This window comes from Phytobacter sp. RSE-02 (genome assembly GCF_040578655.1).
GTDB lineage: Bacteria > Pseudomonadota > Gammaproteobacteria > Enterobacterales > Enterobacteriaceae > Phytobacter > Phytobacter diazotrophicus.
This window is the reverse complement of sequence record NZ_JBEULY010000015.1, coordinates 1-57,237: the sequence shown is the minus strand read 5'-3', so window position 1 is coordinate 57,237 and position 57,237 is coordinate 1. Positions and strand designations below refer to the sequence as shown.

54 protein-coding genes, 6 tRNA genes and 1 rRNA gene (1 of these 61 only partly in view) are annotated in these 57,237 nt (G+C 53.4%); 17 read left to right on the top strand and 44 right to left on the bottom strand.

All coding sequences use genetic code 11. The features are described 5' to 3' along the window. Positions 1–378: the start of an ATP-dependent DNA helicase RecQ gene (recQ, locus tag ABU190_RS22845; protein WP_271850800.1), read on the bottom strand. 1,452 nt of this gene lie to the left of the window's left edge; the window shows 378 of its 1,830 coding nt (coding positions 1–378); the start codon lies at positions 376–378; its stop codon lies off the left edge, out of view. A 65-nt stretch (positions 379–443) separates the two neighbouring features. Then, positions 444–1,319, bottom strand: a complete 876-nt coding sequence (gene pldA, locus ABU190_RS22840) for a phospholipase A (RefSeq protein WP_039077039.1) — start codon at positions 1,317–1,319, stop codon at positions 444–446. Positions 1,320–1,478: 159 nt separating this feature from the next. On the opposite strand from pldA, the gene yigI reads away from it, so the two are divergent. Beyond that, entirely contained in the window at positions 1,479–1,946 is a 468-nt protein-coding gene (gene yigI / locus ABU190_RS22835) for an acyl-CoA thioesterase YigI (protein WP_039077038.1), read from the top strand. Between the two features lie 51 nt (positions 1,947–1,997). Continuing rightward, the gene (gene rarD, locus ABU190_RS22830; protein ID WP_039077037.1) at positions 1,998–2,885 is read left to right on the top strand and encodes an EamA family transporter RarD; all 888 of its coding nucleotides are present in this window, start codon (positions 1,998–2,000) and stop codon (positions 2,883–2,885) included. Between the two features lie 131 nt (positions 2,886–3,016). Here rarD and corA read toward each other — a convergent pair whose 3' ends face one another. From corA to ABU190_RS22790, 8 genes are all read right to left on the bottom strand, one after another. Then, a complete protein-coding gene (gene corA, locus ABU190_RS22825) occupies positions 3,017–3,967 on the bottom strand; it encodes a magnesium/cobalt transporter CorA (RefSeq protein WP_039077036.1) in 951 nt (316 codons plus the stop codon). A 153-nt stretch (positions 3,968–4,120) separates the two neighbouring features. Next, positions 4,121–4,177, bottom strand: coding sequence for a YsgD/CorL family protein (ysgD, locus tag ABU190_RS22820; RefSeq protein WP_212743980.1), 57 nt, complete (start codon positions 4,175–4,177; stop codon positions 4,121–4,123). A gap of 148 nt (positions 4,178–4,325) precedes the next feature. Then, a complete protein-coding gene (gene uvrD / locus ABU190_RS22815) occupies positions 4,326–6,488 on the bottom strand; it encodes a DNA helicase II (RefSeq protein WP_039077035.1) in 2,163 nt (720 codons plus the stop codon). A 187-nt stretch (positions 6,489–6,675) separates the two neighbouring features. After that, positions 6,676–7,392, bottom strand: coding sequence for a 5-amino-6-(5-phospho-D-ribitylamino)uracil phosphatase YigB (gene yigB / locus ABU190_RS22810; RefSeq protein WP_354692471.1), 717 nt, complete (start codon positions 7,390–7,392; stop codon positions 6,676–6,678). Further along, positions 7,392–8,294 carry a tyrosine recombinase XerC gene (gene xerC, locus ABU190_RS22805; protein ID WP_039077033.1) on the bottom strand — a complete coding sequence of 301 codons (903 nt, stop codon included), beginning with the start codon at positions 8,292–8,294 and terminating at the stop codon, positions 7,392–7,394. Before xerC ends, yigB begins: the two co-directional genes overlap by 1 nt. Further along, positions 8,291–8,998: a DUF484 domain-containing protein gene (locus ABU190_RS22800; protein ID WP_039077032.1), complete on the bottom strand. Its 708-nt coding sequence runs from the start codon at positions 8,996–8,998 to the stop codon at positions 8,291–8,293. The genes xerC and ABU190_RS22800 overlap by 4 nt, the downstream gene beginning before the upstream one ends. After that, complete coding sequence (gene dapF, locus ABU190_RS22795; protein ID WP_354692484.1) at positions 8,995–9,819, bottom strand: diaminopimelate epimerase; 825 nt, start codon at positions 9,817–9,819, stop codon at positions 8,995–8,997. The genes ABU190_RS22800 and dapF overlap by 4 nt, the downstream gene beginning before the upstream one ends. A 36-nt stretch (positions 9,820–9,855) precedes the next feature. Then, positions 9,856–10,059 (bottom strand): lipoprotein, encoded by a 204-nt coding sequence (locus tag ABU190_RS22790; protein WP_354692470.1) that lies wholly within the window; start codon positions 10,057–10,059, stop codon positions 9,856–9,858. 179 nt (positions 10,060–10,238) lie between these two features. Here ABU190_RS22790 and ABU190_RS22785 point away from each other — a divergent pair, with 179 nt between their 5' ends. Both ABU190_RS22785 and cyaY read left to right on the top strand, forming a co-directional pair. Beyond that, the gene (locus tag ABU190_RS22785) at positions 10,239–12,011 is read left to right on the top strand and encodes a hypothetical protein (RefSeq protein ID WP_354692469.1); all 1,773 of its coding nucleotides are present in this window, start codon (positions 10,239–10,241) and stop codon (positions 12,009–12,011) included. Positions 12,012–12,085: 74 nt separating this feature from the next. Continuing rightward, complete coding sequence (gene cyaY / locus ABU190_RS22780) at positions 12,086–12,409, top strand: iron donor protein CyaY (RefSeq protein WP_039077029.1); 324 nt, start codon at positions 12,086–12,088, stop codon at positions 12,407–12,409. An 80-nt stretch (positions 12,410–12,489) separates the two neighbouring features. Here cyaY and cyaA read toward each other — a convergent pair whose 3' ends face one another. Further along, positions 12,490–15,033, bottom strand: a complete 2,544-nt coding sequence (cyaA, locus tag ABU190_RS22775) for a class I adenylate cyclase (RefSeq protein WP_039077028.1) — start codon at positions 15,031–15,033, stop codon at positions 12,490–12,492. Positions 15,034–15,344: 311 nt separating this feature from the next. On the opposite strand from cyaA, the gene hemC reads away from it, so the two are divergent. From hemC to ABU190_RS22750, 5 genes are all read left to right on the top strand, one after another. Continuing rightward, positions 15,345–16,286, top strand: a complete 942-nt coding sequence (gene hemC / locus ABU190_RS22770) for a hydroxymethylbilane synthase (protein ID WP_354692468.1) — start codon at positions 15,345–15,347, stop codon at positions 16,284–16,286. Next, complete coding sequence (hemD, locus tag ABU190_RS22765; protein WP_110296400.1) at positions 16,283–17,023, top strand: uroporphyrinogen-III synthase; 741 nt, start codon at positions 16,283–16,285, stop codon at positions 17,021–17,023. Before hemC ends, hemD begins: the two co-directional genes overlap by 4 nt. A gap of 21 nt (positions 17,024–17,044) precedes the next feature. Continuing rightward, positions 17,045–18,202 carry a uroporphyrinogen-III C-methyltransferase gene (gene hemX / locus ABU190_RS22760; protein ID WP_271850796.1) on the top strand — a complete coding sequence of 386 codons (1,158 nt, stop codon included), beginning with the start codon at positions 17,045–17,047 and terminating at the stop codon, positions 18,200–18,202. Between the two features lie 2 nt (positions 18,203–18,204). After that, the gene (gene hemY / locus ABU190_RS22755; protein ID WP_039077024.1) at positions 18,205–19,401 is read left to right on the top strand and encodes a protoheme IX biogenesis protein HemY; all 1,197 of its coding nucleotides are present in this window, start codon (positions 18,205–18,207) and stop codon (positions 19,399–19,401) included. A gap of 185 nt (positions 19,402–19,586) precedes the next feature. After that, positions 19,587–20,798: an MFS transporter gene (locus tag ABU190_RS22750; protein ID WP_354692467.1), complete on the top strand. Its 1,212-nt coding sequence runs from the start codon at positions 19,587–19,589 to the stop codon at positions 20,796–20,798. 523 nt (positions 20,799–21,321) lie between these two features. Here the strand turns inward: ABU190_RS22750 and ABU190_RS22745 are convergent. The 17 genes from ABU190_RS22745 to trxA all read right to left on the bottom strand — a co-directional run bounded on the left by ABU190_RS22745 (position 21,322) and on the right by trxA (position 36,518). After that, positions 21,322–21,398: transfer RNA gene (locus tag ABU190_RS22745), tRNA-Pro, on the bottom strand. Between the two features lie 37 nt (positions 21,399–21,435). Further along, a tRNA-Leu gene (locus ABU190_RS22740) sits at positions 21,436–21,521 on the bottom strand. Positions 21,522–21,549: 28 nt separating this feature from the next. Next, positions 21,550–21,625 (bottom strand) — tRNA-His (locus ABU190_RS22735). Between the two features lie 69 nt (positions 21,626–21,694). Further along, positions 21,695–21,771, bottom strand: a tRNA-Arg gene (locus tag ABU190_RS22730). Positions 21,772–21,873: 102 nt separating this feature from the next. Next, positions 21,874–23,259, bottom strand: a complete 1,386-nt coding sequence (locus tag ABU190_RS22725; protein WP_039077022.1) for an amino acid permease — start codon at positions 23,257–23,259, stop codon at positions 21,874–21,876. 233 nt (positions 23,260–23,492) lie between these two features. Then, positions 23,493–24,233, bottom strand: a complete 741-nt coding sequence (gene wecG / locus ABU190_RS22720) for a lipopolysaccharide N-acetylmannosaminouronosyltransferase (RefSeq protein ID WP_039077021.1) — start codon at positions 24,231–24,233, stop codon at positions 23,493–23,495. A 12-nt stretch (positions 24,234–24,245) separates the two neighbouring features. Then, positions 24,246–25,586, bottom strand: a complete 1,341-nt coding sequence (gene wzyE, locus ABU190_RS22715) for an ECA oligosaccharide polymerase (RefSeq protein WP_354692466.1) — start codon at positions 25,584–25,586, stop codon at positions 24,246–24,248. Then, positions 25,586–26,662 (bottom strand): TDP-N-acetylfucosamine:lipid II N-acetylfucosaminyltransferase, encoded by a 1,077-nt coding sequence (locus ABU190_RS22710; protein WP_354692465.1) that lies wholly within the window; start codon positions 26,660–26,662, stop codon positions 25,586–25,588. The genes wzyE and ABU190_RS22710 overlap by 1 nt, the downstream gene beginning before the upstream one ends. Further along, the gene (gene wzxE, locus ABU190_RS22705) at positions 26,659–27,909 is read right to left on the bottom strand and encodes a lipid III flippase WzxE (protein WP_071195548.1); all 1,251 of its coding nucleotides are present in this window, start codon (positions 27,907–27,909) and stop codon (positions 26,659–26,661) included. The genes ABU190_RS22710 and wzxE overlap by 4 nt, the downstream gene beginning before the upstream one ends. A 1-nt stretch (position 27,910) precedes the next feature. Next, complete coding sequence (gene rffA, locus ABU190_RS22700; RefSeq protein WP_193794832.1) at positions 27,911–29,041, bottom strand: dTDP-4-amino-4,6-dideoxygalactose transaminase; 1,131 nt, start codon at positions 29,039–29,041, stop codon at positions 27,911–27,913. A gap of 4 nt (positions 29,042–29,045) precedes the next feature. After that, positions 29,046–29,723: a dTDP-4-amino-4,6-dideoxy-D-galactose acyltransferase gene (gene rffC / locus ABU190_RS22695; RefSeq protein ID WP_354692464.1), complete on the bottom strand. Its 678-nt coding sequence runs from the start codon at positions 29,721–29,723 to the stop codon at positions 29,046–29,048. Positions 29,724–29,734: 11 nt separating this feature from the next. Beyond that, positions 29,735–30,997, bottom strand: a complete 1,263-nt coding sequence (gene wecC, locus ABU190_RS22690) for a UDP-N-acetyl-D-mannosamine dehydrogenase (RefSeq protein ID WP_354692463.1) — start codon at positions 30,995–30,997, stop codon at positions 29,735–29,737. Further along, a complete protein-coding gene (gene wecB, locus ABU190_RS22685) occupies positions 30,994–32,124 on the bottom strand; it encodes a UDP-N-acetylglucosamine 2-epimerase (non-hydrolyzing) (protein ID WP_039077014.1) in 1,131 nt (376 codons plus the stop codon). The genes wecC and wecB overlap by 4 nt, the downstream gene beginning before the upstream one ends. A 56-nt stretch (positions 32,125–32,180) precedes the next feature. Next, a complete protein-coding gene (wzzE, locus tag ABU190_RS22680) occupies positions 32,181–33,227 on the bottom strand; it encodes an ECA polysaccharide chain length modulation protein (RefSeq protein WP_071195547.1) in 1,047 nt (348 codons plus the stop codon). Between the two features lie 13 nt (positions 33,228–33,240). Further along, positions 33,241–34,344: a UDP-N-acetylglucosamine--undecaprenyl-phosphate N-acetylglucosaminephosphotransferase gene (gene wecA / locus ABU190_RS22675; protein WP_039077012.1), complete on the bottom strand. Its 1,104-nt coding sequence runs from the start codon at positions 34,342–34,344 to the stop codon at positions 33,241–33,243. A 244-nt stretch (positions 34,345–34,588) separates the two neighbouring features. Next, positions 34,589–35,848, bottom strand: coding sequence for a transcription termination factor Rho (gene rho, locus ABU190_RS22670; RefSeq protein ID WP_023479599.1), 1,260 nt, complete (start codon positions 35,846–35,848; stop codon positions 34,589–34,591). Positions 35,849–36,188: 340 nt separating this feature from the next. Continuing rightward, positions 36,189–36,518: a thioredoxin TrxA gene (gene trxA / locus ABU190_RS22665; RefSeq protein ID WP_039077011.1), complete on the bottom strand. Its 330-nt coding sequence runs from the start codon at positions 36,516–36,518 to the stop codon at positions 36,189–36,191. A 150-nt stretch (positions 36,519–36,668) separates the two neighbouring features. Between trxA and rhlB the strand changes: the two genes are divergently transcribed. Together rhlB and gppA are read left to right on the top strand one after the other, a co-directional pair. Continuing rightward, entirely contained in the window at positions 36,669–37,934 is a 1,266-nt protein-coding gene (rhlB, locus tag ABU190_RS22660) for an ATP-dependent RNA helicase RhlB (protein WP_039077010.1), read from the top strand. A 5-nt stretch (positions 37,935–37,939) separates the two neighbouring features. Then, positions 37,940–39,424 carry a guanosine-5'-triphosphate,3'-diphosphate diphosphatase gene (gene gppA, locus ABU190_RS22655; RefSeq protein ID WP_354692462.1) on the top strand — a complete coding sequence of 495 codons (1,485 nt, stop codon included), beginning with the start codon at positions 37,940–37,942 and terminating at the stop codon, positions 39,422–39,424. Positions 39,425–39,462: 38 nt separating this feature from the next. On the opposite strand, the gene rep is transcribed toward gppA, so the two are convergent. Beyond that, on the bottom strand, positions 39,463–41,484 hold the full coding sequence (gene rep / locus ABU190_RS22650) for a DNA helicase Rep (protein WP_354692461.1): 2,022 nt from the start codon (positions 41,482–41,484) through the stop codon (positions 39,463–39,465). Positions 41,485–41,595: 111 nt separating this feature from the next. On the opposite strand from rep, the gene ppiC (ABU190_RS22645) reads away from it, so the two are divergent. Then, positions 41,596–41,877, top strand: coding sequence for a peptidylprolyl isomerase PpiC (gene ppiC / locus ABU190_RS22645; protein ID WP_354692460.1), 282 nt, complete (start codon positions 41,596–41,598; stop codon positions 41,875–41,877). Between the two features lie 51 nt (positions 41,878–41,928). Then, positions 41,929–42,210 carry a peptidylprolyl isomerase PpiC gene (gene ppiC / locus ABU190_RS22640; RefSeq protein WP_039077006.1) on the top strand — a complete coding sequence of 94 codons (282 nt, stop codon included), beginning with the start codon at positions 41,929–41,931 and terminating at the stop codon, positions 42,208–42,210. Between the two features lie 114 nt (positions 42,211–42,324). Here ppiC (ABU190_RS22640) and ABU190_RS22635 read toward each other — a convergent pair whose 3' ends face one another. From ABU190_RS22635 to ilvC, 3 genes are all read right to left on the bottom strand, one after another. Then, positions 42,325–42,702: a DUF1360 domain-containing protein gene (locus tag ABU190_RS22635; RefSeq protein WP_354692459.1), complete on the bottom strand. Its 378-nt coding sequence runs from the start codon at positions 42,700–42,702 to the stop codon at positions 42,325–42,327. After that, on the bottom strand, positions 42,680–43,138 hold the full coding sequence (locus tag ABU190_RS22630; RefSeq protein ID WP_354692458.1) for an Rrf2 family transcriptional regulator: 459 nt from the start codon (positions 43,136–43,138) through the stop codon (positions 42,680–42,682). The genes ABU190_RS22635 and ABU190_RS22630 overlap by 23 nt, the downstream gene beginning before the upstream one ends. A gap of 189 nt (positions 43,139–43,327) precedes the next feature. Next, entirely contained in the window at positions 43,328–44,803 is a 1,476-nt protein-coding gene (gene ilvC / locus ABU190_RS22625; protein WP_354692457.1) for a ketol-acid reductoisomerase, read from the bottom strand. A 152-nt stretch (positions 44,804–44,955) separates the two neighbouring features. On the opposite strand from ilvC, the gene ilvY reads away from it, so the two are divergent. Beyond that, the gene (gene ilvY / locus ABU190_RS22620) at positions 44,956–45,846 is read left to right on the top strand and encodes an HTH-type transcriptional activator IlvY (RefSeq protein ID WP_071195544.1); all 891 of its coding nucleotides are present in this window, start codon (positions 44,956–44,958) and stop codon (positions 45,844–45,846) included. A 10-nt stretch (positions 45,847–45,856) separates the two neighbouring features. Further along, the gene (locus ABU190_RS22615) at positions 45,857–46,246 is read left to right on the top strand and encodes a hypothetical protein (RefSeq protein ID WP_354692483.1); all 390 of its coding nucleotides are present in this window, start codon (positions 45,857–45,859) and stop codon (positions 46,244–46,246) included. A 34-nt stretch (positions 46,247–46,280) separates the two neighbouring features. Here the strand turns inward: ABU190_RS22615 and ABU190_RS22610 are convergent, their stop codons facing one another. The 8 genes from ABU190_RS22610 to ilvL all read right to left on the bottom strand — a co-directional run bounded on the left by ABU190_RS22610 (position 46,281) and on the right by ilvL (position 53,639). Continuing rightward, on the bottom strand, positions 46,281–46,985 hold the full coding sequence (locus ABU190_RS22610; protein ID WP_354692456.1) for a DUF2461 domain-containing protein: 705 nt from the start codon (positions 46,983–46,985) through the stop codon (positions 46,281–46,283). A 104-nt stretch (positions 46,986–47,089) separates the two neighbouring features. After that, positions 47,090–48,634, bottom strand: coding sequence for a threonine ammonia-lyase, biosynthetic (gene ilvA / locus ABU190_RS22605; protein WP_039077000.1), 1,545 nt, complete (start codon positions 48,632–48,634; stop codon positions 47,090–47,092). A gap of 2 nt (positions 48,635–48,636) precedes the next feature. Beyond that, the gene (ilvD, locus tag ABU190_RS22600; RefSeq protein ID WP_071195542.1) at positions 48,637–50,487 is read right to left on the bottom strand and encodes a dihydroxy-acid dehydratase; all 1,851 of its coding nucleotides are present in this window, start codon (positions 50,485–50,487) and stop codon (positions 48,637–48,639) included. A 61-nt stretch (positions 50,488–50,548) separates the two neighbouring features. After that, on the bottom strand, positions 50,549–51,478 hold the full coding sequence (locus tag ABU190_RS22595; protein ID WP_039076998.1) for a branched-chain amino acid transaminase: 930 nt from the start codon (positions 51,476–51,478) through the stop codon (positions 50,549–50,551). Positions 51,479–51,494: 16 nt separating this feature from the next. Further along, positions 51,495–51,758 (bottom strand): acetolactate synthase 2 small subunit, encoded by a 264-nt coding sequence (gene ilvM, locus ABU190_RS22590; RefSeq protein WP_039076997.1) that lies wholly within the window; start codon positions 51,756–51,758, stop codon positions 51,495–51,497. Then, positions 51,755–53,401, bottom strand: coding sequence for an acetolactate synthase 2 catalytic subunit (gene ilvG, locus ABU190_RS22585; RefSeq protein WP_354692455.1), 1,647 nt, complete (start codon positions 53,399–53,401; stop codon positions 51,755–51,757). Before ilvG ends, ilvM begins: the two co-directional genes overlap by 4 nt. A 2-nt stretch (positions 53,402–53,403) precedes the next feature. Beyond that, positions 53,404–53,454: a peptide IlvX gene (gene ilvX / locus ABU190_RS22580; protein ID WP_206780280.1), complete on the bottom strand. Its 51-nt coding sequence runs from the start codon at positions 53,452–53,454 to the stop codon at positions 53,404–53,406. Between the two features lie 86 nt (positions 53,455–53,540). Continuing rightward, positions 53,541–53,639, bottom strand: coding sequence for an ilv operon leader peptide (gene ilvL, locus ABU190_RS22575; protein ID WP_032229281.1), 99 nt, complete (start codon positions 53,637–53,639; stop codon positions 53,541–53,543). Positions 53,640–53,980: 341 nt separating this feature from the next. Between ilvL and ABU190_RS22570 the strand changes: the two genes are divergently transcribed. Continuing rightward, entirely contained in the window at positions 53,981–55,507 is a 1,527-nt protein-coding gene (locus tag ABU190_RS22570; protein ID WP_354692454.1) for a YifB family Mg chelatase-like AAA ATPase, read from the top strand. 25 nt (positions 55,508–55,532) lie between these two features. On the opposite strand, the gene ABU190_RS22565 is transcribed toward ABU190_RS22570, so the two are convergent. Further along, complete coding sequence (locus ABU190_RS22565) at positions 55,533–55,871, bottom strand: DUF413 domain-containing protein (protein ID WP_039076994.1); 339 nt, start codon at positions 55,869–55,871, stop codon at positions 55,533–55,535. Between the two features lie 118 nt (positions 55,872–55,989). Here ABU190_RS22565 and hdfR point away from each other — a divergent pair, with 118 nt between their 5' ends. After that, positions 55,990–56,811, top strand: a complete 822-nt coding sequence (hdfR, locus tag ABU190_RS22560) for an HTH-type transcriptional regulator HdfR (protein ID WP_354692453.1) — start codon at positions 55,990–55,992, stop codon at positions 56,809–56,811. 94 nt (positions 56,812–56,905) lie between these two features. Here the strand turns inward: hdfR and ABU190_RS22555 are convergent. The 3 genes from ABU190_RS22555 to rrf all read right to left on the bottom strand — a co-directional run bounded on the left by ABU190_RS22555 (position 56,906) and on the right by rrf (position 57,237). Continuing rightward, positions 56,906–56,981 (bottom strand) — tRNA-Trp (locus ABU190_RS22555). A gap of 8 nt (positions 56,982–56,989) precedes the next feature. After that, a tRNA-Asp gene (locus ABU190_RS22550) sits at positions 56,990–57,066 on the bottom strand. A 55-nt stretch (positions 57,067–57,121) separates the two neighbouring features. Then, positions 57,122–57,237, bottom strand: a 5S ribosomal RNA gene (gene rrf / locus ABU190_RS22545).

Sequence of the window (57,237 nt, the reverse complement as noted above, 5' to 3'; positions counted from 1 at the left end):
CAGCCGCTCAGGAGCGATATACAGCAGACGGATTTGTCCGGTGCGGCAGCCGGCCATCACCTCAAGCTGTTGTTCACGACTTTGTGTTGAGTTCAGACAGGCCGCAGCAACGCCGTTCGCCAGTAACTGATCAACCTGATCTTTCATTAGAGAGATCAGCGGCGATACCACCACCGTCAGGCCCGGCAGAATCAGCGCCGGAATTTGATAACAGAGAGATTTGCCGCCACCGGTCGGCATGACAACCAGACAGTCGCGGCCGCCGAGCACGGTATCAATGATATGTTGCTGACCCGGACGGAACTGCTGGTAGCCGAAGGTTTCCCGTAAAACTTCCAGGGCTGTCGATTCCAGATTCAATACTTCCGCCTGCGCCACATTTACTCCACTCGACAAAAGAAAACAGGCGCTATTTTCAGCGCCTGCTCATGAAACTGCAATGCTTAAAACAGATCGTTGAGCATTACGCCGACACCAACACGCGTCTGATTGAAATTGTAGTCAATTAACGACTCGCCATAACCGCTGTACACCTGGGTGTAGAAACGGACATGTTTGGTGATCGGATAGCTGACGCCGACTTCTGCGCCACCGTAGCCCGTGTTCCAGTTGTACTGCCCTTTGACGCTGAAAATGGCCTCGCCATACTGGTAGCCGACCCGCAGTTGATAGTGACCAAGATATTTGGTGATATCCGGGTTATCGTCGGTGTTACCCACCACATACCAGGGTTTTACTTCCACCAGCCAGTTGCCATTTTGCGCCATTAAACGCGTATAAAGGCGGTTCCAGCTACGCGATGTGGGATCAGAACGGCCATTGGAGTCATGGTTGAAGCCAAACTCCATATCGCGCAACGTCCAGCCCGCAAAGCTGTAATCAGTAGCGAAACCGAGGAACAACTGCGGTTCATAGTTGGTTTCACGGAACGGCGAAGAAGCAGGCTCCTTCGTGTTAGAAAGCTGCCACCACGATTTTTGCGTATAGGAAGCGCCCAGCACGGAATTCGGACCGACAATCCCGCGCCACAGCGGGAACGCCAGGCTGAGCTGGAATTTTACTTCATCCTTACGCGCTTCATCAGACCAGCTATATGAACGAATGGCTTCTTTGTTCATGTCGCTGGTGTAGGTATAAAGCAGGTAGTTCGATTCATACGGATAGAGCGTGAACGGATTATCATGCTCCTGCAGCATATTCGCGATAATACTACCGCGCACAGCAGGCGCATCATGAACTTCTTTTACTGTCGCTTCCTGCGCAAAAGCCGCAAAAGGCAGCGCACACAATGCCACAAACCAACCCAGAAACGTCCGCATCGGTTTTCTTCCCCTGAACAATGTTGATGAACTGAATATTTTTACAACATCTATTCTACATATTTATTGAGACGCTGCGCAGGTATCCTTTCTTAAACTGGAATTCAACAATTTAGAGGCATAAAATCAACATTTCATTAACCTAACGGAAGAGCCACTATGTCTGCCGTCCTCACAGCAGAAGCCGCATTAAAACTCGTGGGTGAGATTTTCGTCTACCACATGCCCTTCAATCGTGCGCTGGGTCTGGAGCTTACTCGCTACGAGAAGGATTTTGCCCAACTCAGCTTCAACAATCAGCCCATGATGGTGGGAAACTGGGCACAGAGCATTTTACACGGCGGGGTTATTGCCTCCGCGCTGGATGTCGCCGCAGGTCTGGTGTGCGTTGGCAGCACGCTGACGCGCCATGACACCCTCACCGAAGATGAATTACGTGCTCGTCTGTCGCGAATGGGCACCATTGATTTGCGCGTCGATTATTTACGTCCGGGCCGGGGTAATCGCTTCACCGCCACCAGTACGCTACTGCGTGCCGGGAACAAGGTTGCGGTCGCGCGTGTCGAGTTACATAACGAAGAGCAGCTCTATATCGCCAGCGCCACAGCAACCTATATGGTGGGTTAAGCCGCGAAAATCGGGTAAAATGTCGTTACTTTTCAGCAAAGAGTTTTCCTGATGGATGCAAAACAGACGCGGTTGGGAGTGATATTTGCTCTGGCCGCTTATTTTATCTGGGGCGTCGCACCGGCCTATTTCAAAGTTATCTGGTTCGTTCCTGCCGATGAAATCCTGACTCACCGAATTATCTGGTCCTTCTTCTTCATGATCGCCCTGATAAGCGTCAGCCGTCAGTGGTCGCAGGTGAAACAGCTTTTACGTACGCCAAAGAAAATCTTGCTGTTAGCGGTATCTGCCGTTCTCGTTGGAGGTAACTGGCTGCTCTTTATCTGGTCAGTAAATAACCACCATCTGCTGGAAGCAAGCCTGGGATATTTTATTAACCCACTGGTTAATATCCTGCTGGGGATGGTTTTCCTTGGTGAACGTTTCCGCCGCATGCAGTGGCTGGCGGTAATATTGGCCGCCAGTGGCGTACTGGTACAGTTGTGGGCCTTCGGCTCCTTGCCGATTATCTCGCTGGGCCTGGCCTTTAGTTTCGCCTTCTACGGCCTGCTGCGTAAAAAAATCGCCGTCGACGCGCAAACCGGCATGCTGGTAGAAACACTGTGGCTGCTGCCCGTGGCGGCTATCTGGCTGTTTGGGATTGCCGATAGCGCGACCAGCCATATGACACAGAATAGCTGGTCGCTTAATCTGCTGTTGATGGCTGCCGGGGTGGTCACTACCGTTCCCCTGCTGTGCTTTACCGGCGCGGCGACGCGTCTGCGCCTGTCGACACTGGGTTTCTTCCAGTACATTGGCCCAACGCTGATGTTCCTGCTGGCGGTGACGTTTTATGACGAGCATCCGGGGGCGGACAAAATGGTGACATTCGGGTTTATTTGGGTAGCGCTCGCCATATTCGTGATGGATGCACTGTACACCCAACGCAGGGGTCGGTAATTGCCGGCGTCAGGATTCCGTACCGCTGATATCGCCGCGTCTTTAATCAGCCGGAGCAGGTGAAGGAAGCCACGCGCGATAAGATCCATAAAGGAAGGTTCAGCAGAATTGCTGAACCTTTTATTTTAGATTTACAGCCAGTTACGACGTTTGAAGTAGAGATACGGCGCCAACCCGGCGAGGATCATAAAGACAATCGCGCCAGGGTAGCCAAAGCTCCAGTGCAGCTCAGGCATAAACTCGAAGTTCATCCCGTAACTGGATGCCACCAGCGTCGGCGGCAGGAAGACAACGGAAACGACCGAGAAGATCTTGATGATCCGGTTCTGCTCAATATTGATAAAGCCCATTGCCGCCTGCATCAGGAAGTTCACTTTCTGGAACAGGGATTCGTTGTGCGGCAGCAGAGATTCGATATCTCGCAGGATTTCGCGGGCCTGCTCCAACTGACCGCCCGGCAAACGCGCTTTACGCACCAGGAAGTTCAGCGCGCGCTGGGTATCCATCAGACACAGACGTACCTTCCAGCCGATATCTTCCAGTTCCGCCAGCGTGGAGAGCGCTTCGTCATATTCATCACCCTGATGACCTTCCATGATCACACGGCTGAGTTTTTCCAGATCGCTATAGATGTTTTCGATTTCGTCTGCGAGCTGTTCGATTTTGGTCTCGAAGAGATCGAGCAGTAACTCATAGGCGTTGCCATCGACCATAGCCTGGCTACGGGCGCGCATACGGTAGAGACGAAAAGCGGGTAATTCGCGCTCACGCAGGGTGAAAAGGCGGCCTTCGCGGATAGTAAATGCCACGGTGGAGTTGCCAGCATGGTCTTCCGCATCTTCAAAGAAGAAGAAGGAGTGGATGTGCAAGCCGTCTTCATCTTCAAAAAAACGCGCAGATGCTTCGATGTCTTCCAGTTCCGGGCGTGTCGCCAGGTTCTGACCCAATTCAGACTGCACGCGGGTTCGCTCGTCATCGTCCGGCTCGACCAGGTCAACCCAGACGGAACTGGCGAGGTGCTTTATTTCGTCAGCTTCGAGACGGGTTAAACGATTATTTTCCAGTTGAAATGCGCTCAGCATAGCCGGGACTCCCAATGCAAAAATGACTGGACAGTTCGGTTGGGCACACAAGAAACATTTGGCGTTTCAGACCATTAAACAGCCTGACTCAGCGCGACGGGAATACAGCAGGTCGCTGACAACCACTAAGGCCATCAGCATAAGGAGATAGCCTTAGGAGTTGTTCCTGGATGACAGGGAATTGAGCCAGTATCTACTGGGTGTGTCCAAGGCGAATGTCCTCTTAGCGTGATCGTGCGCGCATGTTACGCCAGCAAAAATGAGGCGTCAACACGCAACGAAACGCTAAAGGGTAATATTTCCCCCTTAGCGTATAAGGCTAGCAGAATATTACAAAATAATGATATTTTTCTGAAAGTTACACTGTTTCAAGACGTGCATAAGCAGCCACCAGCCATTTAATGCCCTGCCCCTGGAATGCCACCTGCAAACGGCTGTGCTCGCCACTGCCTTCCAGATTAACAATTGTCCCTTCACCGAACTTCGGATGACGCACACGCTGTCCCAGTTTATAGCCCGTGTCGTTCTCTGAAATCGGCGCGCCAAGGCGTTGATGGCTGACCGGACGGCTGACGGTAGCGCGCAAGCGCACCTCTTCGACACAGTTTTCTGGCAACTCGCCGATAAAGCGCGATGGACGGTGATAGGCCTCTTTGCCATACAGACGGCGGGTTTCGGCATAAGTCAGCGTCAGCTTCTGCATCGCACGTGTCACGCCGACATAGGCCAGCCGACGTTCCTCTTCCAGACGGCCGCCTTCATCCAGCGACATCTGGCTCGGGAACATCCCCTCTTCCATCCCGACAATAAACACCTGCGGGAACTCAAGCCCCTTGGCGGAGTGCAGTGTCATCAGTTGTACTGCGTCCTGCCAGGTATCCGCCTGCCCTTCACCCGCTTCAAGCGCGGCATGGGAGAGGAATGCCTGTAACGGCATCAGATCTTCATCTTCTTCGTTGTAGCTGAACTGGCGCGTTGCCGTGACCAGTTCCTCTAAGTTCTCGATACGCGTCTGGCCTTTCTCGCCTTTCTCCTGCTCGTACATCATCCACAGGCCGGAATCTTTCACCACGCGGTCCGTTTGTACGTGCAATGGCATGTCAGCCGTCTCCTGAGCCAGCGCGTCAATCAGCTCCATAAAGCGCTGTAATGCACTTGCCGCGCGACCGGCCAGCACTTTTTCCTGCAACAGTTCGCGTGTCGCCTGCCACAGCGTCAGTTGACGATCGCGCGAAGTCTGGCGGACCACGTCCAGCGTTCTGTCACCGATCCCACGCGTCGGCGTATTCACCACACGTTCAAAGGCGGCATCGTCATTTCGGTTTGCAATCAGACGCAAATAAGAGAGTGCGTCTTTGATTTCCTGACGTTCAAAGAAGCGCATCCCACCGTAAATACGATACGGCATGCTTGCCTGTAATAACGCCTCTTCCAGCACACGGGACTGGGCGTTACTGCGATAGAGAATGGCGCAATGCTCCAGCGCACCGCCGCTCTCCTGCCAGGTTTTAATACGGTTAACAACAAAACGAGCCTCATCCAGCTCGTTGAAAGCGCAATAGAGTGAAATCGGCTCGCCATCGGCACCGTCGGTCCACAGGTTTTTCCCCAGACGCCCGTTGTTGTTTTCGATAAGGGCGTTCGCCGCGCTGAGAATATTGCTGGTTGAGCGGTAGTTCTGCTCCAGGCGGATCGTCTGCGCGCCAGGGAAGTCGTTGAGGAAGCGCTGGATATTTTCCACCTGCGCCCCACGCCAGCCGTAAATCGACTGATCATCGTCGCCGACAATCATTACTTTGCCGGTGTCGCCTGCCAGCAGGCGGATCCAGGCATACTGAATGTTGTTGGTATCCTGGAACTCATCCACCAGGATATTGGTAAAACGCTCGCGGTAGTGCTGCAGGATATGCGGCTTATTGAGCCACAGTTCGTGGGCACGGAGCAGCAGCTCGGCGAAATCCACCAGCCCGGCGCGATCGCAGGCTTCCTGATAGGCCTGATAAACCTTCTGCCAGGTCTGCTCGACCGGGTTACCGTAACTTTGAATATGGTGCGGGCGAATGCCTTCATCTTTTTGGCCGTTGATGTACCACATGGCCTGGCGCGGCGGCCACTGCTTCTCATCAAGGTTCATCGCCTTGATCAGGCGTTTAAGCAAACGCAACTGATCTTCGCTGTCGAGGATCTGGAAATCCTGCGGCAGGTTGGCGTCCATATGGTGCGCACGCAACAGGCGATGCGCCAGCCCGTGAAAAGTACCCACCCACATACCGCCCTGGCTGGTCCCCATAAGCTGGCCGATACGGTGGCGCATTTCCGCCGCCGCTTTGTTGGTAAAGGTCACCGCCATAATGGAGTACGGCGAGCAGTTTTCCACGGTCATCAGCCAGGCGATGCGATGCACCAGCACGCGCGTCTTGCCACTGCCTGCCCCGGCCAGCACCAGCATATTGCTACGCGACGCGGCGACCGCATCACGCTGTTTGTCATTAAGGCTGTCGAGCAGGTAAGAAACGTCCATTGGCACCGCCGGGTTAGTATGAAGCCGTTGCGCTATATCATTTGGTTTACAGGAAGGCGGCAAGCTCATGAATCCCCAGGAGCATAGATTAACTATGTGACTGGGCTGAGTGAGTGCCGTCAACGCACCTGTAGACCGAAGGATAAAGCGCAACAACCCCTGGGAATTTATACAGAACTTGTGGTGATTATATCAGCGTAGTGAGGGATGCCAACCGCGAAATCTCCAGATGTGGCAGCAATCGGCTATCAGAAGCCGTCAGCAGGTCTGTCCCTTCAGGTTTGATCCAGCAGGCCTGCATACCACAGCGAATGGCACCGGCGACATCTGTCGTCAGGTCATCGCCGACGTGCAGAATTTCACCCAACGGAATGTTCAGGCGTTCAGCCGCAAGGTGGTACATATCATTAAACGGCTTCGCACGCCCGTCAGGGCCAGCGCGCAGCACAAATTCAAAGTAATCGGCCAGGCCGAATAACGCTGGCTGTGCATTGCCGTTGGTGATTGCCACCAGCGGCCATTTTTCAGCGAGCTTTGCCAGGGTTTCGTGGGTCTCTTGCGGCACATCAACACGGCTGCGCCATTTCGCGAAGTGCTGCATTGCCGCTTGTGCCCCTTCTGCCGCTTCATCAACGGTTAACCCGGCATCCAGCATGGCGCGTTCGACCGCACGACGACGCCATTCGGTCACATCGTGGTAGATCTCCGGTTCCGCGAGCAACAACGACTGGCGAATGCGTTTCAAATCCGTATTTTCCAGCGCATTCAGCGAGGGGTGGTATTGTTGCACAAACAGCAGAGACTCCTGTTCAGTGCGCAGAATAACCGGGCGGTTATCGTAAAGGGTATCGTCGAGATCAAAAGTGATGGCCGAGATGAGGCCCACAGGCCGGTAAAATCGCATTATTTCCCCCGTTTGGCGCGTGGATGCGCTGCGTCATACACCGAGGCAAGGTGTTGAAAATCAAGATGGGTATAGATTTGTGTGGTGGAAAGGTTAGCATGCCCCAACAGTTCCTGCACGCCGCGCAGATCGCCGCTGGACTCCAGCATATGGGTGGCAAAGGAGTGACGCAGTTTATGCGGGTGCACGTGACTGTTCAGCCCCTGTTTGATTCCCCACTCAGCAAAGCGTTTTTGCACATTGCGCGCGGAAATACGTTTCCCCAATTTCGAGAGAAACAGTGCCTCTTCTTCGCTGCCAAATAATCCGCGTAAATCCAGCCAGTGTTCAATCCAGATGACCGCATTACGCCCGACGGGTAAACGGCGCTCTTTGCTGCCTTTCCCCATCACCCAGACCTCACCACTTTCCAAATCAAGGTGTTTGATATCCAGCCCCACCAGTTCGGATAAACGCAGCCCGGCACCGTACATTACCTCCAGCATCGCCCTGTCGCGTACCGCCAGCGGATCGTTAAGATCGATATCCAGCAGACGGTTTACGTCGTCCACGTCGATATTTTTTGGCAAGTGACGCGGCGTTTTCGGAGCGGAAACGCCCTTCGCGGGATTGGCCGGAAGCTCGCCCTGACTCACCAGCCAGTCAAAGAAGCTGCGTAAAGCCGAAAGACGTAGCGCCAGACTGGCGGCTCCCAGCCCTTTGCGGCGACTGCGTACGGCAAAAGCCCGTACCGCGGCGGCGTCACATTGTTGCCAGCGCTGCAGGCCGATTTCCCCGGCAAGCGCAATGATGGCATCAAGCTGACGCTGATAATTGAGAAGCGTGATGGGGCTTAACTGACGCTCCACGCCCAGATAACGCAGGAAACGCGTGACGGCCAGATGCAGAGGTGAATCGGTCATACGCGCTCGATCCAGCGCTCCAGCAGGTCCGGTAACATTATGGCGATCTCTTCCAGCAGTTGCGTGCCCTGGCCATGCTGATAGTGATGCGGGTCGCGACTACTGAACAGCACAACGCCCAGATCGGCGTCTGGCCCCATCATTGTTACCGCCACAGAGCCGATCGCTTTCGCTTCCGGCAAAAGTAAGAGTAACTCCGGTCCGTTCAGTGAACCGAGATAGTGCTGCTGTTGACCCAGACGCTGAATACGCAATGGCTCAAAAGCCTGGCGAGAGAGCGCAAGGTGGGTAAAACCGGACGGCGCGCCAAGACGCCAGCGGTCCGGGAACAGGCGAACGGTCGCGCCTGCCAGCCCCAAATCTCTGGCCCACCGCTGGAAGCGATTCAACATTTCCTCAAGGCTTTTGGCCGATGCCAGCTTGCCCTGCAGACGCAGCAGGCGATAGAACAGACCTTCATTGGCGCTGGCCTGCTCCATCAGCAACGTCATGTTCTCTTCCAGCACGTTGATATGGTTACGTGCCCGCACCATGTGCCACTCGACTAACGAAATCGAACCGCGTACGGGATGAGGGACACGAATAGCTTCAACAGCGTGTGCATTACGGATAAAAAACTCAGGATTACGCAACAGATAATCGACGACAGCGTGGTCATCCAGTTCCATAAACGTTTCCTGCAGTTCTTCCCCTGGTTGCTTCATAGATGAATAAATCCGTCATAGACATGTGCCGCCGGGCCAGTCATAAACAACGGTTGACCCGGTCCTTTCCATGCGATATCCAGCCGACCGCCTGGGAGTTCCACACGTACTTCTTCTGCCAGCAAACCTTGCAGGATGCCGACCGCGACCGCCGCGCAAGCGCCGCTTCCGCAGGCCTGCGTTTCGCCCGCGCCGCGTTCATACACGCGCAGTCGGATGTGATCGCGTTTGACCACTTGCATGAAACCAATATTGGCGCGCTCAGGAAAGCGTTCGTGGCTCTCCATTACCGGCCCCAGCGTTTCAACCGGAGCGGTATCGACATCATCGACCTGGATAACACAGTGCGGATTGCCCATTGAGACAACGCCGCACAATATTGTTTGTTCCGCCGCACGCATAATATAGGTCTTTTCCGCTTTGTTCGCCCGGAACGGAACCTGCGATGGCTCGAAGTTGGGTTCGCCCATGTTCACGCGGACCAGCTCGTCATCCGTTACGGTTAATACCATGCGGCCGTTCGCGGTGCTGACGCGAATGTCACGTTTATTGGTCAACCCTTTTAAGCGCACAAAACGGGCAAAACAACGTGCGCCGTTTCCGCACTGGGAGACTTCGCTGCCGTCAGCATTAAAGATGCGATAGTGGAAATCGAGTTCGGGATCGTAGGGGGGCTCGACCACCAGCAGTTGATCGAACCCCACCCCGAGATGCCTGTCAGCCATACGACGGATCAGGTCAGGGGAAAAAAAGACATTCTGCGTTACCGCGTCGACGACCATAAAATCGTTGCCAAGGCCATGCATTTTAGAGAACTGCATCATCTACTCCATATACGCGGATACAGCACGGGAACGTTAGTAATTCACCTGCGTTGGGCCACCATTATCGCCACGATCGTTACGATCCGGGGTCGTTGTCTGAATGGTGCTTTCGGTTTTTTTGGTTGGCGGCGGCGCATTTTTGTCAGCCGGCGGGAAATAGAGCGGCCCTTTCAGACCACAGCCCGTCAGGCTAAATAAGGTTAATAATACAGCCAGGGTTCGACACACGTCTTTCATTGTAGGTTGCCTGTTGGTTCATTCTTTCTGCTTTCTATCATCGCAGGAGAAGACACAAAAGCAAGCGTTTAGCACGTCTTTATAAAATCGGAAAAGCCGCCCGTTTACCTGTTCACGATACGTCCTCAACGCCAAATATGCTTTGCTAAGCCTTCTCTTCTCAAGGCCAGGATGGCGTGATGAAAATTAACAAGCTCTTTTATCTTCTTTCACTTTCACTGTTGTTACAGCCCGCCCTGGCATGCCGGTTAGATCCGCTTGAGCATAATGCTTATCAGCCGTGGGGCAAAGGTGCGGTCTATATGCAAGCGGGCGAAGAAAATGTCGTTGCGTTACCAGAACTTAACTTCAAACGCCTGCGTCGCCTGCCGAACCTGGCGATTGATTATGCGCATCCTAAAGGGTGGAAAGAAGAACCACCGTTAACGGATCTGACTACCGATTATGTCTATCAAGGCGCACAGTCGACTTATTCCCAGTATGCGTATCACAGTGATGGCCGCTACATCGTATACGCAGGCAAAGTCATGTATAACCCGCCCGGCACGCCGCCTGTGGACATCCCTTCTTTTCAAGCCTTCGAAAGCTTTGCCGCTGATAAAAACAGCTTTTATTACGAAGGCAAACGTACCGGCGATAACAGCACGGAAAGGCCAGTGAATGTGGCAATGCTGCGCAAAATTGACTTCGACAGCAGATGGCGTCCTGACTGGTTGGGGCTAATTTTGCGCGACGATCGGTATCTCTACGTCAATGGGCATCGCCTTGATGAGCCTGATAGTTTTACCGTGTTGGCGCAAAAATCCTGGGATCAGCGCGGCAAATTTTCTGCGGCGTTTAACCCCTGCGTCGCGATGCCTTTCGGTCCCTGGGATACTCTGGCGCGAACACGTACGCGGCTTATCATTAACGGCGAACCGCTTAAAGCCGATCCCGATACCTTTTCGATTGTGCGCTGGATGCCAGGATCGCTGCTGACCTTTCGCGATAAAAACGGCCTGCATCGCTACGTCCTCAACCAGGGCAACCTGGAATGGGACGAAGATACGCACAAACATTGTAACGCCTTCAACCTCCTGGAAAAGCGCGTCCTGTGGCGTAAAGGCCCCGATTGCCAGCAAGCAGAGATCCCAGGCCTTGACCCGGAGCAGTTCCATCCGCTCAGCGAGACCGTGGCGCAGTATCAGGACAAACTGTATGTCATTACCAAAACGGACTCTGATGAAAATAAGCTGGAAATCGTCACCCTCGACAACCCGAATCTGACCATTGATAAACGTTTTAACGCCGGAAGGAATCATGGCTATCTGCTTACCCGACACGGCTATCAACCAGGCGGATTACAGGTATTCGAATCAACAGGAACGTTGATCCTGATGGATTACCGCGTGCCTGATGAAAAGGAAGCACACCTGAACGATAACCCCTATCTGCGAAATTGGTTCGCCCGTGACGACCGCTACGTTTATGTTTTCGATGGCACACAACTCTGGCGGTATCCGACGCCTGATAGCAAAGCGGTACGGGTGACATGGTTCGAGCAGCATTCCGGCTATGGCTATGGTGCCCACTACCGCACGGGATATCTGGATGGCAAGCTGATGGATGACGGTGTGTTTGTTCCGACGGGTGTGAAATATTCCACTCGCGCGCAGCCTGCAGGCGCGTCTGCTGATTGGCGTGACGACCCCTCTTTTAAAATAGACGGTACCGGGGTGCACTGGCGCAAAGTGCTCTCTTCTCAAGGGCACTGGGGCAAATGGGAAAGACTACCAGGCCTCGATCCACGGCAATTTCACCTCATCACCAGGCGTATCGCGCATTATCAAAACCGCCTGTATATCGCTACGTTATCCCCTTTAGGCGAAGACAGCTTAGCAATATTTGCAGTGAGTTCATCCTCGCCCTTTGTCAGTAAGTGGACGCATAACGGAACAGAGGACGAGAAATGAAAGCACAGGCGCGGCTTTGATGCGATTCGCTCCTGCGGCTATACTGCCGCCATCACGTAAAACGGGAAACGACAATGAACGACAGTGAATTTCATCGCCTTGCTGACACCCTTTGGATGACCATTGAAGAGCGTCTGGACGACTGGGATGGCGACAGCGATATCGACTGCGAAATTAACGGCGGCATATTGACCATCACCTTTGAAAACGGCAGCAAAATCATCATCAACCGCCAGGAACCCCTGCATCAGGTGTGGCTGGCGGCCAAACAAGGCGGTTACCATTTCGATCTGAAAGGTGACGAGTGGGTTTGCGACCGTTCAGGCGAAACCTTCTGGGATCTGCTGGAACAGGCGGCGACGCAACAGGCTGGCGAAGAGGTAAGTTTTCGCGGCTAATATCTAACCCCGGATAAGGCATTGCGCCGCATCCGGGAGTCCCGGGTAGGCTGCGCTTACCCGGGCTACCCACTAAAACATCAGGAGAAGTACTGCTGCAAGAGGGGTGCGTCGTTATCCTGATTAGCAGACGCAACGGGCGTGATAGCCTGATTGCGGAACGGAATCACCTGCGCCCGGCCATCCACATTCACGATTTGATAGAACTGCGGCAGGTTGAAGTTGATAAAGCTTGAGCCGTAGGTAAAGCGGTCGTGCGACGACGAATAGAAGCGGCTAACGTCGCGCACCAGCTCCTCTTTGCTGCCTTCGCAGTGGTGATACACCTCCGCGCGGTTGCTTTCATCCAGAATATAGATATTGAAACCGTCATCGCCGGTCTCTTCGAAGAAGAACTGAATAATCCCTTCGCTGGCAAACCCATCCACCACCTGCGGCAGTTTGACGTGGTTCGTTTCGACCTGAACCGACAGCCCGTGCAGTTTGTTATGAGAAATCGCGCCATAAAACTCAATCGCGTTTTCCAGTTTCTGCACCGATACATTCAGGCGCTCGAAGAAAAGCCCCCAGGTCTGTCCGGCGACGCGTAACGCCTTGAAGCGCCCCGTTTCCTGGCGGGTACTGGACAGGCGCAGCTCAATACATTCAGAAACCAGTTGCTGCACGCGGGTACGGATCAAGCCGCGCAGATGCTGGCTATAACAGAATACTTCAACGCTATCCGGCGGCGCGGCATCCTGATGCATTTTGCCCAGAATGGTTTTCAGCGCTTCAATCATCGCCTGCTCGCCGTTGAAATGCAGGGTACGCACTTCGTTCCAGGAGTTGCGATAAAGCAGGTCTACGCTGCCAACCAGGCAGTTTTGCTGCTCACCGAAGCTGAACACATCAAGCTTACGGAAATCGAAATGCACGACCTGGTTACGGAATGCCGCAGTCGGGTCATATTCCAGGTTCACGATAATCGCCAGATGGCGGATTTCGCAGGGGCTGTACAGCGCTTTTGGCGTTGGCGCAGGCAGACGCAGCGGGAAGTGATGGGACACATTCGCCACCATCTCCTGCAGTTTTGCCAAATCAACAATGCCATTACCTTTAATAAACAGGCGAGTACGCGACGTCAGCAAACCATTGAACCACGCCCACGCCACCAGTTTGTTCAGGTAACGGTTATATTCCAGCGGCTGGTGGCTAACGATAGAGTCCATGTTTGGGGCACGGTTGTACAGATACCAACCCGTACGATTCGCACGGCCCGGCGGCACATGGATAAAGGTTAAATTAGGCTCGGAGAGATCCGGAGAAATCTGCGGATTCACCAGGGTGACTTTACCCGGCAACGCTTCGAAAGCGGCATATAACTTACGGGTCAGCACACCGATGTCCTGCGGACTGGCGGAGACGCTCAGATTGTTGCGGCGCGCAAAGCGAATCAGGTTACGGTAACTCTGCATCATGGCATCGAGCAGCTCGTTATGCGCTTCACGCACCTGGTCGATTTTCCAGTTTGCCCGATTATCGAGCATGGTAAGACGCGCTTCGTCCCAACCCCACTCTTTCACTAACTGACTGACCACTTCACGTCGCCAGCCCACACAGGCACGCTCACGGCTCAGTTTCTCGCACACTTTTAAATAGAAACATCGACGCACAAGATCAAGACGCGTGAAATCTTCAATCGCAGTCAGATAATGGGTGACGCGCTCCAGCATCATGCAGTAATGATCCAGACCGAACGAAACGATTTCGCCGTCGTGCAGACGCTGTTTAATGTCTTTCGCCAACAGGCGGGTGTTCGGATACTCCCAGGAATAGGCTTCCAGTAGCAGAGTTTTCAACACTGCTTTATAGGGGGAGTCGATACTTTTATAGAGCTGCCACAGGCTGGCACCGAAGTACTCTTCGGCGGAAAGGGAGCTCAGGCCGCCGAGGTCCAGCCATTCATTTGGCGTCAGTACGCCCTGTGCATAGAGCGTCATGACGTAATCGTCATAGTGCTCTTCTTCATCGCCCGGCACCATATTCCACAGAATACGCTTACCGGCCAGACGCACAGCGGTACGATAGAATTCATCAAGCAACAAAATATGCTGCGTCGAGCCACAGTCCTCACCACCCAGACTGCCGCTTTCATTATGGCGGAAACGGTTTTCATCAATTAAGAAGAAGCTAACTTCCACACCCAGCGATGCGGCCCAGCTCTCAAGCAGGCTGCATTTACGCTGCAACAGTTGGCGCTCTTCGTTATCAAGCCACGACTGGTGACAAACCCAGATATCCAGGTCAGAAGAGCAGCTTTGTCCTACCGATGAAGTACTGCCCATGGAGTAGACGCCGGTTATCGGCAACTCGCCCTTTGGCGATTCCTGCGGGGGCATTCCACGGTAGAGCTCAAGCTCATTGAGGTAGTGGCGTTGGGTTTCATCAGGCGTGTAGAGGCAAATGCCTTTTGGAACGCTACCTTCGAGATAGCCCGGCATCAACGGATGATGGTAGTGCAAAAGCGTGGGCAGCAGACTGTAGACCTGCTGGAAAGCAGGGCCCATGGCCGCTAGCGCGCGATCCACACGCAATTGATTGATGGCATCCAGCCTCTGTTTCAGAGTCTCAATATAGAGGTACAAGACGTATCGCCTGATGTTTACAGAAAGTCCAAAATCGCCGTCACCTTTTTTCGCCCTTGTCTTTGTGGTGGTACAGACGAAAAAATGGTCTAAAACGTGATCAATTTAACACCTTGCTGATTGACCGTAAAGAAAGATGCGCTACATACCAGTTTAGCACCATTTACAATGTGTAAATTCCCAATTACGGCTGAGGGTGTGTCTCGTTTTGACGAGACCGTGCTCGCCTCACCTATGCAATCACCACGAACACTGACACCCTAAGACAAGAATGTTAGGATGGTCGATGGATGATAATGACGGTAACAAGCATGTTAGACAATGTTCTGAGAATTGCCACACGGCAAAGTCCCCTTGCACTTTGGCAGGCACAATATGTTAAGCAGCGTCTTGAGGCACTCCACCCGGGCCTGACGGTCGAACTGGTGCCTATGGTTACGCGTGGCGATGTCATTCTGGACACCCCTCTGGCGAAAGTCGGCGGTAAGGGTCTGTTTGTGAAGGAACTTGAGCTGGCATTGCTTGAAAACCGCGCCGATATCGCCGTGCACTCTATGAAAGATGTCCCCGTCGAGTTCCCGCAAGGGTTGGGTCTGGTGACGATTTGTGAGCGTGAAGATCCGCGCGATGCCTTTGTCTCTAATCACTACAGCGACATCGACGCGCTGCCTGCGGGGAGCGTAGTTGGCACATCAAGTTTACGCCGGCAGTGTCAGTTGGCGGCACGCCGCCCCGATCTGGTGATCCGCTCTTTGCGTGGCAATGTCGGTACCCGTCTGTCGAAACTCGATAACGGCGATTATGACGCCATCATCCTGGCGGTGGCAGGCCTGAAACGTCTGGGGCTCGAATCGCGAATTCGCGTCGCGCTGCCAGCAGAGCTTTCGCTCCCGGCAGTGGGTCAGGGTGCAGTGGGCATTGAGTGCCGTCTTGCAGACGAACGCACCCGTTTGTTGCTCGCCCCGCTTAACCATCACGAAACCGCTGTGCGGGTTTCCGCAGAGCGTGCCATGAATACCCGTCTCGAAGGCGGCTGCCAGGTACCAATTGGCAGCTATGCTGAATTACATGATGGTGAACTGTGGCTGCGTGCGCTGGTTGGCGCACCGGACGGTTCGAAAATGGTCCAGGGTGAGCGCCGGGGTCATCCGGACGAAGCCGTCCAGTTAGGTATCTCACTTGCCGAGGAACTGCTGGATAACGGCGCACGTGAAATTCTGGCTGACGTCTACAACGGAGATGCGCCCGCATGAATATCCTTGTCACCCGCCCCTCCCCGGCAGGGGAAATGTTAGTGAGCCGACTGCGCGCACTGGGACAGGTGGCATGGAGCTTTCCGTTGATTGAGTTCACCCCAGGCAGGGAACTCAACACGCTGCCCGAGCGTCTGTCGGCGCTGGGCGAAGACGATATGGTTTTTGCCTTATCACAGCATGCCGTGACATTTGCCCACGCGCATTTACAGCAAACCCACGCTCACTGGCCTTTACAGCCACGCTACTTTGCCATTGGTCGCACGACCGCGCTGGCATTACATACTGCCAGTGGTATTGAGGTTCGCTATCCACTGGACCAGGAAATCAGCGAAGTCCTACTACAATTGCCTGAATTACAAAACATTCAGGGCAAACGTGCGCTAATCTTACGGGGAAACGGCGGACGTGAGTTATTAGGTGAAACGCTGGTGGCTCGTGGCGCTCAGGTTGAGTTTTGCGAATGTTATCAACGCTGTGGAAAATTGTATGACGGGGCACAAGAGGCCATGCGCTGGCATACGCGCGGCGTCGATACGATAGTGGTCACCAGCGGTGAGATGCTGCAACAGCTTTTTACGCTTATTCCGCTCTGGTATCGCGAAAATTGGTTACTACGCTGTCGGCTGTTGGTCGTCAGCGAGCGTCTGGCGAACCTCGCCCGGGAACTGGGCTGGCAAGATATTCAGGTCGCTGAAAACGCAGACAACGATGCGCTGCTTCGCGCATTACAATAACACTCATAATGGGAAGCCATAATGACGGAACAACAACACTCCTCTGCCGTGGTTGAAGAAACCAAGCAGGCTGATGGCTACACGCCGCCGCCGAAAAACGCCGAGAAGAACAACCGCGCGGGCAAGACAAGTCTTGCACTTAGCGTGATTGCTATTGCAATTGCGCTGGCAGCAGGCGTCGGTCTTTATGGCTGGGTAAAGCAGCAAACTACCGTACTGCGCGCAACGAATGATGAGCTGGCCAACCAGGTCATTGCGATGCAGCAAGCGCAGGACAAACAAAAAGCCGGGCTGGAAGGCGTTATTAAACAGCAGGCCACGCAGCTTGATGAGGCCAAACGTCAGCAAGACGCGCTCGCCAGGCAGTTAAATGAGGTTCAGCAAAAAGTCGCCACTATTTCCGGCACCGATGCGAAAACCTGGCTACTGGCGCAGGCTGATTTCCTGGTCAAACTGGCCGGGCGTAAGTTATGGAGCGATCAGGATGTCACCACCGCCGCGGCGCTGCTGAAAAGCGCAGATGCCAGCCTGGCGGACATGAACGATCCCAGCCTTATCACTGCGCGCCGCGCCATTACTGATGATGTCGCCAGCCTCTCTGCGATTTCTCAGGTGGATTATGACGGCATCATCCTGAAAGTGAACCAACTCTCGAACCAGATTGATAATCTGCGTCTGGCAGATAACAACGACGACGATTCCCCGATGGATTCAGACAGCAGTGAGCTGTCGAGTTCCCTTAGCGAATGGCGCGTGAATCTGCAAAAAAGCTGGCAGAATTTTATGGACAGCTTCATCACGATTCGCCGTCGCGATGAAACCGCAGTGCCATTGCTGGCCCCGAACCAGGACATCTATCTGCGCGAAAATATCCGCTCAAGGCTGTTAGTTGCGGCACAGGCCGTACCTCGCCATCAGGAAGAGACCTACAAGCAGGCGCTGGATAATGTCTCTACCTGGATTCGCGCCTACTACGATACGGATGATTCCGCCACCAAAGCGTTTCTTGAGGAAATTGACAAGCTCGAGCAGCAGTCCATCGCCATGGCGGTGCCTGAGTCGCTGAAAAGCCAGCCGATTCTGGAGAAACTGATGCAGACCCGTGTGCGTAATCTTCTGGCGCAGCCTGGCGTTGCTCCGGATCCTAATGCGCCTGCTCAAGCGCCGCAGGGAGAATAATCATGCTGAAAGTATTATTACTCTTTGCGCTGTTGATCGCCGGTATCGTGTTAGGTCCGATGATCGCCGGTCATCAGGGCTATGTGCTAATCCAGACTGACACTTACAACATTGAAACCAGCGTCACTGGCCTGGTCATCATTCTGGTACTGGCGCTGGTAGTGCTTTTTGCCCTCGAATGGCTGCTACGCCGTATTTTCCGCACTGGCGCGCATACGCGTGGCTGGTTCGTTGGCCGTAAACGTCGCCGCGCCCGTAAACAGACGGAACTGGCGCTCATCAAGCTGGCAGAAGGCGATTATCAGCAGGTTGAGAAGTTGATGGCGAAAAACGCCGATCATGCGCAACAACCCGTGGTGAACTACTTACTGGCGGCCGAAGCGGCACAGCAACGTGGCGATGAAGTGCGTGCGAATCAGCACCTTGAGCGTGCCGCAGAGCTGTCGGAAAACGATCCGATCCCGGTCGAAATTACCCGTGTTCGTCTGCAACTGGCACGCAATGAAAATCATGCCGCGCGCCATGGCGTTGACCGACTGCTGGAAATTACCCCGCGTCATCCGGAAGTATTGCGCCTGGCAGAACAGGCTTACATCCGCACCGGCGCATGGAGTTCACTGCTGGACATCATTCCGTCGATGGCAAAAGCGAACGTCGGAGATGAGGCGCATCGCGAAGCACTCCAGCAACAAGCCTGGATTGGGTTAATGGATCAGGCGCGTGCCGATTTGGGAAGCGAGGGGCTACGAAGCTGGTGGAAAAACCAGAGTCGCAAAACCCGTCATCAAATCCCCTTGCAGGTGGCAATGGCAGAACACCTTATCGAATGTGACGATCACGATACTGCCCAGGCTATCCTCCTGGATGGGCTGAAACGACAGTATGACGACCGCCTGGTTCTGGTGATCCCGCGCCTGAAAACCAATAATCCTGAGCAGGTAGAAAAAGTCCTGCGCCAGCAAATCAAAACGCAGGGCGACCGCCCGATGCTCTGGAGTACGCTGGGGCAATCACTGATGAAACACGGCGAGTGGAAAGAGGCCTGCCTGGCGTTTCGTGCCGCGCTGAAACAACGCCCGGATGCATTCGATTACGCCTGGCTTGCTGACTGCCTCGACCGGCTGCACCAGCCGGAAGAAGCCGCAGAGATGCGTCGTGATGGTCTGCTGCTCACGTTGCAGAATAACCCCCCTTCCTGATCCTCTGTCGGGGCCGCAAGGCCCCGATTTTTTGCCTGGCTGACATTTCTGAATATCCTGTGCTACAGTTTTCCCGTCTCAGTTAACGGAACGCCTTTGCCAATGTAACGATCTTCCCGAGTTAACCCCTTTCAATCGATGCAGCGCTTGCTGCAGGAAATAACTCGTTTTGGGAAATCGTTACCATGAACACCCTATTGTTCGCGCTCGTGCGCGCGCTGCGCACGCACCGCTGGCTGCGGCTGCTGCTCTGCGCATTTGTCTTATCTTCACTGGGTAATGGCCTGACCCAGGTACTGGTCTTCGGTCAGCTCTTACGCTGGCATGCCTCACCTTCAACACTCACCCTCGCTTACCTGTTGGCAACGCTACCGGGCTTTGTGGGTAGCCTGGCGGGAGAAAAGCTCTGTCGACGCTTGTCGCCCCTGTCTCTTTTAATTATCACAGAGCTGTTGGGTATGGTCGCCCTCGCCCTTCCTCTGTTCGGGCTCATGTATCACAGTATCCCCGCTTTGCTGATGGTTCAGTCGGCAGAGGCGTTGCTGGGCGGGATGTCCTGGCCTGCGTTGGCGTTGGTATTCAAGCGCGGCCTTACGCATGAGGAATTGCCCGCGGCCACAGGAATGGAGAGTGTTATTTTTGCCTCTCAGGTATTGCTGGGAACGGGGGTGGGCGTGCTGTTGTTCGACCATGTTGCCCCGCTAATATTACTGAGCATTGATGCACTGAGTTTTCTGGCGTCAGTGGCTCTGCTCATGCTGACACGGGCACATTATCGTGCCCGTGACATGAGCAATCGCAATAACGGACAACCGTTATCGACTATTGCATGGCCTTCACTGACCGCCGCACAAAAGCGCAGCCTGCTGATCCTGCCTGCCCTTGCCGCGGTTGGTTCACCAGCCATGGCCCTCTTGCCCGCGCTGGCGCAACAGATACACCCGGACGACGCTAGCGGGCTGGCATTACCGCTACTGTTCGCCCGTAGCCTGGGGCAGCTTTGTGGTCCGCTGCTGCTGAATGGTGAAAAGTTGCCGCACTATGCCCGCCGCAATCGCCTGTTAGTGCTGTGTCTGGCCATTTTCCTTGGGGCATACGGCCTGCTGCCGCTGCTCTCAGAAGAGAAGAGCGCGGCACTGGGGCTTATTTTTATCGCCCATCTGGCCTCGAATGTGGTGTTTGCTGCCGGTACGTTTAGTCTGCTTGCCGGGTTTAGCGGAGATGAGATCCCGGCAGCCAGCGCAAAAGCGTGGCGCTGGCAAACATTAACCGCCACGCTGATGACCACCATTGCGGCCTGGCTTGCCAGCGAATGGGGCGCCGCGCAGGCGCTCTACAGCGTATCACTGAGCGCATTGCTCCTGATGAGTGTGGTGATGGCACGCTACCGGGAATAAGGCATAAAAAAACGCCTGCTCGAAAGCAGGCGTTAAAACAGGTCTGTTTGACAACATAAATGGGTGCTTCACTCAACGTAGTGTCCATGGTGTTTGATGAGGCCGAAGCGACATCTGTCAGTGGACGATAAGCACCGTAAACGGCTCTGCATCATTCCGGAGTTTATGAGGCCAGAAGGCGAACATAAGAGGTGGAATGAGCATCTACACGTATATTATTGCACATAGTGTGCCAGGTTCGCATTAGCAAAACAGCACGCTTAAGTTCTTTTCAGATAACAGGAAAACCGGGCTCTGCGGCGGCAATCGCCCCAATTTAGCTACGGTGCCAGACGATTAATTGTCGCCCACAGGAGACAGCTACAATGCAAGACAGTCTACCCCTTATAAATCAGGGGATTAGATGTCACCAATTGACGACAAAGGTAGGTTGGGTTGTCGCTGATACGCAACACCTTAAAATGAGAGGTTTTTAGAATGCAAAAAACAAAAAACCCCGCTTTATTCAAGCGGGGTTCAAAAGTGGTCGGCGAGAGAGGATTCGAACCTCCGACCCACTGGTCCCAAACCAGTTGCGCTACCAAGCTGCGCTACTCGCCGATGTACTGCTTTTTGAATTTTTGTTCAATCTAAGTTGTGGTGCGAGGGGGGGGACTCGAACCCCCACATCCTAAGGACACTAACACCTGAAGCTAGCGCGTCTACCAATTCCGCCACCTTCGCATTCCACGAAACTTTTACTACTAAATAATGGGGTGGCTAATGGGACTCGAACCCACGACAACTGGAATCACAATCCAGGGCTCTACCAACTGAGCTATAGCCACCACTACAAATCTTTTCACGCGGCCCTGTGATTTCACAGTCCACCGCAGCTCATCAAGCACCGGGTTAAATGGTGCGCCCGACAGGATTCGAACCTGAGACCTCTGCCTCCGGAGGGCAGCGCTCTATCCAGCTGAGCTACGGGCGCTTAGCGCCGTTGCGGGGGTGGATAATACGGACTTCCCCCCCCTCTGTCTAGTGCCTTTTTAAATAAAATGCGCGTTTGGTTATGCTTTGCGCATTTTGCTGATTATTCCCCCACTCGCTGCGTCACAGCGTGGCGGTTTAAACCCAGCACCTTATAAATAACGCTCACTGCTGCCATGAAGATGATACCCACAAACAGTGACATACGGGTGTCGTCATTGAAGGCCATACCAATCAGCACGCACACCAGGAAAGCCATGGTCGCGTAGTTCGCCCACGGGAACAGCACGGAGCGGAACGGATGGCTGGCAATCGCCTGACGATGCGCATGGCGGAATCGTAGTTGGCTAATCAAAATCACAAACCACGGCACCATACCCGGTAGTACGCTGGCGCTGTAAACATAGACAAACACGCGCTGCGGGTTAGGAATGATGTAGTTCAGGCAGGAGCCAATCAGCAGGATGATGATAGAAATGGTCACGCCGGCAACAGGAACGCCGTTTTTCGACACTTTCGCCACACCCGCCGGTAACTGACGGTTTTTCGCCAGTGCATAGAGCATGCGCCCACAGCTGTACATACCGCTGTTACAGCCAGACAGTGCAGCCGTCAGCACGACAAAGTTAATGATACCTGCCGCTGCGGTAATGCCGATTTTGGCGAAAGTCAGAACAAACGGGCTACCGTTAGTGCCGATCTCATTCCACGGGAAGATAGTCACGATAACGAAAATCGCGCCCACATAAAAAATCAGGATACGCCACAGCACTTTGCTTACCGCGCTGCGCAGCGTCACTTGCGGGTTTTTCGCTTCACCGGCGGTGATACCGATAAGCTCTACGCCCTGGTAAGACGCAACAACGATACACAGAGCTGTCAGGAACCCCTTCCAGCCACCCGCAAAGAAGCCGCCATGCTCCGTCAGATTGCTAAAACCAATCGCGTGACCGCCATTACCAAAACCAAAGAAGATAACGCCCAGTCCCACGATAATCATCACGATGATAGTGGTGACTTTGATCATTGCGAACCAGAATTCGATTTCACCGTACAGACGCACCGCCGCCAGGTTCGCGACTGCAACCAGCCCAACGGCAATCAGCGCGGGTATCCACTGTGCCAGGTCCGGGAACCAAAACTGCACATAGACGCCGATGGCCGTAATTTCCGAGATACCAACCGCCATCCACATAAACCAGTAGGACCAGGCGGTAAGATATCCAAAGAAGGGACTCATATAGCGGTGCGCATAAACGGCGAATGAACCGGTAACGGGTTCCAGGAAGAGCATTTCGCCCATTGAGCGCATGATGAAGAAGACAAAAAGCCCGGCGATAATGTACGCCAGTAGCACGGAAGGACCGGCCCATTTCAGGGTGCTTGCGGCTCCCATAAAGAGCCCCACCCCTATCGTGCCGCCCAGGGCAATCAATTCAATGTGACGAGACTCCAGGCCGCGCTGGAGCTCGGGTTTGTTTTCAGCCATATAACCTCTGTCGTGTTTGCAACTTTCCCGCTGTGCGGGTTGTTTTTATGAGAATAACGTGCGTCAAAGCCATCCCGGAGGCGATAACCGCGCAAAATATACTGGGATGATGCATTGAGTGAGCGAATGGTTTCTTAAAATGATGAAAATGGCAAATGATGTGTAAAAAAAATCTGGGTATCGCACAATAAAAAAGCGAATGCCCCATATCAACGGGGCATGGCAGGAGAAAATTACAGATTGCCGCGATAATGCCAGGACAAGTAACGCAGCAGACGTAGCTGTCGGGTGACGCGGCTCGGCTGCGAAAGCAGGCGATACAGCCACTCAAGCCCCAGTCGTTGCCAGATGCCCGGCGCTCGTTTTACATAACCGGTAAAGACGTCGTAGGTGCCGCCGACGCCCATATAGAGGGCGTGAGCGTAGACTTCGCGGCAGTCACGCATCAGTATCTCCTGGCGCGGTGAGCCCATCGCGACGGTCACGATTTTCGCTCCGCTCGCACGAATCCGCTCAAACAGCGCCTGCCTGTCTTCGGCACGGAAATAACCGTCCTGGCTGCCAACGATATTGACCTGCCACTGTTTACGCAGCTTATCTTCCGTTTGCTCCAGCACTTCTGGCTTTCCGCCCAACAAAAATACCGGCGTCCCTTCGCGCCCCGCTCTTTCCATCAGCGCTTCCCAGAGATCGGCCCCCGCAACACGCTCAACACGTGCCTGCGGAAATTTCTTCCGGATCGATCGCACCACGCTAATACCATCGGCATATTTGAACTCAGCCGCCTCAATCAGCGACCTCACCTGCGGGTTGTCCTCAATAGTGAGCATTTTCTCAGCGTTGATGGCGACCAGGGTTCCTTCCTTAAGTGCGCCACCGGCATATAAATAGTCCAGTGCATGTTGCATATCACGCCAGCCAATCAATTTCAGCCCACGTAGCTCATACACCGGAGCCACTGTGTTGTCAGTCATTCGTATCCTTAGTCAGACCCGCGACAAAGAGGTGCCGCGCTTGTTAATCAACCCGGCACTATCAAACAGCCAGTACAACAGTTTCGCCGTCAGCAGGCAGGCGCCAAAGATGACGAGGAAAAAGACCACTCGAGAAGCAAATGCGTCCAGCCCTTCACGCGCCAGCACGATCATGTTGAAGATGGCACCAAAACAGAAACTGTGCAAAATGGCGGCCTTGTAGCGGTTGGTCTCCCGATTGCCAAGGGTATACAACCAGTCAAACCACTTGATAATCAGCCCTACCACTACCGCACCCAGCGGAATAAACCAGACACCGCCCATTACCACCAGTGAGCCAATCAGGGTGGGGGAAATCGCCAGGCCCGAGTGGTTATTCAACACTTCCCACGTAAAATAGTTCGCCGAATTCAACACAATGCCAGGACGTGAAGGCCACAGCCAGGTGGGAATAAAGACATAGAAATCACGAACGATCGGAGCTAATCCCTGGAAATCGATCTTGTCGTAATTTTGCAGCAACAACGACAGATTTTCCCAGGGCGAGAAGGTATCGCGGGTGAGATACAAGAAGGTGTAAAACGCCTCATCACCGCTGACATTGAGCCCGTAGCGTTTAAGCGCCAGCCAGAACATGCCGACAATGCCCATCACCCCTGCCGCTGCCAGCATCCACAGCGAAATCCAGCCACGGATAATCCCGATAAACAAGAAGATGGCGAACGCGATGATAATGTTCGCGCGCGTCCCGCCGACAATCATGTAGGTCAGCAGGCCAAACGCCACGGTACTGACCAGGAAGAACAGCCACGCCCGCCCATCCTGACGCAGAAAATAAACAACCAGCATGGCGGGGATAAAGAAATAGAAGAACCGCTTGAGCGCGACACCAGAGACTTCACTGGAAAAAATCTGGCTATAGGAATGCAGACGGAACAGCAAAAAGCCGTTATGCATGAAAAAGATACCCACACTCACCAGCGCAAGAATCATCAGCATCGCGCAGGTTAAATGCGTCTCGACCCGATTGACGGTAAACAGAGGACGGCGTTCATCCATACGGGATGACGCACGTAACCGTGTTTTATACGTCACATAGTACACACCGTAAAAACAGGCCGCAGCCAGCAACGACTGTAGCATAACGCCAGGCGGTGCCACGCCAACATCGAAGCGAAACACCAGGATGCTGGTCAATGGAAAACCGAAAAAAAACGTCAGCAAAAACAGCAATGAAAAAAAGACATTGAAATTAAAGCGCACGCGGCGGAACTCAAACCACGTCAATGTGGCGATAAACAGCGTCGCCAGCAGCCAGATGATCAGCAACCCACTGAATTCAAGCGGACTCATCACGCCTCCCCTGCGGCAATGCACAGTGCCTGATGCCAGGGTGCAATAAAGTTCGGACTAAAGAAGGTGATGGTATCTTTGTCGACCGCCAGCAACTGACGTTGCGCTTCACGAATGATCGCTTCATTGAGCAGGTCATCGGTAAACAGCACTGGAACGCCCTCTTCCACCATATCCCGCCAGAACGGGTTCTTGCGGTTGAGCACACAGGGCACACCCGCCTGAATCAACAGACACAGCGTGCCGATACCTTGCTGGCGCGCGAAGATGAAATAACCCAGGTCGCACTGGCTTAATAGTGTCAGGTAATCATCAAACGCCATCTTCTCGTTCAGGATACGCAAATTGTCCGGGCTAAACAGTGCCAGCCCGGCCTGACGAACCTGCTCAATGTAGACTTCGTTATTTGCCGGGTAGCCCATGGGCACAATGATATTTACCGTATCGCCAAACTGCCGATGAATCGCTTTTAAGGCGGCGATATGTTCATTGCTGGGATCGCCGGAATTCCCCACCAATAGCGTCAGCTTGCCCTCGCGCTGCATTTCATAGCCCAGCGTGTTGAGTGCCGGGTCCATACGCGTTGGGAAGTACAGCAACTCACCGCGTACATCCGGGTGCCGGTCTGCAAACCAGGCCAGATCGCCACGGGTCGCGAAGATAGTGCCGACCCTTGCCTGCGCCAGACGCCGCAACGGGTAAAACAGGCGGAATTTCAGGCTACGGGAGACCTCATACAGATCGGCCCCCCAGGCATGCCAGTGAAATTGCGAGCGCTTAATCGCCCCGCGTAGCAGTGCCAGCCAGATACCGGTATTGAATTGACCGTGAAAAAAGAAACGTTGCTGCCTGTCGGCCTGCGCTTTGGTAATAACGGCCTTCGCCAGCGCCTGCTTACTGCCATAAAAATGCAAATGCAGGTTCGGGTAAGCATCACTCATGCCGTCGTCCTTTCCGGCGAGCATAAATTCACGGGCATGGATGCCCGTTGCCGCGAGATGTTCATTAAAGAAACGCAGCACGGTGTGATTATGATGAGGGATATCCGATCCCAGTACGTGTATGAGTGCCGTCATGCCCGTCTACGCCAGAGTAAAAACACGCCACAACAGAGGGCGAAATAAATTATGTAGGTTGCCATATAGGCCTGCGCCGCTCCTGCTGCACCGTGGGTCGGGATCAGGAGACGGGAAAAAAGCGTCAGCAATGCAAACTGGCTCACTTCCGCCAGAATATAAAACCGCAGCGAGGCTTTCGCGATAACCAGATAACCAAAAACGTAAGCGCCCACTTTCAATACGTCCCCAACCAGTTGCCAGGCAAACAGGTCACGCATCGCCGTAAATTTGTCAGAAAACAGCAGCCAGATAGCCACGTCGCGCAGCAACCAGACACAGAAACTCACGGCCGCCACCGCAGGCAACACAAAGCGCAGCGATTTCACGATCTCGCGGGTGATGTCCTGTTTTGTGGCGAGCCTCGAGAGAGTAGGAAGCAGATACACGCTAAACGAGGCGGTAATAAATTGTAGATAAGCATCGGAGATACTGCTTACCCCTTGCCAGATTCCCACGTCGTCCCAGCTATAATGGGCAGCCAGCAAATTTCGCATCATCACATAGGCCAGCGGGATCGTGACAGACGTGATAAGCGCCATCAGAGTGAATTTGCTGAGTTGCCCGGCCAGCCCGTTATCCCAGCGTGGGCGAAAATAACTTAATGGAACGTGGCTGCGGCGCACCAGCAACAGCATCGCCGGGAAGACCACCAGCGCAGGCACCAACGCCATACCAAGCAATGCTCCCTGATACTCACCCAGTTTGTAGCAAAGATACCAGGCGGCCACCCCCACCACGCTACCAATAATCAGTGACAGCGCGTTACCCGCCGCATCGCGAAAGCCTTTCATCACCGCCAGCAGCAGGTTCGCCCAGGCAATTCCCATTTGCACCAGCGCCACCAGCCGCACCAGCCCCTGGTAATCAGCATGACCAAACAAGCCGCGACTAATCGGCGCCGCCGCCAGTAAAAAGATCAGCGCCAGCAGCATTGAGAAGCCCAGCACCATGGCAGAAGACGTGCCGACGACCTCACGTAGTCGCGTGGGGTCATCATGGTGTTGGGAGACAAATTTCGTCACGCCATTAAAGATACCTGCGCCTGCAAGCACGCCGAGCACAATGATCAACTGGCGAAAATTACCCGCCTGCCCAACCCCGGAGGGGCCATAGGCCAGCGCCAGCAGTTTAACCACCAGTAGCCCGGCGCCAATCTTGACGAGAGTACTTGCCGCCGTCCAGACAGAAGCTTTTGCCAGCGACATGTTAGCGGAAATAGCTCAGTAACGTGTTAATCACGGTACGCTGGTTAACAGGGGCGAGATTGTAGAACAGAGGCAGACGAAGCAAACGCTCACTTTCCTGCGTCGTATAGCGATCCTCACCGTGGAACTCACCAAATTTCGCCCCGGCAGGTGATGCGTGCAGCGGAATATAATGGAACACAGAGAGAATCTCGGCCTCTTTGAGGAAGGCGATGAGCTTGCTGCGATCTTCTTCGTCACGCAGTTTGATATAAAACATATGGGCGTTATGCCCGCACTCTTCGGGAATCGACGGCAGCGTAATACGCCCGGCGCGTGCCAGCGGCGACAAGGCATCGAAATAGGTTTGCCACAGGGACAAACGCTGCTGATTGATACGATCTGCTGCTTCAAGCTGCGCCCATAGATAGGCCGCCTGCAAATCCGCCATCAGATAGCTCGAGCCAATATCGCGCCAGGTGTATTTATCCACCTGCCCACGGAAGAACTGACTGCGATTAGTCCCTTTTTCGCGGATGACTTCCGCGCGTTCAACCAGCGCGCGATCGTTAATCAGCGTCGCGCCGCCTTCACCGCCCGCGGTATAATTTTTGGTTTCATGGAAACTAAAGCAGCCAATGTGCCCGATAGTGCCCAACGCCCGACCTTTATAGGTGGACATCACACCCTGTGCGGCATCTTCCACCACAAACAGATCATGCCGTTTGGCAATCGCCATAATGGTGTCCATTTCACAGGCCACACCGGCATAGTGAACCGGCACAATGGCGCGGGTATTTTCCGTGATGGCCTCTTCAATGCGGGTTTCGTCGATATTCAGCGTATCCGGGCGGATATCCACAAAGACGATTTTCGCGCCACGCAGTACAAAAGCGTTAGCGGTAGAAACAAAGGTGTAGCTTGGCATGATCACTTCATCGCCAGGCTGAATATCCAGCAGCAACGCCGCCATCTCCAGCGATGCCGTACAGGAGGGGGTCAGTAGCACTTTCGGGCTCTGGAAACGCTGTTCCATCCACTGCTGGCAGCGCCGGGTAAAACCACCGTCACCGCAAAGTTTGCCGCTGCCCATCGCCGACTGCATGTAGTCGAGTTCCGTTCCCACCACAGGAGGTGCATTAAAAGGGATCATAGAGTCACCTGTATAACCAGTAGGCGGTGCTTTCCATTATCGCACCGCTGAGAGTGTAGCGTCTGATAGCCGCAAGATTGCCCATCTGCGTCGCCACACGGATTGTCTTAAGCTGCCGCTGTTGCGCCCAATAACAGGCTGCCTGCATCAATTTTTCCCCCGCGCCACGCCCGCCCAGTAAACCGATCCTGGCTTCCTGTTCATTGAGTTGACGCAGGGAGACAAAAGCCTCGATATCGCCATTTGCTCCGCGAAACAGCAGACATTCATGGTCAAATACGCCTTTCACCGCGTTTTCAATCCACTGCGCGTAAAAACGTCCACTGGCCTCCTCAGGGTACCAGGGCGCGCGAAAGCGGCTCTGGCTGAACATATTTTCCGCCATCTGGCGTAACGGTGCGATATCACCGGCTACCGCCGTCTGCGCCTGCGGATTAACAGCCTGTAGCGGAACCGATAATGCGAAATCCGCTTCGCCTTCGACCAGACGAAAGCCAAAATGTTGCAGAGCATCAAGCTGTTGCGTATTGGATGCGGAAATTTTCGCCTGTAGGCGCGGCCAGCCGTCGAACGCAGAAGCATCAAGCGCTGGCGCATCCTCCTGCAAACGCACGATGGCGCTGCGCAGGCCAAAGAATTCACTCTCCCATGCCAGTTCGTCAATGTTGCCGTGTAGTGTCATGGGAGGTGACCTCAGCGCCATACGCCTTTGGTATCAACGATGTATTGCTGGCGCACATTGTCACCCGCGATGGCTTTGAACTCTTTGTGATCGACCAGCATGACCAGCACATCAGCCTGCGCCATTGCGTCCTCAAGACTGACCAGCGTACTTTGGCCTGCCAGACGCGGCGGCAACTGATGAATGTTCGGCTCTACCACCAGCGTTTCACCGCTATGCCACTCGGCAATTCTGTGGGCAATTTCCATCGCCGGGCTTTCACGCAGGTCGTCAATATTGGGTTTAAATGCCAGACCGAAACAGGCAATTTTGATGTCGCTGGCACGCTTATCACTTGCGGCCAGGCAATCGGCGACGGTTGCTTTAACCTGGTTCAATACCCAGTGTGGTTTGCTATCGTTCACTTCACGCGCGGTACGAATCAAGCGGGCCTGCTGCGGGTTCTGCGCCACAATAAACCACGGATCGACGGCAATACAGTGGCCGCCTACGCCGGGGCCAGGCTGCAGAATATTCACGCGTGGATGGCGATTAGCCAGGCGAATCAGTTCCCAGACATTGATGCCCTGGTCGGCGCAAATGAGCGACAATTCATTGGCAAACGCGATGTTCACGTCGCGGAAGCTGTTTTCCGTCAATTTGCACATTTCAGCGGTGCGGGAGTTTGTGACGACACACTCGCCTTCGAGGAAAATGTTATACAGCTCGCTGGCGCGCGCCGAGCATACGGGCGTCATACCGCCAATGACCCGGTCATTCTTGATAAGCTCAACCATGACCTGGCCGGGCAGAACGCGCTCCGGGCAATAGGCAATGTTGATATCTGCCTGCTCTCCCACCTGCTGTGGGAAAGTTAAGTCCGGACGAGCAGCAGCCAGCCACTCTGCCATTTGCTCCGTCGCACCCACCGGCGATGTCGATTCAAGAATAACCAGCGAGCCTTTTTTCAGCACAGGCGCAATGGATTTTGCCGCCGCTTCGACAAAAGTCATATCCGGCTCGTGTTGGCCTTTAAAAGGTGTGGGAACGGCAATTAAATAGGCATCCGCTGCCACCGGCGTCGTGCTGGCGCGCAGCCAGCCGCCTTCAACGGCGGTTTTGACGACCATGTCCAGTTCAGGCTCAACAATATGAATCTTCCCGCGATTAATGGTCTCCACGGCATGGGGATTAACATCAATCCCTACTACCTCTTTTTGCCGTGAGGCGAAAGCCGCCGCAGTTGGCAGTCCAATATAGCCAAGGCCAATGACGGAAATCGTTTTGAAACTCATAGTGTTACCCGATTGTTTTTTAGTGCATGCAAAATTCGACCACAGGCCTGCCCGTCTCCGTACGGATTGTGCGCATGGCTCATGGCCTGCCAGGCATCATTGTCATAAAGCAGGCGTGATACTTCCTCAACGATACGCTGGCTGTCGGTGCCAATTAACCTGACGGTCCCGGCCTCAATGGCTTCCGGGCGTTCGGTGGTGTCACGCATCACCAGAACGGGTTTACCCAGCGAAGGGGCTTCTTCCTGAATACCACCGGAATCGGTGAGAATCAGCCAGGCGCGATTCATTAACCACAGGAAGGGTAAATAGTCTTGCGGCTCTATCAGCGTGACATTTTCCACATGACCGAGGATACGGTTCACGGGTTCGCTGACATTGGGATTAAGGTGTACCGGATAAACAATCTGCACATCATCATGCTGTGAAGCAATTTCCGCCAGCGCATGACAAATATGCTCAAAGCCGAGACCAAAACTCTCACGACGGTGCCCGGTAACCAGAATCAGTTTTTTATTGCTGTCGAGGAAGGGATAACGTGATGCCAGTTCTTCCTCAAGCGAAGGGTTGTTCAGGACACTATCCCGCACCCAAAACAGCGCATCAATAACAGTATTGCCGGTAACAAAAATATGTTTATCCGCAACGTTTTCCCGCAGCAAATTATGGCGGGAGTTTTCCGTCGGCGCGAAATGATACAGCGCCAGATGGCCAGTTAACGTGCGATTGGCCTCTTCCGGCCACGGCGATGACAGATCCCCCGTACGCAACCCTGCTTCCACATGCCCGACAGGAATGCGCTGATAAAACGCAGCCAGACTTGCAGCGATAGTGGTTGTCGTGTCGCCGTGAACCAATACGACATCAGGACGGAAAGATTCTAGGATAGGTTTAAGCCCTTCCAGAATACGACAAGTAATTTCTGTCAGTCCCTGCCCGGGCTGCATAATATTCAGGTCGTAATCCGGAACGATAGAAAAAAGTTTCAATACCTGATCGAGCATTTCCCGATGCTGCGCAGTGACGCATACCTTCGCGTCGAAATCAGGGTCCCTTGCCAGCGCGTGTACCAGAGGCGCCATCTTAATGGCTTCCGGTCGTGTGCCAAATACGGTCAGTACTTTCACAACGATTCTCTTCGATTAGGTAATGAAGGCACGAAGCCTTCATCTTAGATTGCGTGTCAAAATGATCGACGACGCGTTAATGCAACACCAGCTCCGATGAGTGCCCCTACCACACCCCACATGATCATCAGGAAGGCACGACGCGGGCTGTCGCGTTTTACCGGTTCTTCAGGTGTGCGCAAATATCGATAAGTCTGAAAGCGGGGATCAAGCGTAGGGCCCACATTCAGCGTATTAAGCATGGCTCGGTTTTGGAAGTAGTCCAAATCGTACTCAGGCCCTACCGCACGCAAATTTTCCAGGCGCGCCTGCAACATTGGGCGGCCTAACAAAAACATCTCAGAATCCGGCAGTTCATCCACCGGGACTTCTGTTTCGCTGCGGGAGATATTGTGTTCTTCTGCCACCTTCAGCGCCTGCTCGACGCTACTCACGCGGCGATTAAAAAGGGTATTGGCAACCTCTTCCTGACGCTTCACCTGCGCTTTCATCTGGATAGTACGAGCCGCCCATGCTCCTTTAAGCTCATCGTTCAGATGGCGTGCAGCGCGCTGGCTGGCAAAAGCCACATACTGACGCAACAAATTGTTAGCATCAGGCGCAGTTTCAGCCGTCAGCTTGACATTGTCATTAAGGTTACGCGTCACATCGCCCGGCGTGTACTGGATGTAGTTGATTAAATCATCCAGCATTGCGGCGTCCGCTTTGCTGTTACCGACTTTCCGCTGCTTGAAATAGTCCGTCTGCATCCAGAAGTCACGCCGCGTATCCCATGATGCCAGTTGCATCACAAACTCTTTATACGCTTCATCCATGACAGAAATCTGGTCTACAGGTGCGAGACTCGCTTTAACGTCCAGGTTACGCAGGAACTGCTGCTGTGAATAATAGCCACCCAGCATGTTTACCGTCGGACGATCGGTGATGGCTGTTGCCCCCCACTCCTGACGAGCAAAGAATGTCCACGTTAAGGCGATTAACGCAAACAGTAGCGCAATCCCGCAAATCCATAATTTTCCGGCCCATAAAGTACGAAAAAGACCACGAATATCCAGCTCGTTTTCCGTACCCGCTGAAGGTGTTCCCGACAATGGTTGAGTCATCGCTTTCCCAGATTTACTTGGTTAAGGTTGGTTTGTGACCGCTATTACGGCGCATTCTGCGCTTCACACGCTTTATCAACCGCGCCACTTTCCATGCGCGTTTGATGCAGTAGCCATATAAGAAAAAGGATAGCAAAAATAATGCCAACATCACCCATTCAGGAATGAAGTGAAGGTATTCGGTTAAGACACCAACCGACGCCAGCAGCGCCGCGGCAAGTGTAATCAACACAAAGGCCTGCCGTGAGGTAAACCCGGCGCGCATAATAAGATGATGAATATGCTGGCGGTCCGCTGAGAACGGGCTCATCCCTTTACGCAAGCGACGATACATGATCGCCACCATATCCATTAATGGGATCGCAATAATCCACAACGCGGTAACCGGGCTTATAGGGTGGGTCTTACCCTGCGTAGTCTCAAGTAAAATCCAGATAAGTGTGAAACCGATAAAGGTACTGCCGGCATCGCCCATAAAGACTTTATAGCGCCGCCCCAGTACGCCGAGGTTCAACATGATGTACGGCAGGATCGCGGCAATCATGGCAAAGCACCACATCGCGAGGCTGATTTGACCATCAAACCACAAGATGATGCCGATGGCGGCAAAGGAGACGCAGGACAATCCCCCCAGCAAACCGTCAATACCATCAACCATGTTGAAAGCGTTAATGGCAGCCCAAACGGCAAAGAGCGTCAGCAGATAACCAAAGGGCCCCAGCACCATTTCCCAGGTACCAAAGATGTAGCCCAGACTACTGAGGTAAAGTTTACCGACCGACATCATTACGATCGCAATAATTGCCTGAATCATTGCGCGAATTTTGACACTGATGTCGTAGCGGTCATCGAGCGCGCCCACGAACACGAGAATCCCGGCGCAGCACAGATACAACACCGCATGGGGAATGTAGTAATCAGCAATGCCGAAGGTGAAGCAGATACCGGCGAACACTGAGATGCCCCCAACCAGCGGAATCAAACCCTGATGCCGTTTACGAAAGTTGGGCTTATCCACCAGACCGACGCGCTTCGCCATTTTTCGGGCGAAAAATAAAAACGCGGTCGTGAATAAGAAAATACTGAATAATTCAGTAAACGCAGTGAGTAAATTCACAATGCATGCTCTCAGCGAATGTTAATCCTGGCAGTATAACGACGATGCCTCGCTCCAAAAAGAAGAAAGCAGGTCATTCACAGGCGTTTTAGTATGTTTCTTAAGCAAGCAGAATAGTGTGATTGCTTAGGTATTTGTGTTGAGCTGGCCTGTAGCGGACGGTGCCTGTCCCAATGCATATAGCGTATAGTCCACAAATGAAAAACGCCACGTAAAAACGTGGCGTTTCCTGGCTTTATTTCTATTAAGAGCGTTTCATCATGTCGAAGAATTCATCGTTCGTCTTCGTCATCGCCAGTTTATTAATGAGGAACTCCATCGCGTCGATTTCACCCATCGGATGAATGATTTTGCGCAGGATCCACATTTTCTGCAGCTCTTCTTGCGTGGTGAGCAGCTCTTCTTTACGGGTACCGGAACGGTTGTAGTCGATAGCCGGGAAGACGCGTTTTTCAGCGATCTTACGGGAGAGATGCAGCTCCATGTTACCGGTGCCTTTAAACTCTTCGTAGATAACTTCATCCATTTTGGAGCCGGTGTCGATAAGCGCGGTAGCGATAATGGTCAGGCTACCACCCTCTTCCACGTTACGTGCAGCACCGAAGAAACGCTTCGGACGGTGCAGGGCGTTGGCATCCACACCACCGGTCAAGACTTTACCGGAAGCGGGAACCACGGTGTTATACGCACGCGCCAAACGGGTGATGGAGTCGAGCAGAATGATAACGTCTTTCTTGTGCTCAACCAGGCGTTTCGCCTTCTCAATCACCATTTCCGCAACCTGAACGTGACGAGATGCCGGTTCGTCGAAGGTGGAAGCGACAACTTCACCTTTAACCAGACGCTGCATCTCGGTCACTTCTTCCGGACGTTCGTCGATGAGCAGAACCATCAGTACGCAATCCGGGTGGTTGTAGGCAATGCTCTGCGCAATATTCTGCAGCAGCATCGTTTTACCGGCTTTCGGCGGTGCAACAATCAGACCACGCTGACCGCGACCAATTGGCGAAGCCAGGTCCAGGACACGTGCCGTCAAATCTTCGGTAGAACCGTTACCCCGTTCCATGCGCAGGCGAGAGTTCGCGTGCAGCGGCGTTAAGTTCTCGAACAGAATCTTGTTACGCGCATTCTCCGGCTTGTCGTAGTTAACCTCGTTAACTTTCAACAACGCAAAGTAACGTTCACCCTCTTTTGGAGGACGAATCTTACCAGAAATGGTGTCACCAGTGCGGAGGTTGAAACGGCGGATTTGGCTGGGGGATACGTAGATGTCATCAGGACCGGCGAGGTAGGAGCTGTCTGCGGAGCGGAGGAAACCAAATCCATCCTGCAGAATCTCCAGCACACCGTCGCCAAAGATATCTTCGCCACTCTTTGCGTGCTGCTTCAGGATGGCAAAAATAATGTCCTGCTTGCGCATACGGGCCAGGTTTTCCAGCCCCATATTTTCGCCGAGAGTGATCAGCTCAGAAACCGGCGTATTCTTTAATTCGGTAAGATTCATAGTGGTGTGGGTTCTTAAACTCGGGGTAAAACTCGAACTTAATGTTGTGAATGGTATGGCAGGGTCATCCATGCCTGTTAACGGCCATCACTTATGTCCAATCGCTGCCTGGTCAAAGGTAAATACGCAGAACTGAAACGACAAGACGGAAAAATGATAAGCCCGGAATCTATCCACTTCTCTCGCGAGGCAAAGCTCAGCGGGAAGCGTCGGGTAACACAAGATTCAAACTACAAGGTATGTTTACAACGAAGTCAAAACTAAATTAGCACGACTGAAGCCGGGCGTCCAGCGATCCACATAATTTAGAAGGCTGGCGCACCGGCTGAGATTCGAGGAGTTACGCCAGATTAGCGTCCAGGAACTCTTTCAGTTGACCTTTGGACAGCGCGCCCACTTTGGTCGCAGCCACTTCGCCGTTTTTAAACAGCAGCAGGGTCGGGATACCACGGATACCGTACTTCGGCGCAGTACCTGGATTCTGGTCGATATTCAGCTTCGCGACGGTCAGTTTACCTTCGTATTCGCTAGCGACTTCATCCAGGATCGGGGCGATCATTTTGCACGGACCGCACCACTCTGCCCAGAAATCGACGAGAACCAGCCCGTCCGCTTTGAGTACATCCGTGTCAAAACTATCGTCAGTCAGGTGAATAATTTTATCGCTCATATATAACTCCACAGGAATAAGCCTGGTGTGTTGGTGTTGGTGTAGCATAAAACAGCATCGTGTTGATGCCACATTAACCAACTAAAGGTTGACTTTATTTCACCGGATACGCTTTCGTAAAGCAATAGTAAGCTGATATTCTACCACACTATGAGCAAAACACATTTAACTGAACAGAAGTTTTCCGACTTCGCCCTGCACCCTAAGGTGATCGAAGCCCTTGAAACTAAAGGGTTTCATAATTGTACGCCCATACAGGCACTGGCTCTCCCGCTAACGCTGGAAGGTCGTGATGTTGCAGGGCAGGCGCAAACCGGTACTGGCAAAACGATGGCGTTTTTAACGTCAACGTTTCATTATCTTCTTTCTCATCCGGCGATCGATGATCGCAAGGTGAATCAGCCGCGCGCGCTTATTATGGCGCCAACCCGTGAATTGGCTGTGCAAATCCACGCTGATGCTGAACCGCTGGCGCAGTCTACCGGCATGAAGCTGGGCCTGGCTTATGGCGGCGACGGTTATGACAAGCAGTTAAAAGTGCTTGAGAGCGGCGTCGATATTCTTATCGGCACCACCGGTCGCCTTATCGATTACGCAAAACAGAACCATATTAACCTGGGCGCGATTCAGGTCGTGGTTCTCGACGAAGCCGATCGCATGTACGATCTGGGCTTTATCAAAGATATCCGCTGGTTGTTCCGCCGCATGCCTCCGGCAACTGCACGTCTGAACATGCTTTTCTCCGCCACACTCTCTTACCGTGTTCGCGAACTGGCTTTCGAGCAGATGAACAACGCTGAGTACGTGGAAGTCGAACCGGAGCAGAAAACAGGCCACCGTATTAAAGAAGAGCTCTTCTACCCTTCTAATGAAGAGAAGATGCGTCTGCTACAAACCTTAATCGAAGAAGAATGGCCGGATCGCGCTATCGTCTTTGCCAACACCAAACACCGTTGTGAAGATATCTGGGGCAGCCTTGCCGCAGACGGTCATCGTGTTGGTTTGCTGACTGGCGATGTCGCACAGAAAAAACGCCTGCGTATTCTCGATGAATTCACCCGCGGCGATCTGGATATTCTGGTCGCAACTGACGTTGCCGCACGCGGTCTGCATATTCCTGCTGTGACACATGTATTCAACTACGATCTGCCGGATGACTGTGAAGACTATGTCCACCGTATTGGCCGTACCGGTCGTGCTGGCGCCAGTGGTCACTCTATCAGCCTGGCGTGTGAAGAATACGCACTGAACCTACCGGCGATTGAAACATACATTGGGCACTCTATTCCGGTCAGCAAGTACAATCCGGATGCTCTGTTAACTGATCTGCCACCCGCGAAACGCCTGACGCGTACGCGTTCTGGCAATGGTCCGCGCCGCAGTGGTGCACCACGTAATCGTCGTCGTTCAGGTTAAAAAATATGCTCGCTTCCGCCTCGCTCTATGCGGCTATTGATTTAGGCTCAAACAGTTTTCATATGCTGGTTGTGCGCGAGGTGGCTGGAAGCATCCAGACGCTTACCCGCATCAAACGTAAAGTTCGCCTGGCAGCGGGTTTGAGCCAGGAAAACGTGCTTTCACAGGAAGCGATGGAGCGCGGCTGGCAGTGTCTGCGCCTTTTTTCGGAAAGGCTTCAGGATATCCCTCCGGCACAAATTCGTGTCGTCGCCACGGCGACGCTTCGTCTGGCAGTCAATGCCGGTGAGTTCATCAGCAGAGCGCAAGAGATCCTCGGCTGTCCGGTGCAGGTCATCAGCGGCGAGGAAGAAGCCCGTCTTATTTATCAGGGCGTTGCGCATACAACAGGCGGTTCCGATCAGCGACTCGTTGTCGATATTGGTGGCGCCAGTACAGAGCTTGTTACCGGAACTGGTGCCCAGGCGACATCACTGTTCAGCCTGTCCATGGGCTGTGTAACCTGGCTTGAGCGTTTTTTCACCGACCGTAATCTTGGGCAGGAAAATTTCGACGTTGCGGAAAAAGCCGCGCGCGATGTTTTACGCCCGGTTGCTGATGAGCTTCGCCATCACGGCTGGCAGGTCTGTGTTGGTGCTTCCGGTACCGTACAGGCATTGCAGGAAATCATGATGGCCCAGGGGATGGATGAACGTATCACCCTGCCCAAACTCCAGCAGTTAAAACAGCGGGCCATCCAGTGCGGGCGTCTGGAAGAGCTGGAGATTGAAGGCCTCACGCTGGAACGTGCACTGGTTTTTCCGAGCGGGCTGGCTATTCTCATCGCCATTTTCATCGAAATGAATATCCAGAGTATGACGCTGGCTGGCGGCGCGCTGCGTGAAGGGCTGGTCTATGGCATGCTGCATCTGACCGTTGATCAAGATATCCGCCGTCGCACGCTGCGTAATATCCAGCGCCGTTTTATCATCGACACCGACCAGGCGAAACGCGTATCCACCCTGGCGACACAATTTGCCAGCGCGGTCGCTCATGAGTGGGATTTAGATGCATATAGCATCGAAATTCTGCAAGTTGCCAGCGAATTGCATGAAATTGGCCTGAGCATTGAATTTAAACAGGCGCCGCTGCACGCCGCCTGGCTGGTACGCAATCTGGATTTACCTGGGTTTACGCCGGCACAGAAAAAGCTGCTCGCAACGCTGTTATTAAACCAGACTAACCCGGTTGATCTCTCTTCTTTGCATCAGCAAAATGCCGTCCCACCGAGAGTGGCGGAACACCTTTGCCGCTTACTACGTCTGGCGATTATTTTTGCCAGCCGTCGCCGCGACGATCTTCTACCTGACATTGATATTTCTGCCAAAGGGGAAGCATTGACCCTGGTATTACCGCACGGCTGGCTGGCAAGTCATCCGTTAGGGGCTGAAGTCATTGAACAGGAAAGTCAGTGGCAAAGTTACGTTCACTGGCCGCTTGAGTTGAAATAAACCGTTTCTGCCTCTCCAAACCGGGAGAGGCGGGAAAATCATTTCTCTTTCGCTTTCGCCATCATCGCCCGTATATTGGCGATACTGGCCTGTCCCTTTTGCATCCTTTCTTCTGCCGTAATGACCTTACGCTCTTGCTCCCAAATCACATCATCTTGCGGCAATTCCAGCAAGAAGCGACTCGGTTCAGGGCGCACCAGTTCACCATACTGACGGCGTTCTTTGCATAAGGTGAAGATCAGTTCTTTCTGCGCGCGAGTAATGCCCACGTAGGCAAGGCGGCGTTCTTCATCAATATTATCTTCATCAATACTGCTTTGGTGCGGCAGGAAACCTTCCTCCATCCCCACCATAAATACATACGGAAACTCCAGCCCTTTTGAGGCGTGTAACGTCATCAGTTGCACCTGATCCGACTCTTCATCGCTTTCACCGCGCTCCATCATGTCACGCAGAGTAAAGCGGGTAACAACCTGGTCAAGCGTCATCGGCTCGTTAAGCTCATCGCCTTCCAGCATCTCTGTCATCCAGGAAAAGAGCGTGTTGACATTTTTCATCCGCATTTCAGCGGCTTTCGGGCTGGGTGAGGTCTCAAACAGCCAGGATTCATAATCAATACCATGAATCAGATCGCGCACGGCGGCGATCGGCTCCCGCTCGGCCAGACGCTGGATCTCGCCAAGCCAGTGGGTAAAGCGGGTCAGCGATTCGTAGCCACGCCCGGTCAGGGTCTGCGTGAGTCCCATATCAAAGCTGGCGGCAAATAAGCTCTTATTGCGTGTTGTGGCCCACTCCCCCAGCTTTTGCAGCGTTGCAGGGCCAATTTCACGCTTCGGCGTATTCACTACCCGCAGGAATGCGCTGTCATCATCCTGATTAGTGAGTATGCGTAAGTAAGCCAACAGATCCTTGATCTCGGGGCGAGAGAAAAATGATGTCCCCCCAGAAATACGATACGGGATGCGGTTTTGCATCAGGAATTTTTCGAACACACGCGACTGGTGGTTGCCGCGATAGAGGATGGCGTAATCCTTGTATTCCGTCTTGTTGATAAAGTGATGAGCTATCAATTCCCCGGTCACACGCTCCGCTTCATGTTCCTCATTATTCGCCGTCAGAACCTTAAGCTCAGCGCCATAGCCCAGCTCAGAGAAAAGACGTTTTTCAAACACATGAGGATTGTTCGCAATCAGGATGTTTGCGGCTTTCAGAATGCGTCCCGATGAGCGGTAGTTTTGCTCGAGCTTTATCACCTGCAATGCCGGAAAATCTTCGTTCAGCAGCACAAGGTTTTGGGGACGCGCACCGCGCCAGGAATAAATGGACTGGTCATCATCGCCCACAACGGTAAAGCGCGCTCGCTGCCCGACCAGCAGCCTGACCAGCTCATATTGGCTGGTGTTGGTGTCCTGATACTCATCCACCAGCAGATAGCGGATTTTGTTCTGCCAGCGCTCGCGCACCTCTTCATTACGCTGTAGCAACAGTGTCGGTAACAGAATCAGATCATCGAAGTCGAGGACATTGCACGCTTTCAGATGTGCATCGTAAAGACCGTAGCAGTGGGCAAAAATACGATCCCTTTCGCCCATCGCTTTTGCCGCTGCCTGGGAAGGCGTCAGCAGATCGTTTTTCCAGTTGGAGATCGTCGAGATCAGCTGCTGCAGCACTACTTTATCATCGTCGATCAACCCTTCGGTCAGTTCTTTGAGCAGCGCCACTTGATCGGTATCGTCAAAGAGGGAGAAATTGGATTTAATCCCCAGCGCGGCAAACTCCCGCTTAATAATATCCAGACCCAACGTGTGGAATGTTGAAATCATCAAACCACGTGCTTCTTTGCGTCCAAGCGTCTGCGCCACACGTTCTTTCATTTCGCGCGCAGCTTTGTTAGTAAAGGTGACCGCCGCGATATGCCGCGCCTGATAGCCGCACTCCCGAATTAAGTGGGCTATTTTATTGGTGATCACACGGGTTTTACCCGAGCCAGCACCTGCCAGCACCAGGCAGGGACCGGTAACAAATTCGACAGCTTGTTGTTGGCCAGGATTTAAACGCATGGGGGTATTGCTCAATCTTCGAACGGGGGGAGGATTGTAGCAGAAAGCCTGCCAGAGATTTACCCGCCAATGGTAAAGTGTGGAGACTTCTCTCAACTACGGAACGCGAACATGGCGAAGACAGCGGCTGCGCTGCATATTTTGGTGAAAAACGAAAAACTGGCGCAGGAAATTATGGCTAAGCTGGAGAAAGGCTCAAGTTTCGACCATCTGGCAAAGCGTTATTCCTCCTGCCCTTCGGCACGTAACGGCGGCGATCTGGGTGAATTCAAACAAGGTGTAATGGTTGGGCCTTTCGATAAGGCCGTATTCAGTTGCCCCTTGTTACAACCTTTCGGTCCGGTTAAAACCAGGTTTGGTTATCACATCATCAAGGTGCTGTATCGCCGCTAACGCGTGCTACTATTGCGCCCGGATTTATCCCAACCTTATCAAGGCGCAATCATGGCAAAAACAGCGGCAGCAATGCATATTCTGGTGAAAGAAGAGAAACTGGCACTCGATCTTCTGGAACAGCTTAAAAATGGCGGCGATTTCGAGAAGCTGGCAAAAAAACACTCAACTTGCCCTTCTGGCAAGAAAGGCGGCCACTTAGGCGAGTTTAAGCAGGGTCAGATGGTGCCGGCTTTCGATAAAGTGGTCTTCTCCTGCCCTGAGCTGGAGCCAACCGGTCCGCTGCACACCCAGTTCGGTTACCACATCATCAAAGTGCTGTACCGGAAATAAACAACAACGCCTTCTCCTGGAGAAGGCGTTTAGTGTTTGCACCCTCTCCCCGTGGGAGAGGGCCGGGGTGAGGACACCAACGTGCTCCGTAATTAGCCAGCGACGCCGGTTTTTTTATTTCTGCGATTGCAGCGTCTTTTGCGCTTCGAATTTCATGACGTGTGTGCTGACAGCCGCCTGAAAAACTTTAAACATCAGGCCATTAATCAAGGTCGTCAGGGTAATGGTGATAAACGCCGTCATCACCCAATCAATCAGCGCAAAGCCACTTTGCAGTAACGCCGGGCGATAAACCAGCATCCCGCCAAATACCACCCAATGACTCAGGCAATAAAAGCACTGGAAAAGGTGCCCCATCATTGCGTTCTTTGTAGTGGTCCACTCACGAAATGCGGCAAACAATTCTGTTTGCGTGACCGTCATCGAGATGCTGCTGGCAGCAAGGGCGATCATCAGGCAGGTCGTCAACTCAGTCATTATTGTGGAAATCATGGTTATGGCCCTTTTCATTGAAGTAACTGATAAATTCTTCCCCCACATCCTGCAACGTCAGGTTTTTAAAGCGCTCCAGGATCAGCGACTGCGCATCCGCAAGCGTGGATGACATCACCCGGTTAACTCCTTGTTCAACCAGACACTGGGGATTCTCGCTACGATTACCCAAAGCAAACAGCGCCGGGGAACCTAAAGCGATATAGATATCGTAGAGAGTAACCTCGCTGGCGGGGCGACAAAACCGCCAGCCACCGTGATGCCCTTTTGTCGCACACACAATCTGGCTTTCCCGCAGCCCGGCAAGAAGCTTACGTATAAATGCCGGGTTGCCGTCGATAAAAGCAGCCATCTGTTCCGATGTCATCGGTTTATCCGCCTGCTCCATGTGAAGCAGGATGTGTAGCGTTGCTGAGAATGAGTTATTTATTTTCATGTAACTTACGATATTACATAACAATTTAAATAACAATCATGCCAGTGAAAACTCATGGCAGGAGACGCATATCTTGTTGATATGGAATATTTTTTAGATGTAAAAAAACCTGACGGCGTTTCCGCTCGTCAGGCTTTTAAACAGGAGGAAGAGGCAGGTCAGGTCAGCAAAAAGCGCCCCGACGCCAGGTTAGCCCGCAACAGCGATACGTTTCATATCGGTCATATAGCCACGCAGTTTCTTACCAACTGCTTCAATCGGATGAGCCTGAATAGCCTCGTTAACGTCACGCAGTTGCGCGTTGTCTACGGAACCTTCGGCACTAGCCTGGCCCAGGTCACCGGTCTGCAGGGTGGTCATGAACTCTTTCAGCAGCGGTACGCAAGCATAAGAGAACAGGTAGTTACCGTATTCTGCGGTATCAGAGATAACCACGTTCATTTCGTACAGACGCTTACGGGCGATGGTGTTCGCGATCAGCGGCAGTTCGTGCAGTGATTCGTAGTACGCAGACTCTTCGATAATGCCCGATGCCACCATGGTTTCGAAGGCCAGCTCAACGCCCGCTTTCACCATCGCAATCATCAGAACGCCTTTATCGAAATACTCCTGCTCGCCAATTTTACCGTCGAACTGGGCAGCGGTTTCGAACGCGGTTTTACCGGTCTCTTCACGCCAGGTCAGCAGTTTCTTATCGTCGTTCGCCCAGTCCGCCATCATGCCGGAAGAGAATTCGCCGGAGATAATGTCGTCCATATGTTTCTGGAACAGCGGCGCCATAATCTCTTTCAGTTGTTCGGACAGCGCGTAAGCACGCAATTTTGCCGGGTTGGACAGACGGTCCATCATCAGCGTAATACCGCCCTGTTTCAGCGCTTCGGTGATGGTTTCCCAGCCGAACTGAATCAATTTTTCTGCATATGCCGGATCAGTACCTTCTTCCACCAGCTTGTCGAAGCACAGCAGAGAGCCAGCCTGCAGCATACCGCACAGAATGGTCTGCTCGCCCATCAGGTCGGATTTCACTTCCGCCACGAAGGAAGACTCCAGAACGCCCGCACGGTGACCGCCGGTGGCCGCAGCCCAGGCTTTAGCGATGGCCATGCCTTCGCCTTTCGGATCGTTTTCCGGGTGAACCGCGATCAGAGTCGGTACGCCAAAACCACGTTTGTACTCTTCGCGCACTTCAGTACCCGGACACTTCGGCGCTACCATCACAACGGTGATATCTTTACGGATCTGCTCACCCACTTCCACGATGTTGAAACCGTGAGAATAGCCCAGCGCCGCGCCATCTTTCATCAGCGGCTGAACGGAACGCACAACGTCAGAGTGCTGCTTGTCCGGCGTCAGGTTAACCACCAGGTCAGCCTGCGGGATCAGCTCTTCGTAAGTCCCAACTTTGAAACCGTTCTCGGTCGCTTTACGCCAGGAAGCGCGTTTTTCGGCAATCGCTTCTGCACGCAGTGCATAGGAGATGTCCAGACCGGAGTCTCGCATATTCAGCCCCTGGTTGAGGCCCTGCGCGCCACACCCGACGATGACCACTTTTTTACCCTGCAGGTAGCTTGCGCCATCGGCGAATTCGTCGCGCGCCATAAAGCGACATTTACCCAGTTGCGCCAGCTGCTGGCGCAGATTCAGTGTATTGAAGTAGTTAGCCATGGTGATTCCTCGTCGTGTGTCGTGCTTTTGTTATTCGGTTCGCTGTATTGCGAGAATGTACCCACATTACAACAGGAAATGTGTTGCTTAAATTGATATATTAACAATGTGACATTGCAATTTATGCAACGTAAAAATGTGGAGTCTGTCTCATGGATTTACGTGACCTGAAAACCTTCCTGCATCTGGCGGAGAGCCGCCATTTCGGCCGCAGTGCGCGCGCCATGCACGTCAGCCCCTCCACGCTTTCAAGGCAGATCCAGCGTCTGGAAGAAGATCTTGGCCAGGCGCTATTTGTTCGCGATAACCGCACCGTTACGCTCACCGAAGCGGGTGAAGAGTTGCGGGCATTTGCTCATCAAACTTTATTGCAGTATCAGCAACTGCGCCACGCCATCGATCAGAAAGGCCCGTCACTGTCAGGCGAGTTACACATCTTCTGCTCGGTCACGGCAGCCTACAGCCATCTGCCACCGATTCTCGATCGCTTCCGCGCCGCGCATCCTTCGGTAGAAATCAAGCTCACTACCGGTGACGCTGCCGATGCGATGGAAAAAGTGGTGACAGGGGAAGCCGATCTGGCGATTGCCGGTAAACCGGAAACACTGCCTGGCGCAGTGGCATTTTCGATGCTGGAGAATCTGGCGGTGGTGTTGATTGCCCCGGCGCTGCCTTGCCCTGTTCGCAGCCAGGTCTCTGTGGATAACCCTGACTGGGCTACGGTGCCGTTTATCATGGCGGATCAAGGTCCCGTACGCCGCCGCATTGAACTCTGGTTTCGTCGCCATAAAATCAGTAACCCGTCGATTTATGCGACAGTAGGCGGCCATGAAGCGATGGTTTCCATGGTGGCACTCGGCTGTGGCGTGGCGCTCATCCCTGAGGTGGTGCTGGAAAATAGCCCCGAACCCGTACGCAACCGTGTCATGATTCTGGAGCGCAGCGATGAAAAAACCCCCTTCGAACTGGGCGTTTGCGCACCGAAAAAGCGGCTACATGAGCCTCTGATTAATGCATTCTGGGAAATTGTTCAGGCTAAATAAGGAGAAAATGATGCGTATCCAGGTCCTGTTGTTAACCGTAGCCATTGCGGCATGTTGCACTGCCCAGGCTAAACCAAAGGGCGTTACCGTACAGGATGTAAAACATCTGGCGCTGAAACAGTGCCTGGTGACGAATTACCAGGCCCGAACGCCAGAAGGCACGCAATCAGCCCCCTCGCAGGATGCATCATTCCTTGTCGAGAGCTACGCATTAGGCAATGCCGGTGTCTGGAACGAATTTCAGAAATTCGTCGCTAAAGAGACGAAAAATTTTGATCAGCTAACGATGTCGTTACACCCCGACCATGCTCAGACCGCCAATAACGTGCTGGCGCAATGCATGAAATTTTATGAATCGGACAAGCTGGATAAGTATGTACGAGGGACAGTGATGAAGTGACACAAGGGGTGCCCCTTCTCACTTATCCTTGTATTTATAAATCATCGGGATCGATTTGTTTCATCGTTTCCACAGTCATCAGCCACTGATACAGCGGTTCCAGTTGACGAAACCCTTCGGCCAGCAGATTCACCAACCCGGCGTGGAACAGCTTTTCCACGTCGTTATCTGTCACCATCACCGCGAATGTTTTGCACTGATACCAGTCGGCAATCGCTGGATCGAGATATTTCACAAGCGGCCGCTTATAACGCTCAGCCTCCAGCGCAAACGGCGGCTGGCAGCATTCATCGGCTATCTCCAGAAATTGTGCCGGACGCTGCTTCAACGTATGGCGAAAAAGGTCCATCGTTGATTTGCTGGCGCTGTAATACCCCAGGCCATAGCGCAGGGTGTCCGGGCTGATCTCAAAAAAGTAAACCGGCGCGTCCGTCCAGTTCTTTGCCGGGCGTTTGAAGGTCAGCCACATCCGGCTGCGATAAAGGGATTTGTCGTGAGAGAAACGGGTATCGCGATGAATGCGCGACAAGGTCTTACCAATCGCGGAACGTGTTTCCAGCAGCGGATCAATTTCCAGCATTGTGGGAGCCAGGTCGTCCACCAGCGCACGAAAAGGAATAAGGATACTGCGGTCATAGATAAAACGATGCTCTTCAAACCAGGTCTTGTCGTTTTCGATGCGGACTTGCTGGAGGAAGTCGAGCCCTTCCTGAGCAAAGCCCTGAAAGCGTCCTGCCATGTGCTTCACCTGTTTTAGCGGAAATGTTCTGCTGCATTATGCCGCCGTGCTCGCCAGACAAACAAGGCACGAAATATCGTGCCTTGTTTTTTAAGAGCCTGACGCTAGCCCGCAAGGAAGAAGCGAAATGCCGGGTTGTTGGTCTCATCATGGCAATCGTAGCCAAGCTCATTGAGGCGGGTTTCAAAATCCGGCTCATGGTCGCCCAGTTCGAACGCCGCCAGCACACGACCGTAGTCAGTACCGTGGCTGCGGTAGTGGAACAGCGAGATATTCCAGTGAGTACCAAGCGTGTGCAAGAATTTCAGCAGCGCGCCGGGTGATTCCGGGAACTCGAAGCTGAAAAGTCGCTCGGTAAGCGGTTTCGAGGGACGACCACCGACCATATAGCGCACATGCAGCTTCGCCATTTCGTCATCGGAAAGGTCCACCACGCTGTAACCGCCTTCGTTCAACAGTTGCAGGATCTCTTTGCGCTCTTCCAGCCCGCGGCTTAAGCGCACGCCCACGAAAATACAGGCATCTTTCGCATCGGCAAAACGGTAGTTAAATTCCGTGACGGAACGGCCGCCCAATAGCTGACAGAATTTCAGGAAGCTACCTTTCTCTTCCGGAATGGTGACGGCCAGCAGCGCTTCGCGCTGTTCCCCCAGCTCACAGCGTTCAGAAACGTAACGCAAACCGTGGAAGTTCACGTTGGCACCCGACAGGACATGCGCCAGACGCTCGCCACGGATCTTGTGCTGAGCGACATACTTCTTCATCCCTGCCAGCGCCAGGGCGCCAGAGGGTTCAGCCACCGCACGCACGTCCTCAAACAGGTCTTTCATGGCCGCGCAAATGGCGTCGCTGTCGACGGTGATGATGTCGTCAAGATATTCACGGCACAGACGGAACGTCTCATCGCCAATACGTTTAACGGCAACCCCTTCGGCAAACAGACCCACTCGTGGCAGGTCGACCGGATGCCCGGCATCCAGCGCCGCTTTCAGGCAGGCGGAATCTTCAGCTTCCACAGCGATGACTTTGATTTGCGGCATCAGTTGTTTAATCAGTACGGCTACCCCAGACGCCAGACCGCCGCCGCCGACGGGTACGAAAACGCGGTCAATGTGGGCATCCTGTTGCAGCAGTTCCAGGGCCAGCGTGCCCTGACCGGCAATCACCATCGGATGATCAAATGGCGGCACCCAGGTAAAACCCTGTTGCTGAGAGAGTTCAAGTGCTTTGGCTTTTGCCTCATCGAAGTTCGAACCATGCAACAGCACTTCTCCGCCAAAACCGCGCACCGCATCCACTTTGATTTCCGCAGTTGCAGTCGGCATCACGATCAACGCTTTGACACCAAGTCGGGCAGAAGAGTAGGCCACGCCCTGCGCATGGTTGCCTGCCGATGCGGTAATCACGCCACGGGCTTTCTGCTCGGCGGTTAAACCCGCCATCATGGCGTAAGCGCCACGAAGCTTAAAGCTGTGCACCGGCTGACGGTCTTCACGCTTCACCAGCACAATATTGTCGAGGCGCGAAGAGAGTTTTTCCATTTTCTGCAGAGGGGTAACCTGCACCGCTTCATAGACCGGTGCACGCAGCACCGCCCTGAGATACTCGGCCCCCTCAGGGGAGCCGGATAGGGGTTGTGAATCAGCCATAATTAGCCACCCAGTTTTGATTTATCGCGCACCGCGCCTTTATCTGCGCTGGTGGCGAGGCTGGCATATGCACGCAACGCGAAGGAAACCTGACGTTCGCGAGATTTCGGCGTCCAGGCCTGAGCGCCACGGGCTTCCTGCGCTTCACGACGAGCCGCAATTTCGGCATCGCTCAGTTGCAGTTGAATACCCCGGTTCGGGATGTCGATGGCGATCATGTCGCCATCTTCAATAATGGCAATATTGCCACCGCTCGCCGCTTCCGGAGAAACGTGGCCAATGGAGAGGCCAGATGTACCGCCGGAGAAGCGGCCGTCAGTGACCAGCGCACAGGCTTTACCCAGGCCCATCGATTTAAGGAAAGTCGTCGGGTACAGCATCTCCTGCATGCCCGGCCCACCTTTTGGCCCCTCGTAACGGATAACAACAACATCACCCGCCACAACCTTACCACCGAGGATCGCTTCTACCGCATCATCCTGGCTTTCATAGACTTTTGCCGGGCCGGTGAATTTCAGGATGCTGTCATCCACGCCTGCGGTTTTTACGATGCAGCCGTTTTCAGCGAAGTTACCGTACAGTACGGCCAGACCACCATCTTTGCTGTAGGCATGCTCCAGAGAACGGATACAACCCTCAGCGCGATCGTCATCCAGCGAATCCCAGCGGCAATCCTGCGAGAAAGCCTGAGTCGTACGGATACCAGCAGGGCCGGCACGGAACATTTTTTTCACCGCCTCGTCCTGCGTTACCGTGATGTCGTACTGCTCCAGTGTCTGCGGCAGGGTCAAACCGAGTACGTTTTTCACGTCGCGGTTCAACAGACCTGCGCGATCCAGCTCACCGAGGATCCCCAGTACCCCACCGGCACGATGCACATCTTCCATATGGTATTTCTGCGTGCTCGGCGCCACCTTACACAACTGCGGCACTTTACGGGACAACTTGTCGATGTCACTCATGGTGAAATCGATTTCGGCTTCTTGCGCTGCCGCCAGCAGGTGCAGAACGGTATTGGTAGAGCCACCCATCGCGATATCCAGTGTCATGGCGTTCTCAAACGCCGCTTTGCTGGCGATATTGCGTGGCAGCGCGGAAGCATCATCCTGCTCGTAGTAGCGTTTGGTCAGTTCAACGATGCGCTGGCCTGCGGTGAGGAATAACTCTTTACGATCGGCATGAGTCGCCAGCAGCGAGCCATTGCCCGGCTGAGAAAGACCCAGCGCTTCGGTCAGGCAGTTCATTGAGTTAGCGGTAAACATACCGGAACAGGAGCCGCAGGTCGGACAGGCAGAGCGTTCAACCTGCTCGCTTTGCGAGTCGGATACTTTCGGATCCGCGCCCTGAATCATCGCATCAACCAGATCGAGCTTGATGATTTTGTCGGAAAGCTTGGTTTTACCAGCCTCCATTGGGCCACCGGAGACGAAGATCACCGGAATATTGAGGCGCAGTGACGCCATCAGCATCCCTGGGGTGATTTTGTCACAGTTGGAGATGCAAACCATGGCATCTGCACAGTGGGCATTCACCATGTACTCAACAGAGTCCGCGATCAGTTCGCGCGAGGGCAGTGAATAAAGCATGCCGCCATGACCCATGGCGATACCGTCATCCACGGCAATGGTGTTGAACTCTTTTGCCACACCGCCGGAGGCTTCAATCTGCTCAGCAACCAGCTTACCGAGATCGCGCAGGTGCACGTGCCCCGGCACGAACTGGGTAAACGAGTTCACGACAGCAATGATCGGCTTACCGAAATCGGCGTCTGTCATCCCGGTTGCGCGCCACAGCGCGCGGGCGCCCGCCATATTGCGGCCATGAGTGGTGGTGGCGGAACGGTATTTAGGCATGCTTTATTTACTCCCAGTCTGTCTACAAAACAGGGCGGTGCGTGCCGCCCTGTCGTTTTGTTTATTGATTAACTTGATCCAACCAGCCCCATTTATCTTCGGTTTCACCGGTGAAGAGGCCAAAGAATGCTTGCTGAATACGTTTGGTGACCGGGCCACAGCGACCTTCGCCCACCTGAATACCATCTACGCTACGAACCGGCGTGATTTCTGCTGCGGTGCCAGACATGAATACTTCATCGGCCAGGTACAGAGATTCGCGGGACAGGGTCTGCTCGCGAACTTCAATGCCGAGCTCTTTCGCCAGTTTGATGATCGCATCGCGGGTGATGCCCGGCAGAGCGGAAGAGGTAAACGGCGGAGTGAACAGCACGCCATCTTTCACTTCGAACAGGTTTTCACCCGCGCCTTCTGAAATATAGCCGTTCACGTCGAGCGCAATACCTTCCTGATAACCGTGACGACGTGCTTCGCTGCCAACCAGCAGAGAAGAAAGATAGTTACCACCGGCTTTTGCCGCAGTCGGGATGGTGTTCGGTGCAACGCGGTTCCAGGAGGAAACCATCGCGTCAATCCCCTGCTCCAGCGCTTCTGCGCCGAGGTATGCCCCCCAGGGGAAAGCTGCGATGATCACATCAGTGGTATAACCTTCCGGCGGGTTAACACCCATACCTACATCACCGACAAACACCAACGGACGAATATAGGCGCTGGTCAGGTTATTTTTGCGAATCACCTGACGGCAGGCTTCCATCAGTTCATCAACACTTTGAGAAACCGGGAAGCGGTAAATTTTGGCTGAATCACGCAGACGCTGCATGTGTTCACGATGACGGAACACCACCGGCCCTTTGTGCGAGTCATAGCAACGGATACCTTCAAACACGGAAGTACCGTAATGCAGGGCGTGGGACATTACATGAACCTTCGCTTCTCCCCACGGGACCATCTCGCCATTGAACCAAATGTAATCAGCTTTTTTCGTCGTCATTTTAATTCCTTTGCGCTCAGGCGCGGATCTGTTGTGATGATGTTGTACATTGCTGGATATCAACCCGGGCGACGTCGACCAGTTTGCTTAGCTGGCTAAACAGTAATTCGACGGGGCGCGGACTGGCAACGGTCAATTCAATATTTATATTCTGCGCGTCGGTGGCCGCTTCCATGTTCATTGAGCAAACCTGAAAGCCACGGTGGCGCACCACACGTAATACACGTTCTAACGTTTCCGGGTTGAAGCGGGCCTGCACGGCGACCTGATGTTGCATCATGATAATTTCTCCAGCATTTCTGCATTACTGGCACCTGGCGGTACCAACGGCCAGACATTCTCAAGCTCGTCGATTGAGACATGAAGCAGGTAAGGCCCCTCGCAGGACAGCATGGTGTCGAGTGCCGCTTCAACCTGGTCTTTACGGGTGATGTGCTGGCCGGGAATGCCGAAGGCGCTGGCCAGAACGAGGAAATCGGGGTTATCGGTAAGCGTTGTTTCGCTATAACGTTCATTGAAGAATAACTGCTGCCACTGGCGAACCATCCCTAAACGCTGATTGTCCAGTAACACGATTTTCAGCGGTAACTGCTTGCGTTTTACGGTGCCGAGCTCCTGAACATTCATCATGAAGGAGCCGTCACCGGAGATACAGATTACCGTATCATTCGGGCGAGCCACCTGCGCCCCAACGGCGGCTGGCAGGCCAAAACCCATTGTGCCCAAGCCGCTGGAGGTGATGAAATTTTCCGGACGAGTGTAAGTCATGTGCTGAGCGGACCACATCTGGTGCTGACCCACATCGGTGGTGACCACGCTGTTGGCAGGTTTGCGATCTGACAGTTGTTTTAACAATAACGGTGCGTAAATCGCGTCACCTGGATGATCATAACGCCAGGCGAACTCTGTACGCATATCGGCATTAAATTGACGCCATTCGTTAATCTCTAAATCCTGTTGCAACGCGGGCAGCAGCGCATTCAAATCGCCTTGCAGGCTGACATGAGCCTGACGCAATTTGTTCATTTCAGCCGGGTCGATATCCATATGAATCACTTTTGCATGCGGGGCAAAGGTGTTCAGTTTGCCGGTTACACGATCGTCAAAGCGTGCGCCCACGGCGATGAGCAGATCGCACTCCTGCACCGCCAGATTTGCGGCTTTGGTGCCGTGCATCCCCAGCATGCCGAGATACCATGGATAGCTATCTTCAACCGCACCGAGGCCTTTCAGTGTGCAGGTTACTGGCATCCGGGTGGCGGAGAGGAACGTACGCAGCGCCGGAACCGCCTGCGCCATGCCTACACCGCCGCCAACATACAGCATCGGTTTTTTGGACTGAGCCAGCATCTGGTACGCCTGTGCCATTTCTTCATGCGGGAAGGAGAACTCGTCTTCGACGGTGGAGAAATGCGGTTCCAGATCACCGGAGGCTAACTGAATGTCTTTAGGGATATCAACAAGAACCGGGCCAGGACGGCCTGAGTTTGCCACCTGGAAAGCTTCGGCAATAACGCGCGGCAGCTCTTCCAGGGACTGCACCAGAAAACTATGTTTAGTGCAGGCCAACGACAAACCGAGAACGTCCACTTCCTGGAAGGCATCGGTACCAATTAACGGCGCAGCAACCTGACCGGTGATGGCAACCACAGGAACGGAATCCAGCAGCGCATCCGCCAGCCCCGTGATCAGGTTGGTTGCGCCCGGACCAGACGTGGCGATACAAACACCGGTTTTCCCCGTGGAGCGCGCATAACCGATAGCCGCCATTGCCGCACCCTGCTCGTGCCGGCACAACAGGTGTTCCACGCCGCCGTCATACAATGCATCGTAAACCGGCATAATTGCGCCACCCGGATACCCAAAGACCGTATCAACCTGCTGTGCCCGCATCGCATGTACTACCCATTGTGCGCCATTCATAGTTAGTTCCCCGCCGTAAATCGGGAGAAACAGAATTTTGTGCTACTACTCATTCTCTGCTCCTCGTTTATGTTTTTAGGTCATAAAAAAACCCCCGGACCTTTCGGTGCGGGGGTCTTAGTTCGTTAAGGCTTGATTTTTAAGCCTTTCCTCGTCCAAGTGCAGCCCCGCACGGTGGGATAATAATCACCACCACGCTAATCACAATCAGGCTAATCACTCGTAGAAGGGCTGTCATTTTCTGTACTTTCTGGCTTCATGTTCGAAGGAATGCCTAAAGAGTTATCACAGATATAAGACATGACACAAGAAATTTTTATGACGCGTTTTTTCTTTAGCAAAACAATCTCAATGAAAAGCTTTGTTTTTTATAAAGAAAAACTTAAATGAAATAATTTCATTTTTTTCAACGGCAAAAGGGCTTTGGGACATCAGTTTGTAATATGCGAGGAGCGTTCCAGAAAAAAATAGATCGTCCGCAATCGTCCAAAAAGTGTGGAAGCCTGTACGCAAACCTTCCTTTTTTCAGGAAGCCAACGTCCATTTACGCCGCATACTTACCTTTCACAAGGAGGTGTTATGACGTTGTCGGTTATTTACACACGCGCAGCGCTGGGGGTTTGTGCACCGTTAATCACCGTTGAGGTGCATATCAGCAACGGTCTTCCCGGCCTGACAATGGTCGGTTTACCGGAAACAACGGTGAAGGAAGCGCGGGACCGTGTACGTAGCGCAATCATCAATAGTGGCTACGAATTTCCCGCGAAAAAGATCACTATCAACCTGGCGCCGGCGGATCTTCCCAAAGAGGGAGGGCGATATGATTTACCTATCGCGATTGCGCTTCTCGCGGCTTCTGAGCAATTGCAGAATATCCAACTTCATCGGTTTGAGTTCGTGGGTGAATTGGCCCTTACAGGGGCGTTACGTGGCGTTCCCGGGGCAATATCAAGTGCCATGGAAGCAATCAAGGCAGGCAGGTCCATTATTGTCGCGGCAGAGAACGAGGCCGAGGTGAGCCTTACGGGAACGCAAGATTGTTATATTGCCGAGCATCTGCAGGCTGTATGCGCCTTTCTTGAAGGCAAACATGAGTTATCTCCCCCCTCACCCCATTTTATCAGCGATAACCAGGATACAGCGCAACACGACCTAAACGATATCATCGGCCAGGATCAAGGCAAACGCGCGCTGGAGATTACCGCTGCTGGCGGACATAACTTATTGTTGATCGGTCCACCGGGGACAGGTAAAACCATGCTCGCCAGCAGGCTTGGTGCATTGTTGCCACCCCTGAGCAACCAGGAGGCATTAGAAAGCGCGGCAATTCTGAGTCTGGTAAATACCTCCGGATTGATACGTCAATGGCGACAGAGACCTTTTCGCGCACCGCATCATAGCGCCTCACTTACGGCCATGGTCGGCGGTGGCGCAATCCCGGGGCCAGGAGAAATCTCACTGGCCCATAACGGCGTGTTGTTTCTTGATGAACTTCCCGAATTTGAGCGTCGAGTGCTGGACGCGTTGCGTGAACCCATCGAGTCAGGGCAGATTCATATTTCCCGTACGCGGGCGAAAGTAACTTATCCTGCCCGTTTTCAACTTATTGCCGCTATGAATCCCAGCCCGACAGGGCATTATCAAGGGAACCACAACCGCAGCACGCCGGAGCAGACACTGCGCTACCTTGGACGCTTATCCGGGCCATTTCTTGACCGCTTCGACCTATCGCTTGAGATCCCGCTTCTGCCGCCCGGTATGCTGAGTCATAGCCAACATGACAGCGAAAAGAGTAGCGTCGTTCGTGCACGGGTTATCGCAGCACATGAACGACAGTACCAACGGCAAGGGAAGCTCAATGCGCTACTGGAAAATAGCGAGATGAGGGATTTTTGCGTGCTCACGCAAACGGATGGACAGTGGCTGGAAGAAACACTGGTTCGGCTTGGCCTTTCAGTACGAGCCTGGCAACGTTTATTGAAAGTAGGAAGAACCATCGCCGATCTGGAAGGCGCAGAAAGTATTCAGCGTGAGCATCTACAGGAAGCATTCAGCTATCGTGCCATCGACAGGCTGCTCATCCATTTGCAGAAAATGTTGGGATAAAAAAAGGGGCCGTAGCCCCTTTTTTTTAATCGTCAGATTCCGTGTAGTCCTCATTCCCTTCCATCTGCGGTTTGCCACCGGACAGGGTATGAAAACGCTTTGGACGCTTAATGCGTGACATATACTTAGACCAGACGCGTTCTGCTTCGGTATCTGGTTCGCGCTCGCCGCGACATACAGCGACGAAACGGATTTCTTCTTCTGTGGTCGGTTCACGCTTCCCGAGATCCAGCTCGTTGAAAGCATAACCGTGACGCTCAAGCAGTTGAGCTTCTTTGATGGTGAAATCACCATGACGGGAAAACCCGCGCGGATAATGTTTGTTATCAAAAAAACGATTAGTCGTCGTAAAGCTTTCCGCCATCCTGCACGCTCCTAATTCTTTGGCCGAGCTATTTATGGCGCGGAGTATTAGTTACGCTTGACAGAGTGTAAAACAAAACATTTAAATCATTACGACAAATAATTTTGCGGAGAAACCTGTGGATACGGAATTGCTAAAAACTTTCCTGGAAGTCAGCCGAACTCGCCACTTTGGGCGTGCAGCTGAAGCACTCTATTTAACCCAGTCAGCGGTGAGCTTTCGTATTCGTCAGTTAGAAAACCAGCTTGGCGTGAACCTTTTCACTCGCCATCGCAACAATATCCGCCTGACAGCGGCCGGAGAAAAACTCCTCCCCTATGCCGAAACGCTGATGAATACCTGGCAGGCGGCACGCAAAGAAGTTGCTCATACATCGCGACACAATCAATTTTCTATCGGCGCAAGTGCATCGCTATGGGAATGTATGCTTAGCGACTGGCTTGGGAGGCTGTATCAGCTCGAGGAAAGTCTGCAATTTGAAGCACGAATTGCACAGCGACAATCGCTGGTCAAACAGTTACATGAGCGTCAGCTTGATCTCCTGATCACAACAGAAACGCCTAAAATGGACGAATTTAGCAGCCAGTTGTTAGGTCATTTTACGCTTGGCCTCTATTGCTCGACGCCCGAAAAAACGAAGTCACAGCTAAATTATTTACGCCTGGAATGGGGGCCGGATTTTCAGCAACATGAGTCGGAATTGATTGGCAGCGACGATGTACCAACGCTAACCACCAGTTCTGCTGAGGTCGCTCATCAGCAACTGACACTATTAAATGGATGTGCGTGGTTACCCGTATCCTGGGCGCAGCAAAGGAATGGCCTGCATGTTGTGGCTGATAGCACGACGTTATCCCGACCGCTTTACGCTATCTGGTTACAGAATAGCGATAAGCAAAACCAGATCCGCGAGCTATTGAAAATACAGGTAATGGAGTAACGTCAACGCATCCGCTATGGATGCGTTTCAATTGCTTTGTCAGAAAAAAAGCAAAAAAAAATCCTTTGCCTAAGCAAAGGATTTTTTCTTTTTCTGGCAGGGGCGGAGAGACTCGAACTCCCAACACCCGGTTTTGGAGACCGGTGCTCTACCAATTGAACTACGCCCCTAAATAGGGTGGCGGAACGGACGGGACTCGAACCCGCGACCCCCTGCGTGACAGGCAGGTATTCTAACCGACTGAACTACCGCTCCACCGAATACTTCTGTAACCACCGGATTAATGCACCGGCTTACTTCTTAATTTGATGCCTGGCAGTTCCCTACTCTCACATGGGGAGACCCCACACTACCATCGGCGCTACGGCGTTTCACTTCTGAGTTCGGCATGGGGTCAGGTGGGACCACCGCGCTAAAGCCGCCAGG

What these genes read in the sequence shown, in the direction of transcription:
- ABU190_RS22785 (WP_354692469.1), top strand. Translation starts at nt 10,239, where the DNA reads ATGAAAATTAACAAGCTCTTTTATCTTCTTTCACTTTCACTGTTGTTA.
- ABU190_RS22630 (WP_354692458.1), bottom strand. Translation starts at nt 43,138, where the DNA reads ATGAAAATAAATAACTCATTCTCAGCAACGCTACACATCCTGCTTCAC.
- wzzE (WP_071195547.1), bottom strand. Translation starts at nt 33,227, where the DNA reads ATGACTCAACCATTGTCGGGAACACCTTCAGCGGGTACGGAAAACGAG.
- trxA (WP_039077011.1), bottom strand. Translation starts at nt 36,518, where the DNA reads ATGAGCGATAAAATTATTCACCTGACTGACGATAGTTTTGACACGGAT.
- wzyE (WP_354692466.1), bottom strand. Translation starts at nt 25,586, where the DNA reads ATGAGTCCGCTTGAATTCAGTGGGTTGCTGATCATCTGGCTGCTGGCG.
- hemC (WP_354692468.1), top strand. Translation starts at nt 15,345, where the DNA reads ATGTTAGACAATGTTCTGAGAATTGCCACACGGCAAAGTCCCCTTGCA.
- rffC (WP_354692464.1), bottom strand. Translation starts at nt 29,723, where the DNA reads ATGACACTACACGGCAACATTGACGAACTGGCATGGGAGAGTGAATTC.
- ilvG (WP_354692455.1), bottom strand. Translation starts at nt 53,401, where the DNA reads ATGAATGGCGCACAATGGGTAGTACATGCGATGCGGGCACAGCAGGTT.
- hemD (WP_110296400.1), top strand. Translation starts at nt 16,283, where the DNA reads ATGAATATCCTTGTCACCCGCCCCTCCCCGGCAGGGGAAATGTTAGTG.
- ppiC (WP_354692460.1), top strand. Translation starts at nt 41,596, where the DNA reads ATGGCGAAGACAGCGGCTGCGCTGCATATTTTGGTGAAAAACGAAAAA.
- ABU190_RS22565 (WP_039076994.1), bottom strand. Translation starts at nt 55,871, where the DNA reads ATGGCGGAAAGCTTTACGACGACTAATCGTTTTTTTGATAACAAACAT.
- hemX (WP_271850796.1), top strand. Translation starts at nt 17,045, where the DNA reads ATGACGGAACAACAACACTCCTCTGCCGTGGTTGAAGAAACCAAGCAG.
- ABU190_RS22725 (WP_039077022.1), bottom strand. Translation starts at nt 23,259, where the DNA reads ATGGCTGAAAACAAACCCGAGCTCCAGCGCGGCCTGGAGTCTCGTCAC.
- ilvA (WP_039077000.1), bottom strand. Translation starts at nt 48,634, where the DNA reads ATGGCTGATTCACAACCCCTATCCGGCTCCCCTGAGGGGGCCGAGTAT.
- ABU190_RS22570 (WP_354692454.1), top strand. Translation starts at nt 53,981, where the DNA reads ATGACGTTGTCGGTTATTTACACACGCGCAGCGCTGGGGGTTTGTGCA.
- cyaY (WP_039077029.1), top strand. Translation starts at nt 12,086, where the DNA reads ATGAACGACAGTGAATTTCATCGCCTTGCTGACACCCTTTGGATGACC.
- corA (WP_039077036.1), bottom strand. Translation starts at nt 3,967, where the DNA reads ATGCTGAGCGCATTTCAACTGGAAAATAATCGTTTAACCCGTCTCGAA.
- hemY (WP_039077024.1), top strand. Translation starts at nt 18,205, where the DNA reads ATGCTGAAAGTATTATTACTCTTTGCGCTGTTGATCGCCGGTATCGTG.
- ilvD (WP_071195542.1), bottom strand. Translation starts at nt 50,487, where the DNA reads ATGCCTAAATACCGTTCCGCCACCACCACTCATGGCCGCAATATGGCG.
- ilvC (WP_354692457.1), bottom strand. Translation starts at nt 44,803, where the DNA reads ATGGCTAACTACTTCAATACACTGAATCTGCGCCAGCAGCTGGCGCAA.
- ABU190_RS22800 (WP_039077032.1), bottom strand. Translation starts at nt 8,998, where the DNA reads ATGAAGCAACCAGGGGAAGAACTGCAGGAAACGTTTATGGAACTGGAT.
- ilvL (WP_032229281.1), bottom strand. Translation starts at nt 53,639, where the DNA reads ATGACAGCCCTTCTACGAGTGATTAGCCTGATTGTGATTAGCGTGGTG.
- ABU190_RS22595 (WP_039076998.1), bottom strand. Translation starts at nt 51,478, where the DNA reads ATGACGACGAAAAAAGCTGATTACATTTGGTTCAATGGCGAGATGGTC.
- ilvY (WP_071195544.1), top strand. Translation starts at nt 44,956, where the DNA reads ATGGATTTACGTGACCTGAAAACCTTCCTGCATCTGGCGGAGAGCCGC.
- ABU190_RS22635 (WP_354692459.1), bottom strand. Translation starts at nt 42,702, where the DNA reads ATGATTTCCACAATAATGACTGAGTTGACGACCTGCCTGATGATCGCC.
- gppA (WP_354692462.1), top strand. Translation starts at nt 37,940, where the DNA reads ATGCTCGCTTCCGCCTCGCTCTATGCGGCTATTGATTTAGGCTCAAAC.
- ppiC (WP_039077006.1), top strand. Translation starts at nt 41,929, where the DNA reads ATGGCAAAAACAGCGGCAGCAATGCATATTCTGGTGAAAGAAGAGAAA.
- rffA (WP_193794832.1), bottom strand. Translation starts at nt 29,041, where the DNA reads ATGATCCCTTTTAATGCACCTCCTGTGGTGGGAACGGAACTCGACTAC.
- uvrD (WP_039077035.1), bottom strand. Translation starts at nt 6,488, where the DNA reads ATGGACGTTTCTTACCTGCTCGACAGCCTTAATGACAAACAGCGTGAT.
- ABU190_RS22710 (WP_354692465.1), bottom strand. Translation starts at nt 26,662, where the DNA reads ATGACGGCACTCATACACGTACTGGGATCGGATATCCCTCATCATAAT.
- xerC (WP_039077033.1), bottom strand. Translation starts at nt 8,294, where the DNA reads ATGACCGATTCACCTCTGCATCTGGCCGTCACGCGTTTCCTGCGTTAT.
- ilvM (WP_039076997.1), bottom strand. Translation starts at nt 51,758, where the DNA reads ATGATGCAACATCAGGTCGCCGTGCAGGCCCGCTTCAACCCGGAAACG.
- yigB (WP_354692471.1), bottom strand. Translation starts at nt 7,392, where the DNA reads ATGCGATTTTACCGGCCTGTGGGCCTCATCTCGGCCATCACTTTTGAT.
- rarD (WP_039077037.1), top strand. Translation starts at nt 1,998, where the DNA reads ATGGATGCAAAACAGACGCGGTTGGGAGTGATATTTGCTCTGGCCGCT.
- wzxE (WP_071195548.1), bottom strand. Translation starts at nt 27,909, where the DNA reads ATGTCGCTGGCAAAAGCTTCTGTCTGGACGGCGGCAAGTACTCTCGTC.
- rep (WP_354692461.1), bottom strand. Translation starts at nt 41,484, where the DNA reads ATGCGTTTAAATCCTGGCCAACAACAAGCTGTCGAATTTGTTACCGGT.
- ABU190_RS22615 (WP_354692483.1), top strand. Translation starts at nt 45,857, where the DNA reads ATGCGTATCCAGGTCCTGTTGTTAACCGTAGCCATTGCGGCATGTTGC.
- pldA (WP_039077039.1), bottom strand. Translation starts at nt 1,319, where the DNA reads ATGCGGACGTTTCTGGGTTGGTTTGTGGCATTGTGTGCGCTGCCTTTT.
- yigI (WP_039077038.1), top strand. Translation starts at nt 1,479, where the DNA reads ATGTCTGCCGTCCTCACAGCAGAAGCCGCATTAAAACTCGTGGGTGAG.
- rho (WP_023479599.1), bottom strand. Translation starts at nt 35,848, where the DNA reads ATGAATCTTACCGAATTAAAGAATACGCCGGTTTCTGAGCTGATCACT.
- ABU190_RS22610 (WP_354692456.1), bottom strand. Translation starts at nt 46,985, where the DNA reads ATGGCAGGACGCTTTCAGGGCTTTGCTCAGGAAGGGCTCGACTTCCTC.
- rhlB (WP_039077010.1), top strand. Translation starts at nt 36,669, where the DNA reads ATGAGCAAAACACATTTAACTGAACAGAAGTTTTCCGACTTCGCCCTG.
- wecC (WP_354692463.1), bottom strand. Translation starts at nt 30,997, where the DNA reads ATGAGTTTCAAAACGATTTCCGTCATTGGCCTTGGCTATATTGGACTG.
- dapF (WP_354692484.1), bottom strand. Translation starts at nt 9,819, where the DNA reads ATGCAGTTCTCTAAAATGCATGGCCTTGGCAACGATTTTATGGTCGTC.
- wecG (WP_039077021.1), bottom strand. Translation starts at nt 24,233, where the DNA reads ATGACTGACAACACAGTGGCTCCGGTGTATGAGCTACGTGGGCTGAAA.
- ABU190_RS22750 (WP_354692467.1), top strand. Translation starts at nt 19,587, where the DNA reads ATGAACACCCTATTGTTCGCGCTCGTGCGCGCGCTGCGCACGCACCGC.
- ABU190_RS22790 (WP_354692470.1), bottom strand. Translation starts at nt 10,059, where the DNA reads ATGAAAGACGTGTGTCGAACCCTGGCTGTATTATTAACCTTATTTAGC.